The organism is Gordonia pseudamarae, assembly GCF_025273675.1.
GTDB classification, from domain to species: domain Bacteria; phylum Actinomycetota; class Actinomycetes; order Mycobacteriales; family Mycobacteriaceae; genus Gordonia; species Gordonia pseudamarae.
This window is the reverse complement of the sequence record NZ_CP045809.1, coordinates 2,535,566-2,593,236: the sequence shown is the minus strand read 5'-3', so window position 1 is coordinate 2,593,236 and position 57,671 is coordinate 2,535,566. Positions and strand designations below refer to the sequence as shown.

The 57,671-nt window shown below is 66.7% G+C and carries 45 protein-coding genes and 3 pseudogenes (2 of these 48 running past the window's edge); 24 read left to right on the top strand and 24 right to left on the bottom strand.

Annotated elements, in window-relative coordinates:
- A protein-coding gene (locus GII31_RS11460; protein ID WP_213243182.1) for a lycopene cyclase family protein crosses the window boundary here: on the bottom strand, positions 1-811 show its 5' portion. The gene continues 374 nt to the left of window position 1, outside the view; the window shows 811 of its 1,185 coding nt (coding positions 1-811); it begins with the start codon at positions 809-811; the stop codon falls past the left edge of the window.
- Between the two features lie 98 nt (positions 812-909).
- Here GII31_RS11460 and GII31_RS11455 point away from each other — a divergent pair, with 98 nt between their 5' ends.
- Entirely contained in the window at positions 910-1,893 is a 984-nt protein-coding gene (locus GII31_RS11455; RefSeq protein WP_213243180.1) for a glycosyltransferase family 2 protein, read from the top strand.
- 8 nt (positions 1,894-1,901) lie between these two features.
- Positions 1,902-2,798: a glycosyltransferase family 2 protein gene (locus GII31_RS11450; protein ID WP_213243178.1), complete on the top strand. Its 897-nt coding sequence runs from the start codon at positions 1,902-1,904 to the stop codon at positions 2,796-2,798.
- A gap of 38 nt (positions 2,799-2,836) precedes the next feature.
- On the opposite strand, the gene GII31_RS11445 is transcribed toward GII31_RS11450, so the two are convergent.
- The 8 genes from GII31_RS11445 to GII31_RS11410 all read right to left on the bottom strand — a co-directional run bounded on the left by GII31_RS11445 (position 2,837) and on the right by GII31_RS11410 (position 13,916).
- Positions 2,837-4,294 carry a lipopolysaccharide biosynthesis protein gene (locus tag GII31_RS11445; protein ID WP_246221829.1) on the bottom strand — a complete coding sequence of 486 codons (1,458 nt, stop codon included), beginning with the start codon at positions 4,292-4,294 and terminating at the stop codon, positions 2,837-2,839.
- The gene (locus GII31_RS11440; protein ID WP_213243176.1) at positions 4,288-5,148 is read right to left on the bottom strand and encodes a beta-1,6-N-acetylglucosaminyltransferase; all 861 of its coding nucleotides are present in this window, start codon (positions 5,146-5,148) and stop codon (positions 4,288-4,290) included. The genes GII31_RS11445 and GII31_RS11440 overlap by 7 nt, the downstream gene beginning before the upstream one ends.
- A complete protein-coding gene (locus GII31_RS11435) occupies positions 5,145-7,658 on the bottom strand; it encodes an AMP-binding protein (protein WP_213243174.1) in 2,514 nt (837 codons plus the stop codon). Before GII31_RS11435 ends, GII31_RS11440 begins: the two co-directional genes overlap by 4 nt.
- Entirely contained in the window at positions 7,645-8,856 is a 1,212-nt protein-coding gene (locus tag GII31_RS11430; RefSeq protein ID WP_213243173.1) for a 3-dehydroquinate synthase II family protein, read from the bottom strand. The genes GII31_RS11435 and GII31_RS11430 overlap by 14 nt, the downstream gene beginning before the upstream one ends.
- A gap of 55 nt (positions 8,857-8,911) precedes the next feature.
- Positions 8,912-9,736 carry a 2-amino-3,7-dideoxy-D-threo-hept-6-ulosonate synthase gene (locus GII31_RS11425; protein ID WP_213243171.1) on the bottom strand — a complete coding sequence of 275 codons (825 nt, stop codon included), beginning with the start codon at positions 9,734-9,736 and terminating at the stop codon, positions 8,912-8,914.
- A 103-nt stretch (positions 9,737-9,839) separates the two neighbouring features.
- Positions 9,840-11,063: a 4-hydroxybenzoate 3-monooxygenase gene (locus GII31_RS11420; protein ID WP_213243169.1), complete on the bottom strand. Its 1,224-nt coding sequence runs from the start codon at positions 11,061-11,063 to the stop codon at positions 9,840-9,842.
- A 121-nt stretch (positions 11,064-11,184) separates the two neighbouring features.
- Complete coding sequence (locus GII31_RS11415; protein ID WP_213243167.1) at positions 11,185-12,447, bottom strand: glycosyltransferase family 2 protein; 1,263 nt, start codon at positions 12,445-12,447, stop codon at positions 11,185-11,187.
- A 125-nt stretch (positions 12,448-12,572) separates the two neighbouring features.
- Positions 12,573-13,916, bottom strand: a complete 1,344-nt coding sequence (locus tag GII31_RS11410) for a hypothetical protein (protein ID WP_213243165.1) — start codon at positions 13,914-13,916, stop codon at positions 12,573-12,575.
- A 289-nt stretch (positions 13,917-14,205) separates the two neighbouring features.
- On the opposite strand from GII31_RS11410, the gene GII31_RS11405 reads away from it, so the two are divergent.
- The gene (locus GII31_RS11405) at positions 14,206-15,066 is read left to right on the top strand and encodes a glycosyltransferase family 2 protein (protein WP_213243164.1); all 861 of its coding nucleotides are present in this window, start codon (positions 14,206-14,208) and stop codon (positions 15,064-15,066) included.
- Positions 15,063-16,364 carry a lipopolysaccharide biosynthesis protein gene (locus tag GII31_RS11400; protein WP_246221828.1) on the top strand — a complete coding sequence of 434 codons (1,302 nt, stop codon included), beginning with the start codon at positions 15,063-15,065 and terminating at the stop codon, positions 16,362-16,364. The genes GII31_RS11405 and GII31_RS11400 overlap by 4 nt, the downstream gene beginning before the upstream one ends.
- Here GII31_RS11400 and GII31_RS11395 read toward each other — a convergent pair.
- Genes GII31_RS11395 through GII31_RS11380 form a run of 4 tightly spaced genes read right to left on the bottom strand, consistent with a single transcriptional unit; the run spans position 16,319 to position 21,721 of the window.
- On the bottom strand, positions 16,319-17,236 hold the full coding sequence (locus GII31_RS11395) for a glycoside hydrolase family 16 protein (RefSeq protein ID WP_260839947.1): 918 nt from the start codon (positions 17,234-17,236) through the stop codon (positions 16,319-16,321). The genes GII31_RS11400 and GII31_RS11395 overlap by 46 nt on opposite strands.
- Positions 17,230-17,421, bottom strand: coding sequence for a hypothetical protein (locus GII31_RS11390; RefSeq protein ID WP_213243160.1), 192 nt, complete (start codon positions 17,419-17,421; stop codon positions 17,230-17,232). Before GII31_RS11390 ends, GII31_RS11395 begins: the two co-directional genes overlap by 7 nt.
- Entirely contained in the window at positions 17,421-19,724 is a 2,304-nt protein-coding gene (locus GII31_RS11385) for a hypothetical protein (RefSeq protein WP_213243158.1), read from the bottom strand. Before GII31_RS11385 ends, GII31_RS11390 begins: the two co-directional genes overlap by 1 nt.
- Positions 19,721-21,721 (bottom strand): glycosyltransferase, encoded by a 2,001-nt coding sequence (locus tag GII31_RS11380; protein ID WP_246221826.1) that lies wholly within the window; start codon positions 21,719-21,721, stop codon positions 19,721-19,723. The genes GII31_RS11385 and GII31_RS11380 overlap by 4 nt, the downstream gene beginning before the upstream one ends.
- A gap of 297 nt (positions 21,722-22,018) precedes the next feature.
- Between GII31_RS11380 and GII31_RS11375 the strand changes: the two genes are divergently transcribed.
- Complete coding sequence (locus GII31_RS11375; protein ID WP_213243154.1) at positions 22,019-23,647, top strand: ABC-F family ATP-binding cassette domain-containing protein; 1,629 nt, start codon at positions 22,019-22,021, stop codon at positions 23,645-23,647.
- 56 nt (positions 23,648-23,703) lie between these two features.
- Here GII31_RS11375 and GII31_RS11370 read toward each other — a convergent pair whose 3' ends face one another.
- Both GII31_RS11370 and GII31_RS11365 read right to left on the bottom strand, forming a co-directional pair.
- Entirely contained in the window at positions 23,704-25,008 is a 1,305-nt protein-coding gene (locus GII31_RS11370; RefSeq protein WP_246222229.1) for an acyltransferase family protein, read from the bottom strand.
- Positions 25,009-25,275: 267 nt separating this feature from the next.
- Complete coding sequence (locus tag GII31_RS11365) at positions 25,276-26,361, bottom strand: SGNH/GDSL hydrolase family protein (protein WP_213249588.1); 1,086 nt, start codon at positions 26,359-26,361, stop codon at positions 25,276-25,278.
- Positions 26,362-26,681: 320 nt separating this feature from the next.
- Here GII31_RS11365 and GII31_RS11360 point away from each other — a divergent pair, with 320 nt between their 5' ends.
- Entirely contained in the window at positions 26,682-28,211 is a 1,530-nt protein-coding gene (locus GII31_RS11360; RefSeq protein WP_213249586.1) for a hypothetical protein, read from the top strand.
- 16 nt (positions 28,212-28,227) lie between these two features.
- Here the strand turns inward: GII31_RS11360 and GII31_RS11355 are convergent, their stop codons facing one another.
- The 3 genes from GII31_RS11355 to acnA form a co-directional block, all read right to left on the bottom strand.
- On the bottom strand, positions 28,228-29,985 hold the full coding sequence (locus tag GII31_RS11355) for a serine/threonine protein kinase (RefSeq protein WP_213249584.1): 1,758 nt from the start codon (positions 29,983-29,985) through the stop codon (positions 28,228-28,230).
- Between the two features lie 151 nt (positions 29,986-30,136).
- Positions 30,137-30,703, bottom strand: a complete 567-nt coding sequence (locus tag GII31_RS11350) for a TetR/AcrR family transcriptional regulator (RefSeq protein ID WP_213249582.1) — start codon at positions 30,701-30,703, stop codon at positions 30,137-30,139.
- Positions 30,704-30,710: 7 nt separating this feature from the next.
- On the bottom strand, positions 30,711-33,509 hold the full coding sequence (acnA, locus tag GII31_RS11345) for an aconitate hydratase AcnA (protein ID WP_213249580.1): 2,799 nt from the start codon (positions 33,507-33,509) through the stop codon (positions 30,711-30,713).
- A gap of 602 nt (positions 33,510-34,111) precedes the next feature.
- Between acnA and GII31_RS11340 the strand changes: the two genes are divergently transcribed.
- The 8 genes and pseudogenes from GII31_RS11340 to GII31_RS11300 all read left to right on the top strand — a co-directional run bounded on the left by GII31_RS11340 (position 34,112) and on the right by GII31_RS11300 (position 42,359).
- Positions 34,112-34,675 (top strand): Rv1476 family membrane protein, encoded by a 564-nt coding sequence (locus GII31_RS11340; protein ID WP_246222228.1) that lies wholly within the window; start codon positions 34,112-34,114, stop codon positions 34,673-34,675.
- A 156-nt stretch (positions 34,676-34,831) separates the two neighbouring features.
- A pseudogene (locus tag GII31_RS22505) lies at positions 34,832-36,368 on the top strand (NlpC/P60 family protein).
- A gap of 243 nt (positions 36,369-36,611) precedes the next feature.
- Positions 36,612-37,733, top strand: a complete 1,122-nt coding sequence (locus GII31_RS11325) for an AAA family ATPase (RefSeq protein ID WP_213249576.1) — start codon at positions 36,612-36,614, stop codon at positions 37,731-37,733.
- A complete protein-coding gene (locus GII31_RS11320) occupies positions 37,720-38,658 on the top strand; it encodes a DUF58 domain-containing protein (protein ID WP_213249574.1) in 939 nt (312 codons plus the stop codon). Before GII31_RS11325 ends, GII31_RS11320 begins: the two co-directional genes overlap by 14 nt.
- 4 nt (positions 38,659-38,662) lie before the next feature.
- A complete protein-coding gene (locus GII31_RS11315) occupies positions 38,663-39,637 on the top strand; it encodes a VWA domain-containing protein (protein WP_260840457.1) in 975 nt (324 codons plus the stop codon).
- Positions 39,638-39,689: 52 nt separating this feature from the next.
- Positions 39,690-40,487, top strand: coding sequence for a 3-oxoacyl-ACP reductase FabG1 (fabG1, locus tag GII31_RS11310; protein ID WP_246222227.1), 798 nt, complete (start codon positions 39,690-39,692; stop codon positions 40,485-40,487).
- A gap of 15 nt (positions 40,488-40,502) precedes the next feature.
- Complete coding sequence (gene inhA, locus GII31_RS11305) at positions 40,503-41,336, top strand: NADH-dependent enoyl-ACP reductase InhA (RefSeq protein WP_213249570.1); 834 nt, start codon at positions 40,503-40,505, stop codon at positions 41,334-41,336.
- 9 nt (positions 41,337-41,345) lie between these two features.
- Positions 41,346-42,359 carry a ferrochelatase gene (locus GII31_RS11300; protein WP_213249568.1) on the top strand — a complete coding sequence of 338 codons (1,014 nt, stop codon included), beginning with the start codon at positions 41,346-41,348 and terminating at the stop codon, positions 42,357-42,359.
- Positions 42,360-42,486: 127 nt separating this feature from the next.
- Here the strand turns inward: GII31_RS11300 and GII31_RS11295 are convergent, their stop codons facing one another.
- A complete protein-coding gene (locus tag GII31_RS11295; RefSeq protein ID WP_213249566.1) occupies positions 42,487-43,263 on the bottom strand; it encodes a hypothetical protein in 777 nt (258 codons plus the stop codon).
- 112 nt (positions 43,264-43,375) lie between these two features.
- On the opposite strand from GII31_RS11295, the gene GII31_RS11290 reads away from it, so the two are divergent.
- From GII31_RS11290 to GII31_RS11280, 3 genes are all read left to right on the top strand, one after another.
- Positions 43,376-44,230 (top strand): DUF3097 domain-containing protein, encoded by an 855-nt coding sequence (locus GII31_RS11290; RefSeq protein ID WP_213249564.1) that lies wholly within the window; start codon positions 43,376-43,378, stop codon positions 44,228-44,230.
- A gap of 183 nt (positions 44,231-44,413) precedes the next feature.
- Positions 44,414-44,842 carry an NfeD family protein gene (locus GII31_RS11285; protein ID WP_213249562.1) on the top strand — a complete coding sequence of 143 codons (429 nt, stop codon included), beginning with the start codon at positions 44,414-44,416 and terminating at the stop codon, positions 44,840-44,842.
- Positions 44,843-44,848: 6 nt separating this feature from the next.
- Positions 44,849-46,321 (top strand): SPFH domain-containing protein, encoded by a 1,473-nt coding sequence (locus tag GII31_RS11280; RefSeq protein ID WP_213249560.1) that lies wholly within the window; start codon positions 44,849-44,851, stop codon positions 46,319-46,321.
- Between the two features lie 24 nt (positions 46,322-46,345).
- On the opposite strand, the gene GII31_RS11275 is transcribed toward GII31_RS11280, so the two are convergent.
- Positions 46,346-47,173: a TVP38/TMEM64 family protein gene (locus GII31_RS11275; RefSeq protein ID WP_246222226.1), complete on the bottom strand. Its 828-nt coding sequence runs from the start codon at positions 47,171-47,173 to the stop codon at positions 46,346-46,348.
- Positions 47,174-47,281: 108 nt separating this feature from the next.
- Between GII31_RS11275 and GII31_RS11270 the strand changes: the two genes are divergently transcribed.
- Genes GII31_RS11270 through meaB form a run of 3 tightly spaced genes read left to right on the top strand, consistent with a single transcriptional unit; the run spans position 47,282 to position 52,469 of the window.
- Positions 47,282-49,198, top strand: coding sequence for a methylmalonyl-CoA mutase family protein (locus tag GII31_RS11270; protein WP_213249558.1), 1,917 nt, complete (start codon positions 47,282-47,284; stop codon positions 49,196-49,198).
- The gene (gene scpA, locus GII31_RS11265; RefSeq protein ID WP_213249556.1) at positions 49,195-51,474 is read left to right on the top strand and encodes a methylmalonyl-CoA mutase; all 2,280 of its coding nucleotides are present in this window, start codon (positions 49,195-49,197) and stop codon (positions 51,472-51,474) included. Before GII31_RS11270 ends, scpA begins: the two co-directional genes overlap by 4 nt.
- Positions 51,474-52,469 (top strand): methylmalonyl Co-A mutase-associated GTPase MeaB, encoded by a 996-nt coding sequence (meaB, locus tag GII31_RS11260; RefSeq protein ID WP_213249554.1) that lies wholly within the window; start codon positions 51,474-51,476, stop codon positions 52,467-52,469. The genes scpA and meaB overlap by 1 nt, the downstream gene beginning before the upstream one ends.
- Before the next feature lie 198 nt (positions 52,470-52,667).
- Here the strand turns inward: meaB and GII31_RS11255 are convergent, their stop codons facing one another.
- The gene (locus GII31_RS11255) at positions 52,668-54,113 is read right to left on the bottom strand and encodes an IS1380 family transposase (RefSeq protein WP_260840455.1); all 1,446 of its coding nucleotides are present in this window, start codon (positions 54,111-54,113) and stop codon (positions 52,668-52,670) included.
- 134 nt (positions 54,114-54,247) lie between these two features.
- On the opposite strand from GII31_RS11255, the pseudogene GII31_RS22610 reads away from it, so the two are divergent.
- Positions 54,248-54,337, top strand: a pseudogene (locus GII31_RS22610) (hypothetical protein); the annotation flags it as partial.
- A 75-nt stretch (positions 54,338-54,412) separates the two neighbouring features.
- Here GII31_RS22610 and GII31_RS22605 read toward each other — a convergent pair.
- A pseudogene (locus tag GII31_RS22605) lies at positions 54,413-54,520 on the bottom strand (FitA-like ribbon-helix-helix domain-containing protein); the annotation flags it as partial.
- A 128-nt stretch (positions 54,521-54,648) separates the two neighbouring features.
- Here GII31_RS22605 and GII31_RS11245 point away from each other — a divergent pair.
- Together GII31_RS11245 and GII31_RS11240 are read left to right on the top strand one after the other, a co-directional pair.
- The gene (locus tag GII31_RS11245; protein ID WP_213249548.1) at positions 54,649-54,897 is read left to right on the top strand and encodes a type II toxin-antitoxin system prevent-host-death family antitoxin; all 249 of its coding nucleotides are present in this window, start codon (positions 54,649-54,651) and stop codon (positions 54,895-54,897) included.
- A gap of 10 nt (positions 54,898-54,907) precedes the next feature.
- Positions 54,908-55,165, top strand: coding sequence for a type II toxin-antitoxin system RelE family toxin (locus GII31_RS11240; RefSeq protein ID WP_260840451.1), 258 nt, complete (start codon positions 54,908-54,910; stop codon positions 55,163-55,165).
- 47 nt (positions 55,166-55,212) lie between these two features.
- Here GII31_RS11240 and GII31_RS11235 read toward each other — a convergent pair whose 3' ends face one another.
- Both GII31_RS11235 and GII31_RS11230 read right to left on the bottom strand, forming a co-directional pair.
- Entirely contained in the window at positions 55,213-55,944 is a 732-nt protein-coding gene (locus tag GII31_RS11235; protein WP_246222225.1) for an SDR family oxidoreductase, read from the bottom strand.
- On the bottom strand, positions 55,941-56,591 hold the full coding sequence (locus GII31_RS11230; RefSeq protein WP_213249544.1) for an isochorismatase family protein: 651 nt from the start codon (positions 56,589-56,591) through the stop codon (positions 55,941-55,943). Before GII31_RS11230 ends, GII31_RS11235 begins: the two co-directional genes overlap by 4 nt.
- Before the next feature lie 23 nt (positions 56,592-56,614).
- On the opposite strand from GII31_RS11230, the gene GII31_RS11225 reads away from it, so the two are divergent.
- Positions 56,615-57,671, top strand: the 5' portion of a protein-coding gene (locus GII31_RS11225; RefSeq protein WP_213249542.1) for a (2,3-dihydroxybenzoyl)adenylate synthase. It continues 524 nt past the right edge of the window; the window shows 1,057 of its 1,581 coding nt (coding positions 1-1,057); its start codon is at positions 56,615-56,617; the stop codon falls past the right edge of the window.

Below are 57,671 nucleotides of genomic sequence, written 5' to 3'. Positions count from 1 at the left end.
ATGACTGGGCGAGGCCGTATCCGGTGGCCGGGTGGATGAAGCCGCCGGCCGCCCCGACGCGCGGGGCACCGCCCTCGTCCCACGGGCGGGTCGACGCGCCGATGAGGGGGAATCGGACGATCTCGGCGCCCGCCGACATCCCGCCACGACCGCGACCGAGGTCGGGAACGGCCACTCCGGGTATCCGGTCACGAAGCCGGCGTGCCAGCTCCGGGATGTCCACGGCGGGTGCGCCGGCCAGGCAGGTTTCCTCGACGAGCCGCCGTCCCTGGCCGAGGTCGACCGAATAGCAGAACGTTCCGGTTCCCGGACGCCAATCCATCACCACCATCCGGTCATCCGCCGGCCGGTTCTCGACACCCGTGCCGCCGTGGGCGACCATGACGCCCACGGCGGTCTGCTGCGGGGCGGATGTGTCGGGGGCACTGCCGCGGGCGTCGATCACTGCGCCGGCGTAGAGAATTGTGCCGTCGGTGAGGGTGACGTAGGTGGAGTACGCATGCTCCACCCGGGCCCGGACCAGTCGCACGCCCTCCAGACTCAACGCCGATTGCAGCGCGGGGGTGTTGAGGATCGCGTACTCACGGTCGAGGACCCGGCGGGCGGGGGTGTAGACGACGGCCGGCGCGGCGGCCGCGACACAATCACCGGGCAACCACGCGGGCAGTTCGTCCGACCATGCGCCGTAGGTGGCATACCAGGGCCGGTCGGGGTGGGGGTCGACCAGGGTGACGGTCAGTCCGGCCGCCCGGCCCCGATGAGCGATCGCGCGCCCGGCCGGGCCGGCGCCGATAACCAGTAGCTCGTTCACTCCCGGAATTCTAGTGGCGCCGGACTCGTCATGTACCGTGAAGATCCTTAGGGTAGCCTAATGGGCGTGTGTGGTGTGCGCGGGGGAGCGGAGATCTGATGGTGACCGTCGGGGTCGTGATCCCGGTCTACCGGTGCGAGGATTTCGTGCGCGGCTGTATCGAGTCGGTTCTGGCCCAGACCAGGGCTGTCGATGAGATCGTGCTCGTCGATGATCGCGGCGGCGACCGGTCCATTGACATTGCGGTCGACACCCTGAACGAACACGGCCGCCGGCACCACGTGATCACACAGCCCCGCAACGGGGGTCTGGGCCGTGCCCGCAACACCGGCCTGGCGGCGCTGACCACCGACCTGGTGTGGTTTCTCGACAGCGACGACACCGCCGAGCCGACGTTCGTCGAGACCTTGCTCACGGCGATGCTGGAGGCCGATGCGCAGCTGTCGGTGACCCGCACCTATCGCGTCGACGAACATGATCGGGTGCTGCAGATCGACGAGGCGCGACCGTCATCGGCGGTCGTCACCGGCCCCGAATACGCACATGAGCTGCTGCGCGGGCGGGCCAAGGCGTACGCCTGCACCAAACTGTTCGACCGGCTGAGCCTGGGAACGGACCCGTGGGCGCAGGACCAGGCCTACGAGGACATCGCCACCGGAATCCGGGTGGCACTGTCGGTGAAACGGGTGGCGATGGTGGAGACGCCGCTGTACCGGTACCTGTATCGGCCGGGATCGCTGTCGACCGGGTTCTCGGATACCACGTTCGATCTGTTCACCGCCGACGCGGATGTCCGTGAGCTGGTCGCCGGACAGGACCGCGGAGCCGAGTGGGAACTCGACTACCTGGGATTCCACTATCGGGAGGTGCTCACCTCCATTGCCCACGTCGCGATGCGCGCCCGGCACGACTCCGCCGCCGATCCCGTGCTGTACCGGACGGCGATCGATCGGGTGCGCCGCGGTATCACCCTGTCTGATTTGCCCGTTTTATGGGCTGGTCGACATCGCCGTGAAGTAGTTTTCGCGCTGCTGATGAAGATCTCACCCGCACTGTATTCCGCCGTCCTTCGCTTTCGGTGAGGAGATCGATGCCCCCGGAGCAGGCACAACCACTGGTCACCGTGCTCATGCCGGTGTACAATGCCGCCGGCTACATAGCCGACGCCGCGCGGTCGGTGTTCGCGCAGGGTGTGGACGATCTTGAACTCCTGGTGATCGACGACGGCTGCACCGATGAATCAATCGATGAGCTCACCGCGCTCGGTGATCTGCGTATCCGGGTGGTGTCGCAGGCCAACGCCGGACTGGTGGCCGCGCTCAACCGCGGGCTCGACGAGGCACGGGGCACGTTCATCGCCAGAATGGATGCCGACGACCTGCTCCCACCCGGCCGTCTGCTCGCCCAGTTGAGCTGGATGGCCGAGCATCCCGACGGCATCGTGTGCGGCACCGACTACGAACTGTTCGAGGCGATGTCCGGTCGCGTCCGGACGCCGCGCTCGGACAAGGCGTGCCGCCGGCGATTGCTGTACGGCAGTTGTCACTGCGGGGCGTCGGTGATGATTCGGCGCGAGGTGATCGAGCGCACCGGGATCCGGTTCGATCCCGAGTTCGCGCATGCCGAGGACTACGAATTCTTCACCAGGATCTGCGAATACGGTGAGGTCGGCAATGTGCCTATGGTCGGCTACCGCTACCGGATCCATGCGGCGTCGGTGAGCAACCAGAACAACGACGTCCAGCAGGCGGCACACCTGAGCATCGCCGCCGCGTATGCCGAACGCACCGGTGCCCGGCCCTTCCCCGACGACGCACTCGCCCGGCTGATGTGGCCCTCCGGATCCAATCCGGTCGCCCTGGTGGCCGGGACGGCGTGGGTCGCGGCGCGGGCGATGCTACGCAGCCCGTGCGCCGACACCGCCCGATTCGGTGCGCGCCGGGTGGTCGAGGCCGCCGCCGCGGCCCGGACCCGATTGCGGTCCTGACGCCGCGTACGTGATTCATTGCCGACCGACCTGCGTGGTCAGCGCCGCGCGGAAAACCCGTCGGTACTGATGTCGGAGACGTCCGTTCCGGAGAGCAACTCATGGCGCGGATCGGTGCGGATGACGGAAATGCGATCGGTGATCTGGGGGTCGTCGGCGACGTGCGGCTGAGCGGCGTCCCCGGCGGCACCGGTCCCGCCGCCACTGTCGTTCGGATCCGCCCCGTTCGCATCCAGCCGGTCGTTCGTGTCCGGTCCGCCGTTCTGGGCATTTCGGAGCAGCTCCCCGATGCCGTGCAGCAGTGGCCTGATCGCGACCGCGACACCCACGGTGACCGCGAGAAGTGAGGCAATGCCGACACCGATCAGCCCGACGCGCGGCAACAGCAGATAGGAGCCGACGACGGTGATCACCATGATCGTGACCTGCATCAGCACCATCAGACGCAGTCGCCGTACGATCTGGCTGACCATGTAGAAGACCACCACCACGGTCTCGACCACCGACTGGACGGCCAGCACCAGCATCAGTGGTGCGGCCTCACGGAAGTAGTCTTCACCGACCACCCACAGCACCGCCGGCCCACCGATCGCCAGTCCCATCGCCACCAGCAATGTGAGCGGGATGAGCATCCGACGCAACTGCCGGACCAGGTTCGCGGTGTTGGCGCCGGGTTGAACGGCCTCGACGATAAACGCCGAACCCATGCTTGCGCGCACCAGGCCTGCGGCTGAGGTCATCGTCCACGCCAAATTGAAGTAGGCATTCTGGGTGGTCCCCACCGTCTCCACCACGATCAGCGGCAAGGCGAACGGGATCACCGAACTGATCAGCATCATCGTGAAGAACGCGCTTTGGAACGACATCAGTTCGCGGTTGCCCGGGAGTTCGTCGCTGCTCTCCTGGCGTCGCTGCAGCGCCACGCGCACCACATGCGCCATGAACACCACCGTGACCAGAGCCGCCAATACCATCCACGAGCCGGTGACGGCGACGGCGGTGGCGGTGCCGGTGAGGAAGAACAGCGGGACGATCTTGACCAGCGACAGCGAGACGTTCTTGACGGCGACGGCGGGCGAGCGGCGCAGACCGATGAGGATCGGGTCGGTGATCGCATAGATCGCCAGCACCATGACCAGCGGCACGAACAGCACCCGGTCGGTGGTCGAGGTGAAGATTGACGAGCCGAAACCCAAAGTGACAAAAGCTGTTCCGAGGATCAGCGACGTGCAGCAGATCAGCGCGTAACCGCGCAGGATCAGGCGCAGCGACCGATTGCCGGCCACCGGCAGAAACCGTTGGTAGGCTCCGGCCAACGACAGGCATGCCAGTGACGAGAGCACCGTGGCGGTGGCGATCATCGCCGACGCCCGCCCCACCTCCGATGTCGGCATCATGCGTTCGGCGATCATCCAGTACACCAGCCCGAGAAGTCCGGTGGCCGCCGAGGAGATCATCAACGCGCTCGCATTCAGCGCGAGCCTGCCTTTCAGCATGGTTGCCCCGCCCGCCAGGTCCAGTCGGAGCCGACCTTGCGCGCAAACATCGCGGGACTGGCCAGGGCCTTCGCCAGCGACTGTTCGGTCAGCTCGGCGGGCCGGGTGGCGGTGTGCTCGGACCAGTCGATGAAGTGCAGCGCGTGCAGTGTGTGGTCGGTGGCGGTTCGGTCGAGGTAATTGTGGGTGATCTTCGGAGCCAGTGGCGAGTCCGCAAGAATCGAATGGAAGACGAACTCGTCGGGGCACAGAGAGAACCGATGGCCGCGCAGGAACGCCGGATGTGCGTCGAGGTAGCCGCGTACCGTCCGGATGGCATCGTCTGTCAGTGACCACCAGTTCGATCCCTCCACCAGCGGAGGCCCGGGCGGGACGCGGCGGGGCAGACGGCCGGACAATCGCGCACGCTCCAGGATGGGATGGTCGGGGAACCAATAGCGGCGAGGTTTGCGGTAGCCCTGACTTTCGGCGCGATTCAGGCGCCTGTCGATGCGGAGGTGTTCCGCATCACCGGTCCAGTAGGTGAGAAGTTCCGGGAGCGGGCGCAGCAGCACGTCCACCCCCGACAACAGGGTGTGCCGGTGGTAGCGGGCGCCGCTGCTGTCGGCCAGGTCAAGTAGCGCCAGCGTTGCTCGGACCTGGCGCATTCCACCCCACCTCACGTCGACTCTGCTGGATTCCGGGACGAAGGTGACCGGGACGCCCGCGTCCCGGACGGCTGCCTCGAACGGTGCCTGTGCGGTCTTCAGGTCGACGTGGACGTAGATGTCGATCTGTTCGTGATGCAGTGAGGTGACCAGAGCGGCGCACAGGTGTGGGTGCTCGTGGACAACGATGTGCGTGGCGAATCTCATGCGCGTTCCGCCGGTCCCGACAGCGCATCGGCCACCAACTTCGCGGTGTGCGTGACATGCGGCGGGCGCAGCATGCCGGTGTGGTCGCCGGACACGAAGTGGACGCCGACACAGTAGGGCGCGAAGGCGTACCAGCATTGCGGGTTGTCCGGGTTGTCCTCGGCGAGGATCGCAGTGACCGGCCCGTACCAGGGGCGCAGCCGGTGCAGGAGCGCTGAGCGACGGCCGAGCTCGTGAAACAGTGACCACTGCTCCTTGGCCGGTCTGCGCCACCAGCCGGCGCTCAGCAACGCCAGGCGCTGCCGCCAGAGGTCTACCGAGTTCTCCGCGTGGCCTTGGCCGGTGCCGGGTGTCGGGTTCACGGCAGAGGGATTTGCGCCAGAGGGATTTGCGCCAGAGGGATTTGCGCCAGAGGGATTCACCCCAGAGGGATTCCCGGCGGCGGGCAGGTGTATGCGTGCTCGGGTCCTGAGCGGTCCCTCGAAGATGGTATCCAGGCAGACAATGTGCTCGACGTGATAACCCTGTGCGGCAAGTATTCTCGATGCTTCGATCGCGATCACGCCACCGAGGGAATGGCCGACGAACCGGTATGGTCCGTGGGGACGGATATCCAGGATGTGACGTACGCAGCGGCGTGCCGCGGCGCCGATCGTCCAGTCGGGGATCCCGCGATTTTCCAGCGCGTGTGCCTGCAATCCGATGATGCGGAATTCGCTCAGACACTGTGCCAGCGGCCCGAACGCCAACGCCGACTCACCGGCGCCGGCGAAGGCGAACACCAGCGGACGGCTGTCGTCGGCCGCGGCCACGTGTGTCAGCGGCACGACGTCGCCACCCGGGGACGGGACGCTATGACTGTCGACGACGTCGGCGACCGTCCGCAGTGTCGATGCGGCGACCAGGTCGGACGGGGTGAGTGTGGTGGCGAATGTGGCCTTGATGCAGGCGATCAGCTCCACCACGGTCAGGGAATCGCCGCCGAGGGACAGGAAGTCATCGTCACACCCGACATCGCCGACATGCAGCAGGTCCTCCCAGATGGGCGCCAACAGGCATTCGGTCGCCGTCCGTGGCGCGACGTAGGGGGGGCGTCCCGCAGGCTCGGGGAGCCGGGTGCGGTCGACCTTGCCGCGTTCGGTGCGTGGGAGCGCGTGCAGCAGGACCACATGGGTGGGCTGCAGCCAGGTGGGCAGTGTCGACGCCAGTGCGGTGCGAATCTCGGCGATCGACGGCGGTCGCGTACCCGCGGTGATCGCCACGTAGGCAGCGAGCTCGGCACCGTCGGCACCGGACCGGGCGATCACTGCGGCCTCGGCGATCTCCGGGATCGCTTCGAGAGCCGCGACGATCTCCGAGACGTCCACCCGGTAGCCGCGAATCTTCACCGCGTCGTCGGAGCGTCCCGCCAGATGCAGTTGATCACCGACGACGTGGCCACGATCACCGAGGTGGTGTTCGCGTACTCCTCCGGGCAGGGCGGGAAAGTCCACGATGCCGTTCGCCAGATAGCCTTGCGCCAGATACACCGATCTCACCACGAGAGCGCCGATCGTGCCGTCGGGTACCGGCCGTCCCTCGTCGTCCACGACGACGATCGTCTTGCCGGCGGCGATCCGTCCGGCCGGGATCATTCCGCCGGGCAGCGGACGGTCGGGACCGAATGTGTTGAACGCGAGATTGCCGGTCTCCGACGAGCCGGACCGGTTCACGAAAGTGATGCGCCCGTTATGCTCGCGAAGTCGGGCGACATCGGCGGCGCCGATCGCCTCGCCGCAGGTGGCCACCACCTCGACGCCGGCCAGTGCGTCGGCTGCGCCCGGTTCGGCCAGCAACGCGCGCAGCAGGACGGGCGTCAGGTGCAGGCTGTTGGGGTGCCACTCGCGCAGGGAGGCGACCAGTTCGCCGACTCCGTCGGTCCGCGGGTCGGACAGGTGTAGTGAGGCCCCGCTGCTGATGGCCGTCAGCGCGATGTCGAGTCCGCCGCCGAAGCTGGCCGGCATGGCCAGCGCCACGCGGCGACCGGGGCCGATACCCAGTTCGGGGCCGAGTTCACGGATCTGCTGCAGCCACTGGGCAACGCCCTGACGGACCGCCTTGGGGTTGCCGGTGGACCCGGAGGTGAACATCAGGACCGCTGTGTCCGGTACCGCGCGCGGCGTCGTCGCCGACGGCAACACCGCATCACCCGGATATGCCACGGCACCGGCGGTTTCGATGAGCCGCGCGGTGCGGTCGGCCGGCGACGCCGAGTCGATCGGCAGCACCGGATGTGGCGAGCACAGCACGGCCAGCAACGTGATCACGCCATCGATGGATCCGGACAGCCGGACCGCGATCGGCACCTGCTGTCCGATTCCACCTGCGCCGAGCAGTTCGACGCTTTCTTCGACCAGTCGGAGCAGCTTCTCGAAGCTGACGGTACCGGTCCGGGTCCGCAGCGCGACCACATCGGGGTGGTCGGCGGCGACCCGGACCAGCAGGTCATGGAACGGGTTAGCGTTCCTCACAGAATTCGGTGATCGGAAGGCCGACGTGGCGGGCTTCGGTGGGGACGTAGCCGAGCAGGACGTCGCCGGGCTTGAGTTCGGTGACGTTGTTGACCGAGCCGCCGGGGCCGAGCAGCCGCACGTGCCAGTCGTCCTGGGCGATGACGTTGATCGTCTTGCCGCCGGTGGAGGTCGCGGTGATGGAGATCAACGGGCGGCGTTCGATCTTGACCCGGCCGATCCGGACCTCGCGCACCGAGCCGTCGGTGCGAACGGCGAGGATAGGCTGACCGGCGCGCAGTTCGCTGACGTAGCGGGTGCGGTTGTCCGGGGTCATCACGTACGAGTGCACGGCACCGGCATTCCAGCGGAACGGCCGCGTCGGCATGTAGGGCAGCGGATGGGTTTCGCTGCACGACAGGAACATTCCGCTGGCGAACGAACCGATGAGGCAGCCCTCGTCGAGCTCGAGCAGCGAGCAGGTGTCGATGCAGGCGCGCTCACCCATCCCGATGTGCGCCACGTCCGTGATGGTCAGCTCCGACAGCTCCATCTTGGCGGTTTCCGGGGTCAGCACGTTGACCAGCGCCACGACGTCGTCGGCATGGCGCGGTGCCAGCAGCAGACCATCGGACCCGTGCTCGAGGACGAGTTTGACGATGCCCGCGTCCTCGATGTCGTTGACGACGGTGACTGTCTTGCCGCCTGAGTTCTCCGCCGCCGCGATGACGATCTCCAGCGGGATCTTGGTGGGATCGGTGAAGGTCAGCACTGTCCACGGAGTCACCCGGACCAGGTCGCAGGCATGGCCGAGAGTCGCGGCGTCGGACACCACGACATGCACGCCGGCGGCCGGCGTGTCTCCGGCCCGCAGGTCGGTGGCCTCGGTGAGCACCAGGTCCGGGGTGAACGGTGCGGCGGGGTCCGCGGCCTTGTCCGCGTCGCCCTTCTTCTTGTCCGGCCGCGACTTGCCCGCCGCGGCCGACTGTGCGCCGCCGGTGAGGATGCGGCGGATGGTCGGGGGGAGGCCGGCGAGCAGCTCCGGATCGTCGGCGACGATGCCGTCGAGACCGTAGTTGATGGCGGCCTGCACCACGGCGTCACGCGCCGCGCCCTGGAGCGCGCGGACGTCGACCCAGGCGAAGTGTTGGGTGGTGCGGTCGGTGTCCGACGGCGCGGCGGGCACGATCTGGTCGGTGACGACGACATGGCTGGTCATATGCGGATGGACCTGACTTTCTGCTGTGGTTAGAAGTGGCACCGTGAAACGGGTGTCAGGCGAGCGCCGCGACGCGCTCACCGTCCCCGATGCGCTTGTGCACGATATGTGCGAGGGCGGTGGCGACGCGGACCGGGTTGGTCGCGCCGAAGACGTTACGTCCGAAGCTCAGGCCGGCGACACCGCTGGACATCACCTCTGCACCCAGGGCGATCGCGGCGTCGTCGCTGACCGTGGTTCCGCCGGCGACGTAGATGGGGGCCGGGGTGGACGCGACGACGCTCTGCATCGCGGTCGGTGAGCCGGCGTAGTCGAGTTTGATCATGTCGGCGCCGAGGTCGGTGGCGATGGCCGCCAGGTGGGCGATCGTGCCGGTGGAGGTGGGGCCGGTCTGCCGGGGACCGCGCGCGTACATCATCGCCAGGAGGGGGACGCCGAGGACGTCGCATTCACGCGAGACCGTGGCGAAGTCGTCGAGTTGTTGACGTTCGGTGTGCGAGCCGATGTTGACGTGGATGCTGACCGCGTCGGCGCCTGAGCGCACGGCCGCCTCGACTCCGGCCACGAGAACCTTGGCGTCGGTGTCCAGGCTCATCGAGGTGCCCGCCGACAGGTGGACGATCAGGCCGATGCTGGTGAACGCGTCGATGGGCACCCGGTTGATCCGGCCGCGATGCAGGACGACGGCATTGATGCCGGTGCTGGCCAGCAGAGACACCATCTGTTCGGTGTGATCGACCGGGCCCAGCGGCCCGACCGTGACCGAATGGTCCATGGGCACGATATGCGCGCGCCGGGTCACGGGGTCGCTGATGCGCGCCAACCGCAACGCCTTGCCACTTGAGAGGTTGGCGTTGGCAGGTGCGTAGTGGGTGTCCATGTTTTCTCCTGCGACCGATATGGGGCTTTCGAAAAATATTAGGCTAGCCTAGCCAACTGGCCAAAATGCTGGTCATGATCTGCGACACATTTCGGTCTGCCGACTAGCCCGGCGATCCGGCCGCGACCGGGTAGAGTGGGGCGGTGGGGAAGGGCAGGCCCAGATACACCTCGCCGAGCTCATGCTGCGCCGCCGGTGAACCGACCCACCGATCGAGTGTCGCGCGGCGTAGCGCCTCGGTGAAGCCGTCGCCGGGCAGTGCGTGCAGAGTGGTGGTGAGCAGTGCCGAAAACCTCTGGGCTGCCATGACTCTGGGCAGTGCGGTGGCGGTATAGCCGGCCAGGTGGTCGGTGTTCGCGTGATTGACGGCCGCGCCCAGTGCATGGGAGAGGACGCAGACATCCGACAGCGCCAGGTTCAGGCCCTTGGCGCCGGTCGGCGGCACGATGTGGGCCGAATCGCCCGCGAGGAACAGCCGTTCGTACTGCATGGTGCCCGCGACGTAGCTGCGCAACGGGGCGAGGGAACGCTCGATGATCGGTCCGGTTTCCAGCGGTGCCGCATCGGAGGCGGCACATCGGCGGGACAGCTCCGCCCAGATCCGGTCGTCGCTCCACTCGGCGAGTTCGGTACCGGCGGGAACCTGCAGATACTGCCGCGACAACCGCGGCCCGCGCATGCTGTGCACCGACAATCCGTCCGGGTGCGGACAGTACATCCCCTCCGGTGCGGCGGGGGTCGACTCGGCCAGGATGCCCAGCCACGACACCGGGTACTCGCGGATCAATTCGTTGCGCACGGACGCGGGAATCGCCGCTCGGCCGGCTCCGTGGAAACCGTCCGCGCCGACGACGAAGTCGGCCTCGATCGTGTCTTCGCCGGTCGCCGTCCGATACCTGACCCCGGCGGCGGGCCCGGTCGGCGAGATGTCGGTGACCTCGGCCTCGAACACCAGCGGCCGCCCGGTATCGATGCGTGCGGCGATCAGGTCCTTGACCAGCTCGTGCTGACCGTAGACGGTCGCGTGCTGCCCGGTGTAGGGATGAAAGTCCAGGTAGTGGGTGGTGTTGTCGTAGCGCAGGTAGAAGCCGCCGTGCACCATGCCCTCGCGCAGGAGTCGGTCGCCCAGCCCGGCGGCCACCAATAGGTCGACGCCGGGCTGTTCGATGATGCCGGCGCGCAGCCGCTTCTCCACGTGGTCGCGGCTGCTGCGTTCGACGATGATCGAATCGATGCCCTGGAGGTGCAGCAGATGCCCCAGCGTCAGGCCTGCAGGGCCGGCGCCGACGATCGCGACCTGAGTTCGGGCCGAGCTATCGCTACCCACTGAGGACCACCTTGCTTTGTTTAGGCTTACCTGAATCCTGGGCCAGCTTAACGGTAGCTGAGATCGACGGGCCCGGCAGGGGGTGGCTGCGTTAGCCTGGTGATCGCACGCAGGTCGGCGATCAGCGCGGGGGACGCGTTTGTCGCGCTCGTTGTCTGCGTTGCTCGCGCCAGAGCGCTGCTGGTCCACGTACCACCGAGAGCACCTCGGTCCGGCCGACAGATCGCGGCACATCCCGCAAGAACGCCGGGGGCGGCGCCGCGATGGCGCAATACGCCTTGCCGGCCCGGGCCACCGCGCGCCCGCGGTGGCGCAGCACTGACAGTGCCAGCCGTCGATGTTCGCTGTCGAGGGCGACCTTGGTGAGCCAGGCGCCCAGGCCCATGCCGTAGCCGCGGGCCTGCTTGAGCAGTGCCTCGTCGTCGCTGCGGTGCCGATGCCAGATGATCGAGGTCGGCTCCGTGGCCAGACAGTGACCGGCCGCGACGACCCGGAAGAAGACATCGAGATCTTCACCGCCGCACGTCGCGGTGCCCGCGCCGAGGCGTTCGTCGAACATGCCCAGATCGATGATGATCTTGCGCCGGATCGCGAAGTTCGCGCCCGTGCCGAATCGCCCGATCTGGAACGGGAACAGGGGTACGTCGTCCGGGGGGTCGGATAGTCGGTACATGCGCGGTTCGATGTTGTCGGCCCAGGACACCCGCCAGTCGAAGTACGCCTGGGGCATCGTGCGAAGTTCGCCGCTGGGCACCAGACCGGCGACGCAGGCCACGTCGTCGGCCTGGGCGAATCCGGTTGCCAGGCCGCGTAGCCAGCCCTGATCGGCGACGACGTCATCATCGGTGAAGGCGATGATCTCGTGCCGGGCCGCACGGATCCCGGCATTGCGGGCCATCGACAGACCGGCAACCGGTTCCACCACCCGTCGCACCCGCGGATCGTCGATCGCGGTCACCACCTGCTCGGTGCCGTCGGTGATCGGCGCGTTGTCCACCACGATGATCTCGAACTCCGGATAGTCCACGAGCAGGAGCGAGGCCAGCGCCCCGCGCAGGTCGTCCGGGCGCTCGCGCGTGCACAGCACCACCGACATCGGCGGCAGTGCGCCGGCGTCACGGCGCTCGCCGATGGCCGGAATCGGCAGGAGTGCGCATCCGTCGACCAGTGGTACTTGCGCGAACTCCAGCGGTATCAGCCCGTCCCGGATCAGGATTCGTGCGATCGTGTACGCCTCGGCATCGGTTGTGACCCCGATGAACTGCCCGGTATGTCCCTGCTGGATGAGCTGTGAGATGTCGGCGACGCCGATCCAGGCGGCACCTGGCCAACTCGGCGTCCCACCCGATGGCATGGGAGAGGTGAGAGTCACTTCGGGAATCATGGGCGGTTGCTCGAATCCAATCAACGGTGAGGCGGCGGCCGATTGTCGGGTTCGCGCCGTTCGGGCCAGAGGTTAGCCTAATCTAATCACCGTCGGGTCTGGCAATCGACGGCTCGACGGGCGCGTCAGCCGCACTCACGCAGTACCTCGACCGGGTCGGCGACGAATGCGTCGAGCGCTGCGCGCAGTTGACCGCGCCGGTACACGTCGGGTTGGAACGACGCGCTGATGAGCAGCCGGTCGTGCACGGTGGCCGATTGCAGGGTGATTCCGTGCGGGGCCGCGGGGTGGGCTCCGGTGACATAGATCGAAGCGCCCCGATCGATCCACGGGTAGCTGTCCAGCAACTGCTGGTGCGCCTGGATGCCGGTGAACACCAGCGGTGCCCTCGTCGTGTCCGGAGGCGGTACGTGGGGGTCCCGGCCGATGGTGGCGAGTAGTTCCGCGGCCCGCGACAGGGCGGTCACCCGGGCCAGCGACAGAATCGGACGGCCCGAGGCGACGGCCGCGACCAGATCGTTGTGCAGCCGTGCGGGATCGCTGCCGTCCCGCAGGGGCAGCTGGACCCCGGAGACGAAGTTTGCCAGCGGATTGGTGTTGGCGGGCAGGTACCGGCGCAGGTCGACCGGCAGGGTCCCCATGTCGTCGACCGCGATCCCGGCACCGAGGAGCGCGCGGGTCAGGCCGGCGACGACCAACGCGAACAGGCTCACGCCGGGGATCGCCGAATCGCGCCAGGCGCGCAGCTCGCCGAGGGTGGCCGTGGGCATCGCCGCGACCTCCACCGCGTACGGCCCGCTCGGCGTGGGTCGCCGGGTACCGGCAGGCTGCCCGGCGTCGATCGGGAAATCGGTGGTAGGGCTGAACGCCGTGGGGGTGAAGGCTGCGGGGGTGGCCGCGGTGGTGCGGATCGACCGGAATGCGTCACGCACCCGGGTGGGGCGGGAGCCGAAGACGCGAACGGCCGCGGTGGCCAGGCCGTCCCAGCGCCGGGTGATCTGGGCCTGGATCGCGGGGTCGCGCGGGTCGACGGCGCCCGTGATGACCTGATGGGCCAGCAGCCCGAACCGGATCTCGCCCACGCCATGGTCGTGTTCGGTGCGCAGGTACCGGCCGGCCAGCGTGATCCGCATCGGGGCATTCGGGCGGCCGGTGGGAACCAGCAGGCTCAGCGGATCGGCCGGCTCGTCGATGACCTCGACCGAATCCAGCAGCCGTCGCGGGTCGTGGACCCAGCGGGTGCCGGTGTCGTCGGGGCGTAGCGCCAGGCGCGTGTGCGGACCGTACGAGGTGAAGGCGGCGATGTTGTCGCGCACGGTGCCGAGGTCGGGCAGCTCGATGGGGCCGATCAGTGCGTTCACGGGCTCGCCGAGGTGGATACGATCACTGAGCCCGATGGTCATGCGGCTCACCGGCATCGCCGTGCCGGCGAGCGACGCGGTGCCGTCCGGGGCTGCGAAGGCAGCCACGACAGCGACGGAATGGACGTGCTCACCGGCTCACCGTAGCGAACTCGGACAAGTCGTGCGTGCGTCGGGTGGTACGCGGGGGAGCCGGCCGTGGCCGAGTTTTGTGAGGTCCCTCACTTAGTGCCACCTTGTTTTGATTAGGCTAGCCTTGTTTAATAGCGGTAGCTTAACGATCGCTTAGAAACCGGATGAACCGCGCATCCTCCCGGCTGCGCCGATCGCCGGCAGCGCGAATCATCGATGCCCGAACAGCGGGCGCTCAGAACACCAGCAACGACAGGGCTCACACATGCAAGACGCTCCCGCTCATGACGGACGTACCGACAACGTGACCGAGCTTCCGGTGGGCACGGACTCATCCGTACACCACAACCGGCCGACGGTCTCGGTGATCATCCCCGCGATGAACGAGGCGAAAAATCTCCCCTACGTCGCCCACCGCATGCCGGGCGGCATCGACCAGATCGTCTTCGTCGACGGAAACTCCTCCGATGACACCGTCGCCGTCGCCCAGTCACTATGGCCCGAGGCCACCTTCGTGGTGCAGACCCGCTCGGGCAAGGGCAACGCGCTCGCCTGCGGCATCGAGGCATGCGTCGGGGACATCATCGTCATGATCGATGCCGACGGGTCGACCGATCCGGCCGAGATCCCGCTGTTCGTCAAAGCGCTGACCGACGGCGCGGACTTCGCCAAGGGTAGCCGATTCGTCGACGGCGGCGGCAGCACCGACATCACCACCCTGCGCCGCATCGGCAACAAGGGTCTCAACACCATCGTCAATGTCGCCTTCCACACCAAGTTCTCGGATCTGTGCTACGGCTACAACGCCTTCTGGGCGCGTCATGCCGAGCTCATGGAGCTGCCGCCCACCCAGTACTCGCGTGCCCAGTGGGGCGACGGCTTCGAGATCGAGACCGTGATCAACGTGCGACTGGCCACCGCCGGCATCACGATCGCCGAAGTGGGCAGCTTCGAGGGTCCGCGCCTGCACGGCCGCAGCAACCTGAACGCCTACAGCGACGGAATGCGCGTGCTGCGCACCATCCGTCAAGAATGGCAGCACTGGAAGGCGCACCGCGCCTCCGAGCGCCACGGTGTGCGCGCCGGCAGCGCAGTGTCGGCATCGGCCGGCGAACTGGCCGGGTGAGCAGACCCCAGCCGGGTCTCGCCCGTAACTCGCTGGCCGTAGCAATCTCCGGGATTGCTACGGCCGGTTTGGGTTTGGTCTACTGGATCGTCGTCGGCCGGATGTATCCGGCCACCGAGGTCGGCGCGGCGGCGGCGATCATCTTCGCCGCTTCGATGCTGGCCGCTTTCGGAAACCTCGGCCTCGGCGCCTACTTTGAGCGCTTTCTGCCGGTGGCCGGACCGCTGTCACTACGATTGCTCACCAACGGATTGGCCGTGGGCGTGCTGTTCGGCGGGGTGCTGGCTGCGGGCTTTCTGGCCTTCGGTCCGGTGGACGAGATGTTCGCGGACGCGTGGCAGGTGGCGTTCTTCCCGGTAGCCGTCGCATCGTTGTCGCTGTTCGCTCTGATCGACCACATCTGCATCGGTCTGCAACGTGCCGAATGGTCGGCGGTCAAGAACGTTGTGCACGCGGTGGTCAAACTCGTGGCGGCGGTCGGGGTCGCGTCGTTTCTGGGACGGCAGGGGATCGTCGCAACGTGGGTGGTGACCGCGCTGGTGGGCGCGATCATCCTCTGGGTGATTGTCATCCGCGAGATCCGGCGCCGCATCACCACGGCGCATCCGGTCCCGCCGGCACTGCCGCCGTGGCGCGCCCAGCAGCGATTCATCGTCGGCAACTATGGGATCTACGTCGCCAACTCACTGACCCCGCTGCTGCTGCCGATGATTGTCATCGCCCAGGTCGGGGCAGGACAGAACGCGTACTTCGCCATTGTGTGGCAACTCATCACCGCTGTCATCGTGCTCCTGACGATGCTGATCGGGCCGTACGTCGCCGAAGCCAGTGCCGGCGACACCGACTTGCGCCATCTCACCTATCGGTTCATCGCCATCATGATGGGGGTGGCCACGATATCGGCGGTGGGGCTGGCGACCGTCGGTCCGCTGTTCCTCCGCCTCGCCGGAGACGACTACGCGGACAACGGGACCACGTTGCTGCGGGTGTGCTCGCTGGCACTGCCGCTCGCGGCAGTCGGGATGATCTTCGTCGCGGTCAGCCGGGTCCGCAATCGCCTACTCCCCGCACTCGCTGCCCAGGTCGCCGGTGCCGTCGTGAATCTGGCTCTGGCGACGACGTTGCTGGGAGGGCACGGCCTGGTCGCCGTGGGCTGGTCCACGATCTGCGCGGAGGCGCTGATCGTGGTGCTGGTGATCGTCCCCCTGATCCGGGCGGTGCGTGAACTCGCGCGGACGGGGGAGCTCACCGGCTACGAATCGGTGAGGTCCACCGCATCCGGGGCATTGTCGAAGTAGCCGCTCTTCGCCAGTGACGAGTACGAGGTCATCACGTCGTACACGGCGATCCAGTCGATATCGACCGACGACTCCAGCGGACGTGGCTCAACCGCGGTGCACGGCTTCATGTTCCACTCCTCGCGCAGCTGGCACGCGCCGGCACCCATCTGCAGACCCATCCACATCGGTGTGGTCGGTGCGCGCTCAGGTGAGCGGGAGATCGCCCACACCTTGCCGTCGAGCAGATAGCGGACAATTCCCGGCGCCCATTCGACACCCACGGTGCGCCAGTCGGTGAAGTCGCCGGCGATGTGCGCGTTGGCCTTGCGCTTGGTACTTCCGTCCTTCCAATGCAAGAAGGCGGCGATCCCGTCGCGCTGCGAGGACACGTCCTCAGCGAAGTCGATCTCCGGTGGCCATTTCTCGTTCTGGGGCCACAGCAGGAAATGGTAGGAAATGTCGGCATTGGGCTGGACCTTGTACCGAACCTCCCAGCGGCCGTACTTCTGGGTCACCGGCCAGTTCGACACACCGCCGATCTTCCAGTCGTCGCCGTCGCGCCTGCTGTGCAGGCGCAGTGCACCGTTGTCGATGGAGACCATCGATGGATGCCACTTGCCGTACTTGGCGCCGCCGGGACGGCCGTCGTAGGCCGACCAGTTCTCGCCGAGTTCGCACCGGTTGAAGTCGTCGACGAAGACCGACTGCCACGTTTCGTCGATCGCATGGGGCGGCGCGACACCGCTGATCGTCGCGCGATGCTCACAGTCCAACTTGTCAGCGGCCGAATCGCTTCCGCCGGAATCTCCGCACGATGTCAGCATCAGGCCGGCAGCCAGGGCGGCGACGATCGTCGGGCGTATCCGGCGCCGGACGCTGACCTTCACCACGCCATCTCGACAAGCCGCTGGAACGTCAGAATGGCCGCGAAGACCGAGAACACCAGCGTGCACGCGCCGATCACGTGGGCGATCGCCCCACGGCCGATCGAGCCCCAATCACTGACCTCCCGCTCCTGCAGAAGTGCTCCGGCCACGATGAATACACCGGCCAGGATGAGCATGGTGGCAGCCATCAGCTGTCCTTTCCTTCGGAACGGGCGAGTTCTGCCGACAGATCCAACGTCGGCGCGTCCACAAAGTGCAGAATCCGCACTGAATCGGTCTCGATGAACAGCTCGTAGTCGTCGAGCTCCAGGATCTCGGCGATGTCCCGTTCCATGTCGGCGACCGGCTTACCCATCTGCAGGTCCATCATCGCGATGCCCTGATGGGTGATCAGCACGTAGTCGGGCTGACGGTTCTCGGTACATTGGGCCAGGTTGTCCAGGCACGGGAAGCTGTCGATGTAGCCGACGACCGGGCGGTTCGGGTCCATCGTGCGCCGGGGGCCCACCGAGTGCGGCGCGTGGCTGAACACCATCACCGACGAATTGGGCGGCACCTTGTTGATCAGCCCCTGCGTCAGGGCGTCCTCCGCCTTGGTCGAGGCCTCGAACGCGGCGTTGAGACCGCGGTTGGTGGTTTCGAGCACACCCACTCCCAGGGCCAGGATGATCGCGACCACCGTCATGACGGTGGTGGGCACCCGACGGAGCCGACGTGAGTACCTGACCAAAGCGATCGCCACGAACGGCGCCAGCGTCGGGGAGGCCAGCAGGAAGACGCGGATGATCATCTCACCGCCGTAGCTCTGCAGAGCAACCAGCACGAACGGCGCCGCGCACAGCAGACCCGAGACGAACCACGCGCGGCGGCCCCGGCAGGTGAGCCAGCCGATGAATGCCACGATGACGAAGACACCGGAGGCACCGATCCGCAGATACTGCATGCTCTTGTAGGTGGGATCACCGTTGAGGCGCTGTCCGACACCGCGGTTGACCGAGTAGCCGATCTGGCCGACCTCATTGAACAGCGAGTTGAGGTGGCCCATCCAGAAGTCGGTCGCACCGTAACTGAACCAGGCGGCGAAGATCAGGCCCGCGGCCAGCCACAGCGTGCGGTAGCGGGTGGTGCCGGTGAAGGCGAACGCGGCGAGCGCGAGCACCGTCAGCATCGGCGTCATCTGATGGGACACCGTGTTCGCGGTGATGATCAGCAGCAGGACGGCACCGACGGCCAGCGTCCGGCCGGGACCGAAACCCGATACCCGTCCCGGTGTACGCCTGCCCAGGCTCAGCCAGACGCCCAGGCGTCCCGGCAGAATCCGGTCGATCCCGCCGGCCGTCGGCAGGGGTGCGGTGCGAAGTTGCCACAGCAGGGTGCCCAGGATGGCGACGTACCCGAGTCCGGCCACGGCCTGGGGTGCGAAGTAGTCCTGCTGATACCAGTTGAACGCCTGGTACAGCAGAACCGACATCCAGGCGATGCGGACGTTACCGCTGATCGCCGAGGCGATGGCGTACAAACCGAAGCACATCAGCGGACCGAAGACGACCGGCGCCCAGAACAGCACATCGGTCAGGTCGGCGAATCCGGCCGACTCCTGAATGTGCGTGGACAGCGAGAAGAAGCCGGCCCAGCTGTAGCGGGCGTCCTCGAGATTGGGCAGCCGGTGCATGGCGGCCAGGACGGAGATGAATCCGCGGTGCACGAATGCGGTGGGAACCGATGTCTCGCCGGTGGCCACCGCCACCAACATCGTGTTGTAGACGACCGCCAGGGCGGTGGCCGCGGCCATCACGATGTGATCGATGTAGGTGGCGCGCAGCGTGAGGACGATGGTGGTGGCCAGCAGCGCGAGTCCGAGGAAATACCACGGTCCGACCAGCGGGATGATCCCGTAGGGGCCCGCTTCGAGGATGTCGATTCCGCGGGCTGCGACGACGAACAGCACCAGCGAGACCGCGAGGGCACCGAGCAGCGCCAGCCGCGTGGTCGTCCAGTGCGCGCGGGACAGGCCGAGTGATCCGGTGCGGAAGTCGGCGGGCACCGTCCGGAAGGCGGCGAGCGAGGCTGCCAGCCCGACCGACACCACCATGGTCTGGGTCTGCGCGGGATGCCACAGCTCCAGCACCATCGACATCTGGGTGACCAGGAGGTTCACCGACAGCGAGGCGGAGATGAGCAGTGCTGTGGCCAGCGCTCGGCCCGGGATGCGCAGCGCCACGACGATCGGTATGCCTGGCAGCAGGAACACGCTGAACAGTACCGCGGGAATCTGGATGACCCCCGGGACATCGAGACCGGACCAGTCCAGGACGGCGACGATCAGTGCTACGGCGGCCACCGCGGTTGCCACCCACAGTGCGGCGCGAGGATGCCAGCCGTAGGGCACCGCTCGCCGCGTGGTGGGGATCACCAGGGTGGTGCGATCGTCGTCATCTCGGTATCTGCCGGCTTCGGCGGAGCCCGAGTCGGGCCGGTCGACCAGTGTCACGTGCGATCTCCCACTTGGTTCTTTCGGGTGGTTCGCCGACGGACGTTCCACGCGCTTTTCGCGTACAGAAGGGGGCCTGCAAGGTAGCCGGAAACCTCGATGACGCGCAGGTGGAAGGGCCACCTGGCGGGATACCGGGCATGCAGGTTGGAGCTCGGCGCGAGCAGCTCTCGCACTCCCGCCGGGAACCGGCGCAGCAGGCCGACCAGATGCCGTGACACCACCAGTTTGGTCAGGCACGCGGACATGCCGGTGCCGTAACCCCAGCATTGAGTGCGCAGGTCGGCGATGTTGTCGCGATGGTAGTGGCTCACGACGGCGGTCGGCTGGTAGTAGATCGCCCAGTTCCGGAACAGCGCGGTGCGCAGGTAGTCCAGGTCCTCACCGCCGAGGGTCGGCGTGGCCGGGCCCAGGCGTTCGTCGAATCCACCGATGTCGTCGAGGGCTTCGCGGGCGATCGCACAGTTTCCGGCACCGCCGACCGGGCCGGTGGAGTACGGGAAGAACACCCGGTGTTCGGCGTACGCGGCCAGGTCATCGAGGCGCGGTCGCTGTTCGATCGTCCAGATCTTGGCGTCGTCGCCCTTGTCGAAGATGCCGCCGTCCTCGAACATCGTCTGCAATTCAGTGGGGGAGTCGGTGCTCACCACACGTCCGGTGACCATCGCGATCGACCGCGTGCGATCGCGCACGAACACATCGAGGATGTTTGCCACCCAGCGGGGTTCGGGGATGGCGTCGTCATCGGTGAGGGCCACGACGGTGCCGCGCGCGGCGGCCATGCCGGTGTTGCGGGCACGCGAGGCACTCGCGACAGGTTCGGGCACGATCTGCAGCCGGGGATCGTCGATGACCGACAGGATCCGGACGGTGTCGCCGGTGCCGGGCCGGTTGTCGGCCACGATGACCTCGACGTTCACGTCCTGCTGGGCCAGCGCGGCGCGCACGGTCTTGAGCAGCTGATCGCGGCCGACGGTGGGGATGACGATCGAGACCAGGTCGTCGCGGCTGATCGGGTTCTGGAGAGTGGGCAGTTCCCGGGGCCGACGGCTCGACCTGCCGACACTGTTGCCGACCGTACCCAGGACCGTGCCCAAGCCGGTGACGAACACCCCCAGAACCATGACCAGCAGACGCACCGGGGCGAACAGGTCCGCACGGGCGAACTGCCCGAGATACCGCAGCACGCCGCTCGTGATGGTGCGGGTCAGGTAGGACGTCTCGGCCGAGAAGGCCGAGCTCGCACCCGCGATGGTGCTCAGTGTTGCCTTCGAGTGTCCCTCGTGCCGACACCGCGAGAGGTAGTAGCGCAGCGTCTGCCGGGACGGCGGTACGTGATGATCGACGGCGAAACCGCTGTCCCGGATCACCGCGGATTCGGGAAACGCGTTGCGTAGTTCAATTCCCATAAGTGTTTCCTCGCACCCGACCGGCAGCGTGCCGACCCTCCCCAGGGCGGAACTGAATCCGCCGATCTTGACAAGCTCCGGACGTCGTACGGCCATCGCCGCACCGATCGGATTGCGTACCTGGCTCCCGGAGGGGGCGATGCCGCGATAGTCGCAGCCCACAACCCACCCGAACTCCTCGGGGAACCAGCGTGGCGTGCCGCCCTCCCACGCGGCATGCACACCTCCTCCGACCGCCACCACCTCGGGCCGGTTGTCCAGCAGCGCACGCAGATGCGTCAGCGAATCCGGCCGGAGCAGGGCATCGTCGTCGAGGTAGACCAGCACGTCCTGATCGGCTTTGTCCAGGCCCGTGTTGCGGGCCCCGGACAGGCCCTGGGTATGCGCATTGGCGACGATGTGCAAGTCGGGGGCGTCGACCGTGGGGAACGCCCCGTCGGCGCCGAAGTGCCGGATCAGGCGTGCCTGCAGGTCGGCGTTGTGGTCGACGACCACGACGACCCGGTCACCCGTGCGCAGCTGAGCCCCCGCGGCTCCGATGCCCTCGATCAACAGGTCCCAACGCTGCGCAGTGTAGCAACAGATCACCGCGCATAGCGTTGTACCGCTCGGGGGCAAACCGATCGGGAGTTGTGTTGGCACAGGTCAGGTCTCCGTTGTATGAGGCGAGGCTAACCTAGCCTAGATTACGGTTGTCTGTTCTCCAACCCGGGTGGCCCGGGCGTGGTATGTGCCGCATGAAACGGTCGGTTGTGACCGAAAACTCCCAGGCCGGGCGGTCGTCGTCACCCCCGCCTGCGCGCCGGGGCCGGTGGGCGCCGACAACGACGGGAGCGTCGACGACGATGCGGGCCGAACGCACATCGGCGGGTAGACTGGCCCGTCGTGATTACCGCGACCGACCTTGAAGTCCGAGCCGGTGCCCGGACGTTGCTGTCGGCACCGGGCTCGGCGCTGCGTATTCAGCCCGGCGACCGCATCGGGCTGGTCGGACGCAACGGCGCCGGAAAGACAACAACCCTGCGCATTCTCGCGGGCGAGACCGAGCCGTACGCCGGGACCGTCCTGCGCAGCGGCGAACTCGGCTATCTGCCGCAGGACCCCAAGGAGGGCGACCTGGAGGTTGTCGCCAAGGATCGGGTGCTTTCGGCCCGAGGTCTTGACGCGATCGTGCACCAGATGGAAAAGCAGCAGGCGCTGATGGCCGAATCGGCCGACGACAAGATCCGCGACAAGGCCGTCGTCAAGTACGGCCGACTGGAGGAGCGGTTCGCCGCCCTCGGCGGATACGTCGCCGAGTCCGAAGCCGCCCGCATCTGTAGCAGCCTCGGCCTGCCCGACCGGGTGCTCGCCCAGCCGCTACGCACTCTCTCGGGCGGTCAGCGGCGGCGTATCGAGTTGGCGCGCATTCTGTTCGCCGCGTCTGACGGCTCCGGGAAGTCCGACACAACGCTTCTGCTCGACGAGCCCACCAACCACCTCGACGCCGACTCCATCACCTGGCTCCGGAGTTTTCTGCAGAGCCACGAGGGCGGTCTGGTGGTGATCAGTCACGACGTGGAACTGCTCGCCGACGTGGTGAACCGGGTCTGGTTCCTCGACGCGGTGCGTGGTGAGGCCGACATCTACAACATGGGCTGGAAGCGGTACCTCGATGCCCGGGCCACCGACGAGCAGCGCCGTAAACGGGAACGCGCCAACGCCGAGAAGAAGGCGTCGGCGTTGCGCGCGCAGGCCGCGAAGCTGGGCGCCAAGGCCACCAAGGCGACGGCGGCACAGAACATGCTCAAACGTGCTGACCGCATGATCGACGCCCTCGACGAGGAGCGGGTGGCCGACAAGACCGCGAAGATTCGCTTCCCCGAACCCGCAACCTGCGGGCGGACACCGTTGATGGCCAAGGACCTGACCAAGGTGTATGGCTCGCTGGAGATCTTCACCGGCGTCGACCTGGCCATCGACAAGGGTTCACGTGTGGTGGTGCTGGGCCTCAACGGTGCAGGCAAGACCACGCTGCTCAAGATTCTCGCGGGTGCCGAAACGCCCGACCTGGGCGAGCTCGAACCCGGATTCGGTTGCAAGATCGGCTACTTCGCGCAGGAGCACGACACCCTCGACGATCACGCGACGGTATGGGAGAACATCCGGCACGCCGCCCCCGACGCGGGGGAGCAGGATCTGCGCGGATTGCTCGGCGCGTTCATGTTCACCGGACCACAACTCGACCAGCCCGCCGGTACCCTCTCCGGTGGTGAGAAGACTCGGCTGGCGCTGGCCGGTCTGGTCTCCTCGGCCGCCAACGTGCTGCTGCTCGACGAACCCACCAACAACCTCGACCCGGTCTCGCGTGAACAGGTGCTCGACGCCCTGCGCTCCTACAAGGGTGCCGTCGTCCTGGTCACCCACGACCCGGGCGCGGCGGCGGCCCTCGATCCGCAACGGGTCATCCTGTTGCCCGACGGCACCGAGGATCACTGGAGCGACGAGTATCAAGAACTGATCGAACTCGCCTGACCAGACCTTTTTCGACTGCGTTTCAGGATTGTGCTACAACCGGCCTGGCCCAGATGTCAGAACAGATTCTGTACCAGGGGAACGTCGATTGCCCACCGGTGGCGTTCGAATGCCGCGACCGCGAAAACAATCGCGATACACGCGGGAATGATGGCCAGGCCGGCCCACGGCCGAGTCTCAAGGAACCGTGACCGGCGAATAGGGTCCTCAAACGCGTGATAGAGGACCATGGCACCGAGAAATGATCCCAGGAACAGCACAATCTTGGTCAGCACGGAAAAATCGTGACCGTATCGCGCCGCGACAACGGCCATGATCGGCCAGTGCACCAAATAGAGTGAATACGAGATGTCACCGACGTAGCGAGGCAGCCGCATACTCAAGATGAACGAGGGGCTCGCCTTCGACGGCGCCAGGCCCGCAACGATGATCGCGGCGGCTCCGAGCGCCGGGACAGCGGCAATCCAGCCCGGGAACATGTCGTAGGGCATCTTGGCGACGGACGCGGCCACCGCCACGAAGCCTGCCCAACCCACGATTGTCGCGACGGTCGGTGACAGTCGGCGTGCGATATAGGGCTCGGCGACGGCGAGTATGCACCCGAGCATCAACTCCCAGAATCTGGTGAGCGGTGAGTAGTACGCGGCCGTGAGGTTGCTCGAAGTGAGCACGATCGAATGGATGTAGCTTGCCGCCGCCACCGTGACGAGGACGGCCAGCAGCGTCGGCCGCAGTGTGAACCCTGCGCCATTGGTGAACCTTCCGAGCTTGGTGAGGCCTCCGGCCCCGGCGAACCTTTCGCTCTTGGCGAACCCTGCGCCCTTGGCGACAACCAGCATGGTCAGCGCCATCACCAGCGGCCATGCCAGGTAGAACTGTTCCTCGATCGCCAGCGACCAGTAGTGCTGCAGCGGCGAAGGACCGCTGCCGGCATCGGCGTATTCGGTTCCGGTCGCGATGAAGTGGGTGTTGGCGAGGAACAGCGACGATGCGGTCGCGTCCGGCAGCAGTCGTGCTCCACGCAGGAAACTGGTGAGTTCGAAGATCGCAATGATCGTCACGACGATGATCAGCGTCGCCGACGGCACAATACGGCGTGCGCGTTTGGCGTAGAAGTTCAGGAACCCGATTGTGCCACCGCGCCGCGCACCATCGCGGAGCAGCATGTGGGTGATCACATAGCCAGAGATCACGAAGAAGACGTCGACACCGACATAGCCGGCGAGAAAACCCGGCACGTGCAGGTGATTGAGCACCACGACAAGTACCGCGAGCGCGCGCAGACCCTGAATGTCGAGCCGTTTCGATACCGTCTGACCGACCACGGCCTCTCCGCTCAGCCTATTGGTCACAGCAGACATCGAGCCCAACGTCTTTCCCTCGGTACACGCGCAACAACACCGACAACTCGCTGTCGGTGCGCGCTTGCGCGCTACGTTTTCTGGTCACCTGAATCGCTCCATAGCGTAGACCAGGAACTTAGCTAAGCCACACCTACGGTGATAAACGTCACTTTCGTTCGAATGAGAGGCTACTGGTTGAGTGGTCATGGAGGGGGTGAATGGGTGCGGCCCGGTCGCGCGGTCGAGTAATATTTCCAATGATTTTGGATCAGCGCCGCAATGGAACTACGGAAGGACGATCTCGGCGCTGTCGTCGGCAATCAATTGCGAGAACGCGACATTTCCGTGAGTCTGATCACTTCCATAGTACTCATTGTGGATACCGCTGGTAGGCATGTAGGCTCCCCAGTCTGAATATGGGATGTCGTTTGCTTCATTCCAGTCGCGAATCCACTGGTTGAAGGTGTTCCAAGCTGTTTCGAACGATGGATCATTCGGGTCCACAGCGGGTGGTTCGTTCCAGGTGAAGAAGTCCGCATTCGGACACAAGACCTGAAGGCGGGCGTACAGCGCATCCAGACGGCTGTTGAGCGTCGACTGGTTAACTCCCTCATGAAAATCATTTCCCCACGAGCCAAATGCGACTAGGTCGGGATTGAACCCTCGTGTCAGTTCGATCATGGATTCGTCGCCGTCCCTTGCGGGCTCAAACCATGTTCCCCACTGCGCCGATGTCGTCCCGGATCGGCTGAGATTGAGAACTTGAATCTCGGTGTTCAGCGTCTTGTCAACCACAATACCGTGGACGATCAGGTCCGCCACGCTCGGTTTAATCAATTTGAAGCTAGATGCAGCTGTTACGTCGAAAGCCGGCCCCAGTATGGTATTCTGACTTATTCCCGAAGGATCCCATACGGTCCAGTTCATGGCATCCGTGGTGATCGGGGTACTATCATCGATGGACACTACAGGATGTCCGGTCCAGGATGCTTTCACAATCAAGGGCCGAACGCGGTGGTACTCGGTAACATCCCACTCGATAAAGCCGCCGGCGGTGGCGGTTCCTTTACGAACAGGCGAGTGATTTCCCACTTCTGCGGTGACATAAAATGATCCGCTGGTCGACTTGGTCGGATTCCAGAAATCTGCGCCATTGCCGTTGGTTCCGAGACCCCATTCGGCTGAAGTGGGAATGAATATCCGATCACCCAGCATATCGCACCAGGACTTTGTGCAGCCGCCGTAGGAGATCATCTCCGAAAGAGAACCCGACACGATGACGATCCTGGCAGGTTTCTGGCCTTTGCGTTTGAGGAGTGCCATTTTCCAGTGCTCGGCGAAAGCTGGGTTTGTATAGACCGGTGATGCCACGCTGCACTCCTCTGTCAAATGTCAGGTACTGTTCGCCAGCGTAGCCCCTATATGTAGGTTTGCCTAGCCTTTGTTTCTCGGGTGTCTTGCAAGGGGCTAGGCCGGGTGACCGGCTACGTACTCCCGGTGGAGTAATTAGGTTAGGCTTGCCTCGATATGCTGGTCCGGCATGACATGGACCCGGAAGGGACGAGACGATGACAGATGTTCGGCCAGAGGATAACGACCCGAGCCAGGCGCGGGCCACGCCGTGCGTGAGTTCGACTCTTGATCGGTTGATACAATGGCCGGCGGCAACGGCCCTGCCGATATACCTCGTCATGGTGTTACTCACCTGGGGCACGACCCCCGACGACGGCTTCATTACGCTGCGGATCGCGCACAATCTGCTGCACCACGGTGAACCGGTGTTCAACCTGGGTGACAAGGTGGAGGGGTACAGCAGCCCCCTGCATCTGCTCGTGGCCGCGCTGGTCACAATCTTGCCCGCCGACTACACCGGCCTGATCCTCAAGGTGATCGGTGTGGCGTTCGGGGCGGCGGTGTTATGGCCGACGGCACGGCTCGCGGCGAACGTAGGACTAGGGCCACGCGGAAGGCTGGCGTCCACGGTCGGGGTGGCGCTGTCGTGGAACCTCGCGGCATCGGCATCAAACTTGCTCGAATCGTCGATGAATGTGCTGCTCATCGTGCTGTTGCTAGCTGCGCTCACCTCGTTCTCGTACCGTCACGCCGCCGGATGGGCGGGATTGCTGGTGCTGGTCCGTCCTGAATCGGTGCTCATGGTGGCCGCTATCGCGATCGGCTGGACACTGCTGAATCGCGCCGAACCCGTTGCGCGTCGCACCAGGTGGATCATCGCGCCGACCGTCGTCGCGGTGGTGCTGCTCGCCTATCGACTGATCTACTTCGGTGAGCTTATGCCCAACACCTACTACGCCAAAGAGGTACCGATTGCCGATGCCATCAACTGGGGTAACGAGTACATCGTGCACGCACAACCGTGGTGGGGCACGATCAGCGTACTCGGTCTACTGGCCCTGTACCTGCAACTCGGACTCGGCGTCACCGCCCTCGTCTCCTGGTGGCGACACAGCCCGATACTGCTGGTGCTGCCGCTGGTGGTTGCGGTGCAGGCGGCGTTCATCTTCCGGTCGGGTGGTGATTGGATGTGGGGAGCGCGGCACTACGCGGCGGTCACCCCTATTGTCACGGTGATGGCCGTCTATGGCGCGAAGATCGTAGCGCAGGCTATTGCGTCCAGCACGACAGGGTCACCGGTAGCTGGGCGTACCGCCGTGGGTACGGCGATCGTGGGTGTATTGCTGATCTGCATTGCCGGTCCCGGGCAGGAGACCGTCAATCCGGCGTGGAACACCCGGGGCGTGGACAACGGGTCGCTCGTCGCCGACGGAGGTTACGGACCGTATAGCGCGAGCTGGATCGAAAGTGTGCGCTTGACGTCTTGCCTTCCGGAAGGCGCCACGGTCTCGTTTTCCGAGGTGGGCTATTTCGGTTACATCAACCGCGAGCTGACCGTGATCGACGTGCGCGGACTCACCAACTCGGCCATCGCGAAGAACGCCGCCCCCGGCATCCGCATTCGTACCGGCGTCCATGACCCGAACTGGCAAGAACAGGGTTCGGTGGTCGGTGCCGAACTGCTGCGCCGACGCCCCGACGTCATCGTCACGATCGACACCGACAACCCACCGGCGAATCTGTACTCGGGTACGTACGACTTCGTCAGCACTCGTGAGGTGTTCGGCAAAGGTGAAACCGACGGTGCACTGCACCTGAATGTGTACAGGCTGCACACCGCCCCCGACTACCTTTGCCTGCACGGCTGACGGGCGGGACCGGAGGTCAGGGCTGCTTCGGGTAGGTGATGCAGTCGTCGCCAATGGGGCCGGCTGCCCATTTGGTTTTGTTTTCTCGATCGAGGCACGTCTTGCGCAGCACGATCAGGAGCGGACGGCCCGACTGAACCTGCCCGGAGAGCACACCCTGCGGATCCCAGAACGCGCAGTAGCCGGACTCGTCGGGCATGAGCTCGCGGCAGCGGCTCATCACCGTTTCCTGCTTGAGATTGATGCAACCGAGCTGATTGACAATCTCGCTGGACATCTTGCCGTACTTACCGGTCTGGGCGGTCGCGAGCGGTACCACGCGGATCCATCGGCAACTGCGTGGCGTACCGGTCGCCGAACCGTTGAACACATAGCCCGACGAGTCGACGGTCCCGGCCAGCGACACCGTCGACGACACCGATGTACTTGACGGCGAGCTGCTCGACGAGGAGGAGGACGAAGTCGTCGTTGTGCTCGAGTTGTCGCCCGACAGTACTGCCACCGAGATGCCGACGATCGCGAGGATGAGCACTACCACGCCGCCGCCTATGAGCCAGCCCCATGCCGTCTTGGACAGTCCCGTGGACCGAGAGGGAGCCACGGCCGGACCTCCTCGCGGTTGTTGCGCACCGGCGAACGGGCCCGCCGGATAGGCGCCGCCCGGCTGCTGCCCGCCGGGGAAGCCACCACCGGCGGCTGTGGCAAACGGCCGCGACATACCCTGCTGGGCGGCGCCGTAGGAGGGCGGTTGCGGGGATCCCGGACCGTGGCCGCCGGGCCGGGTGGGCCCGGGCCCAGGTGTGCCGGTGCTGTGCCCCGGCGGGGCAGAACTGTAGGGATTGGGCCCGGAATGGGGTGGGGTCCGCGGGTTGTGCACCGGAGGGAACGCACCCTGCGGTCCCGACACCGGGCCGCTGCCCTGATCCGGAGCGATGGGCAACGGCGGCGAGGCGGTACCGCCGCCCGGCGAGCTGAGCACCGCATGTTCGAGGGCGTCGACGAAACCGGCGCAGGAGTCGTACCGGTCCTCGGGCTTTTTGGCCAGCGCACGGTTGAACACCGGATCGGCCGCGGCCAGATCCTCGCGGTACTGCGAGAGCGGTGCCGGTGGCCGGGTCGCGTGCGCGATCATCAACTGGGTGACCGTCTCGGCGTCGAACGGTGTCTTGGCGCTGAGCAGTTCGAACGCCGTGCAGGCCAGCGAATAGATGTCCGATGCCGCCACGGCGTCGCCGGTGAACGTTTCCGGTGCCGAGTAGGCGACGGTACCGATATACATGTTGGCGTGCGTGATGCGTGGGTCCCCTTCGGGGCGGGCGATCCCGAAATCCAGGACGAAGGAGCGATCGATGCGGCCACTACGGTCGCGTCCGACCATCAGGTTGGCCGGTTTGATGTCGCGGTGCACCACGTGCTGGTCGTGCGCGTAGTCGACCGCCCCGGCCACAGACCGGAGCACTGTGATCACCTCGGCATCGGTGAGCGTGGCCTTGGTGAGGTCGGTGCCGTCGACGTAAACCATCGTGAACCATGGTCTGCCGCCGGCGGTGCCGTAGTGATAGATACCGGCGATCGAGGGGTGGGACAGCCGTGCCGCGGTACGGGCCTCCCGCTCGAACCGGGTGACCGCCTCGTCGTCGGTGGTGTGCAGGATCTTGAGGGCCTCACGACGGCCGAGTCGGGTGTTCTCGACGAGATACACCTCGCCCATTCCGCCGACACCGAGCTGCGCCAAAACGCGGTAATGCTCGGCGAAGATCGCCCCTGGTTTCATTCACTCTCTCCCGGCTGGGCACGGTCGATCACGCTGTCGCGAACGGGTGGCTGCATCTGACCCTACCGAAGGGGCACTGCCCACCCCAGCGGTCCGGGTAGCGTCCCGTCGGTTGAACGACACGAGTATCGCGCCGCCATCACTGCCATGGTCACCGCTCGATACGCACAGATTCCTCGACCAGATCGAGCACGGCGGTCAGGTCATCGGCGGGCTGCCCCGACGCCAGTCGGGTGATCAGTCCGTCGAGCACCAGATCCAGGTAGCTTTGCAGCACGTCGGTGGGCACGTCATCACGCAGCCGGCCCGATTCCCGGCCACGCTCGAGCCGGGCATGGGTGGCGGCGTCGAGTTCGGCCGAGTGCGCGAGCCAGGCGGCCCGGAACGAATCGTCGGTGCGCAGTTTACGGGCGATCTCCAACCGGGTGGCCAGCCAGTCGAAGTCGGCCGGGTTGGCCAGTACATTGCGCATGACCTGTACCAAACCCTGTTCGGCCGCAACGTCGGCCATCCGTTCGGTGTCCTCGTGGGCGAGTGCGAGGAACAACGCCTCTTTGTCCTTGTAGTGGTGGAAGATCGCCCCGCGCGAGAGTCCCGTGGCCTTCTCTATCCGGGACACCGTCGCACCGTCATAGCCGTACTCCGCAAAGCACCGCCGCGCGCCGTCGAGGATTTCCCGACGACGCGCGGCGAGCCGGTCATCACTGACCTTCGGCACGATCAGCTCAGCTGTTGATCATGTTGCGCAGCACGTACTGCAGGATGCCGCCGTTGCGGTAGTAGTCGGCCTCGCCGGGAGTGTCGATCCGCACCTTGGCGTCGAACTCGATGACCGAGCCGTCCTCCTTGGTGGCGGTGACTCGCATCGTCTCCGGGGTGATGCCCTCGTTGAGCTTCTCGATGCCGACGATGTCGATGACCTCGGTGCCGTCCAGGCCCAGCGACTTGTGCGATTCGCCCTCGGGGAACTGCAGCGGAACCACACCCATACCGATGAGGTTGGAGCGGTGGATGCGCTCGAACGACTCGGTGATGACTGCCTTGACGCCCAGCAGGACGGTGCCCTTGGCGGCCCAGTCACGCGACGAGCCCGATCCGTACTCCTTGCCGCCGAGAACGACCAGCGGGATACCGGCTTTCTTGTAGTTCTCGCAGGCGTCGTAGATGAACGACTGCGGGCCGCCTTCCTGCGTGAAGTCACGGGTGTAGCCGCCGGACACACCGTCGAGCAGCTGGTTCTGCAGGCGGATGTTGGCGAACGTGCCGCGGATCATCACCTCGTGGTTGCCGCGACGGCTGCCGAGCGAGTTGTAGTCCTTGCGGGCCACACCGTGTGCGTCGAGGTATTGCGCGGCCGGGGTGCCGGGCTTGATCGGGCCGGCCGGCGAGATGTGGTCGGTGGTGACCGAGTCGCCGAGGACCGCCATCACCCGGGCGCCCTTGATGTCCTTGACCGGGGCCGGTTCCATCGTCATTCCGTCGAAGTACGGGGCCTTGCGCACGTAGGTCGAATCCTCGCCCCACTGGAAGGTGTCGCCTTCGGGGGTGGACAGGTTCTGCCAGTGCTCGTCACCCTTGAACACATCGGCGTAGGACTTGCGGAACATGTCCTGGCTGATGGCCTGCTTGATGGTGTCGTCGATCTCCTGGGCAGAGGGCCAGATGTCCTTGAGGAACACGTCGTTGCCGTCGGTGTCCTGGCCGAGTGCCTGTGACTCGAAGTCGAAGTCCATGGTGCCGGCGAGGCCGTAGGCGATGACCAGCGGCGGCGAGGCCAGGTAGTTCATCTTGACGTCGGGGGAGATGCGGCCCTCGAAGTTGCGGTTACCGGACAGGACAGCGGTGACCGACAGGTCGTTGTCGTTGATCGCCTTGGAGATCTGCTCCGGCAGCGGACCGGTGTTGCCGATGCATGTGGTGCAGCCGTAGCCGCCCAGGTAGTAGCCCAGCTTCTCCAGGTACGGCCACAGGCCGGCCTTTTCGTAGTAGTCGGTGACCACCTGCGAACCGGGAGCCATGTTGGTCTTCACCCACGGCTTGGTCGACAGGCCCTTCTCGACGGCCTTCTTGGCCAGCAGGGCCGCGCCGAGCATGACCGACGGGTTGGAGGTGTTGGTGCACGAGGTGATACCGGCGACCACGACGGCGCCGTGATCCATGATGAACTCGCCGCGCTCCTCGTCGATCACCTTGACCGGCTTGGTCGGGCGGCCCTCGGCACCGTTGGCGGCCGAATGGACGATGACCGCGTCTTCTTCGGCGAAGCTCAGCGTGACCGGATCGGACGCCGGGAACGACTCCTCCACGGCCTCGTCGACGTTGGTGTGGGCCGGGGTCAGGCCCTCTTCGACGTAGTTGTGGATGTCCTTGCGGAAGGCGACCTTGGACTCCGCGAGCAGGATGCGGTCCTGCGGACGCTTGGGTCCGGCGATCGACGGGACGACGGTGGCCAGATCGAGTTCGAGGTACTCGGAGAACACCGGCTCGCGTTCGGGGTTGTGCCACATGCCCTGCTCTTTGGCATAGGCCTCGACCAGGGCCAGGGACTGGTCGTCGCGGCCGGTGAGCCGTAGGTAGTTGATGGTTTCCTCGTCGATCGGGAAGATCGCACAGGTGGAGCCGAACTCGGGGCTCATGTTGCCCAGGGTGGCGCGGTTGGCCAGCGGCACCTCGGCGACGCCCTTGCCGTAGAACTCGACGAACTTGCCGACGACGCCGTGCTTGCGCAGCATGTCGGTGACGGTCAGGACCACGTCGGTTGCGGTCACGCCGGGCTGGATCTCGCCGGTCAGCTTGAAGCCGACGACACGCGGGATGAGCATCGAGACCGGCTGGCCGAGCATGGCGGCCTCGGCCTCGATACCGCCGACGCCCCAGCCCAGCACGCCCAGGCCGTTCTCCATCGTGGTGTGCGAGTCGGTGCCCACGCAGGTGTCGGGGTAGGCCTGACCGTTACGCACCATCACGGTGCGGGCCAGGTATTCGATGTTGACCTGGTGCACGATGCCGGTGCCCGGGGGGACGACCTTGAAGTCGTCGAAGGCGCCCTGGCCCCAGCGCAGGAACTGGTAGCGCTCGGAGTTGCGCTCGTACTCCAGCTCCACGTTGCGCTCGTAGGCGTCGGCACGGCCGAACACGTCCAGGATCACCGAGTGGTCGATGACCATTTCGGCGGGCGAGAGCGGGTTGACCTTGTTGGGGTCGCCGCCCAGGGCGGTGACGGCCTCACGCATGGTGGCCAGGTCGACCACACAGGGCACACCGGTGAAGTCCTGCATGATCACGCGGGCGGGCGTGAACTGGATCTCGATGTTGGGCTGGGCACTCGGGTCCCAATTGGCGAGGGCGTTGATGTGCTCGGTGGTGATGTTGGCGCCGTCTTCGGTGCGCAGCAGGTTCTCGGCGAGCACCTTGAGCGAGTAAGGGAGCTTTTCGGTGCCGGGGACCGCGTTGAGCCGGAAGATCTCGTAGGACTCGTCGCCGACCTCCAGGGTCCCGCGGGCGCCGAATGAATTGATACTCACGTTGTATTCCACTCTCCTCGTGACCGACGGGCTGCGTCGGTGCGTATTGGTAGATCTTCCGAAGTCGATCCGGCCGACGGGCTGCGTCGGCGTCGTGCAAAGTCCGTGCCTGGGCGCGTGGACCGAACTCCCCGTGGGGAACCCCGGCCCCCCGGAGGGGGCCTCTGAATCGAGCTTGCCACCGTTGTCCGTGTCTGGCCGGTCATTTGCCAACTGTTTGTCTACCGAAGAGAGGTGGAGCAACTCGCAGGCGGATGACGCGGACACGGTGATCGGGGGCGTGGTCGTCGGCGGGCGGCGACTTCATCATCATAACAGTACGCGCGTACGGTTTACAACTCGGTCATCGTCGAACACGCCGACCGGATGTGCGGTGTGTGTCACGTACCGCCCGAGCATCTACATTTTGACTCAGGAAAGGGCTGCGGTCGCGGCCCGGGATGCCCGGGGACGCGATCTTAATCTCCGCGCAACGTGACGACACCGAGGAAGTGGCAGTGAGTACTGGGACCGAGAGCACTGGGACACACGCGAACGGGTCGGACCCGGCGCAGCACCTGTCGATCGGACCCCTGGCGGCGCCCCATCCCAGGAATACACAGGTGGGCACGGGGATAAAACTCGGCCCGCTGCGCAAGGACCTGGCCGACGACAATGTCTCCGCGCCCGCCGAGCAGGTGCCGGCGCTGCGTGAGGTGGTGGAACAGGCGAAAAAGGACGGATACGACGTCCACTTCGTCGTGCTCACCGAACGTCAGCCGGTGTTCACCAACTACCGCGACATCGCCACGGCGTTGCAGCAGGAGACCTCGGGCACAGTGATCGTCATCGGCCCCAACGCGGGCGGCAGCGCGTCGAACGAGTTCAGTCGCGTCACGCTCGAGCAGGCCACCGACAACCTGAAGTTCACCGATCAGACCCAGGCCGCCAAGCAGATGTACGAGAAGATGACCGAGCCGTCGATCAACTGGACCGTGGTCACGCTGATACTGGTCCTGATTGTGGTCATCGGCGGTGCCGCGGCCCGTGTCCTGGGTCGCCGTCGGGGTGGCGCGCAGGCCGACGCAGCGGGGCCGGGTGAGCAGGACGCCCAGGCCGCTCCCGAGGGTGCCGCACCCGGGGCGGGGCCGGCCGGTGGATCCTCGTCGTCGGCGTTGCCGCATTGATCCCGGTCTCGGTCGATCGTCTTTGCCCTGCGCACGGCATGCTGCACGAAAGTTACGCGGAAGTAATTTGTCTAAGATAGTTTGCCTTGCGACAGATGTGACGTACCGTCCTATTGTTAACGGAGTGTCTCATGGGTGTTGTGTTGCACATGTGACATGGTGGACCGGTGGACAAAGGCGGGGAGATCATTGGCGACGCGACGTAACGCACCTGCGCCGCGACTGCTCCGTTGGGGAACCGCGATCGTGGTCCTGCTCAGCACCTGCATGAGTGTCGGCATCGTCCACGGCGCGCCGTCGAAGACGCAGCAGGCCACCTCCCATGAAGCGCGACTGATCAACCAGATCGCCGGTGTCGACCAGAACATCGCCGACCTCGACAACGCGGTGGCCGTGCGGCAGGAACAGGTCAACAAGGCCATCGTCGACTACCAGAACGCCGTCGCCGCGCAACAGCTCGCCGACACCGCCGCCAAAGGCGCCCGGCGTGAACTGGCCCAGTCCATCGACGCCGTCGACAAGGCCCAGGAAGAATTCAACGAATTCATCCGCACCGTGCAGCGGCACGGCAACAACCGCGGCTCGATGACCACATACGTCTCCGCCGATGACCCCGACGCGATCCTGAACAAGATGACCGCCGTCAACCAGATCGGCCGGCACCAGCAGGGCATCATCAAGCGCCTTCAGGTCGCCCGCAATCAACGGGCCAACCGCCTCGCCGCGGCCCAGGCCACCAGAAGGCAGGCCTCAGTCGCCACCACCGGCGCCGCCGCCCGCAAGGACGACGCGATCACCTCGGTGACCCAGGTCCGGACGCAGCTCGCGCAACAGCAGCAACAGCAGCAATACGCTCGTCCGGCAACGCGACGGGATCCAGCGGCAACTCGCCGAACTCCGCAAAGCCGGACGCAAGAAGGCAGATCTGGACACACCTGTTCCCGCAGACAGAACCGTCTCGGTGGGGGGCGGAAACAGCGTCGGCGACGTGGTCGTCGGACTGCTCGGCACCGACAACCCGGCGATCAAGATGGCCGCCGACGCCGCGGCCGCACTCCTGCTGGACACCGGACAGCAGGTCCTCGCCTCGCTCATCGGACAACAGCAACTCCCGCGTTCTGCGCTCCTGGACGAACTCGGCCTGGGCGGTGCCGACCTCGGCAGCAGCAGTCCCAACAACATCGTCTCCCGACTCCAGACCGGGTCGGCGGCCACCCTGTTCGGCAGCACCGGATCCAGCGGCGGAGGTGTCCTGCGCCCCGGCCTGCGCGGACCCCAGGCCATCGAGGTGATCGTCAACCGCGCACTCTCGCAGCTCAACGTGCCCTACGCGTGGGGCGGCGGCGACGCCAACGGACCCACCCAGGGCATCCGCGACGGCGGGGTCGCCGACAGCTACGGCGACTACAACAAGATCGGCTTCGACTGCTCCGGGCTGATGATCTACGCCTTCGCCGGCGTCGGCATCGAACTGCCGCACTACACCGGGTACCAGTACACTTCCGGCCCCCACGTGCCGCTCGCGCAGATGAAGCGCGGCGACATGGTCTTCTACGGCCCCAACGCCAGTCAGCATGTCGCGCTCTACCTCGGCGACGGCAAGGTGGTCGAGGCGCCCCAGTCCGGATCCATCGTGAAGGTCTCGCCCCTGCGCACCGACGGTGCCATGCCGATGGTCGTACGCCTGCTCTGAATGGGTCTGCTGACAGCTCCGCTTGATCGTTGTCTTCCCTCGTCGCACTCGGTCGCAGGCTCCCTCCCGCTTCTTGGTCCAGACAACGAACGCTCCGCCGTCACCAGACCGGCGCTTCCATCAACCAGGTACATCGCGGGTCGCCGAAACCTTGCTTCTTGGCGAGAATTCAGTCGGCATGACTAGGCTGGAGCACCGACACACGAGCAGAGCCGTGCGACACCCCAGAACAGGAGCCAACGGTTGACCTCCCCGCAGTCACACACCGACCCGGCCGCAGCAGGTGCGGCCACGCTCAGCGACGCAGACACCGCGCTGCTTGAACACACGATCTACGAGGTCAAGCGGGTAATCGTCGGTCAGGACCAATTGATCGAACGGATTCTGGTGGGTCTGCTGGCCCGCGGCCACATCCTGCTCGAAGGTGTACCGGGCGTCGCCAAGACCCTCGCGGTGGAAACCTTCGCCCGCGTCATCGGCGGCAGCTTCTCGCGCGTCCAGTTCACCCCCGACCTGGTGCCCACCGACCTCATCGGTACCCGCATCTACCGGCAGGGGCAGGAGAAGTTCGATACCGAGCTTGGCCCGGTCGTCGCCAACTTCCTGCTCGCCGACGAGATCAACCGCGCACCGGCCAAGGTGCAGTCGGCGCTGCTGGAGGTGATGGCCGAACGGCACGTGTCGATCGGCGGTACCACCTACCCGATGCCCGACCCGTTCCTGGTGATGGCCACTCAGAATCCGATCGAGAACGAAGGCGTGTACCCGCTGCCCGAGGCGCAGCGCGACCGGTTCTTGTTCAAGGTCCTCGTCGGCTATCCGTCGGTCGAGGAAGAACGCGAGATCGTGTACCGGATGGGCAATTCGGTGCCCACCGTGTCGCCGATCCTGGACCCGCAGACCATGGTCCGGCTGCAGAAGGTCGCCGGCAACGTGTTCGTGCACCACGCGCTGGTCGACTACGTCGTGCGCGTGATCAACGCCACCCGGCGCCCCGCCGAGGTCGGTCTCACCGACGTGGCGGGCTGGCTGTCCTACGGTGCCTCGCCGCGCGCCACCCTCGGTATCGTCGCCGCCGCACGGGCGCTGGCACTGGTGCGGGGCCGTGACTACGTGATCCCGCAGGACGTGGTCGAGATGATCCCCGACGTTCTGCGGCACCGGCTGGTGCTGTCCTACGACGCGCTCGCCGACGAGGTCGATGCCGATCAGGTCATCACCCGGGTCCTGCAGACGGTCGGTCTCCCGCAGGTGGGCACCCAGGCCGCCACCCCGACCGGGTATCCCCAGAACCAGGCGTCACCGGCGCAGCAGAACGGCCAGGTCCCCAACGATCAGGCGGCACACCACTATGGCGGCCAATAGCGATCTGCCGTCGTTCGACGCAGGACTGCTCAACGACCCGCAGCTCACCGCCGCGCTCACCACCCTCGAACTCACCGTCCGCCGCAAACTCGACGGCGTGCTGCAGGGATCACACCTCGGACTGATACCCGGCCCGGGATCCGAGCCGGGGGAGGCGCGGCCGTATCAGCCCGGCGACGACATCCGTCGCATGGAATGGTCGGTGACCGCACGTACCACCGAGCCGCACGTGCGGCAGATGATCGCCGACCGCGAACTGGAGACCTGGTTGGTCGTCGATGCGTCGGCGAGTATCGATTTCGGCACCACCCGCTGCACAAAGCGTGATCTGACGGTGGCCGCGGCCGCCGCCATCGTGCACCTCACCGCCGGCGGCGGTAACCGGCACGGGGCGATCATCGCCACCGGTGACCGGCTGGTCCGCGTGCCCGCCGCGTCGGGGCGGGCCCACGCCCGGGCACTGCTCAAGGCGATCGCCACCACCACCCGCACCAGTCCCGGCGTGCGAGGCGATCTGCACGGGGCGATCGACGCCCTGCGCCGGCCCCAGCGCCGACACGGCCTGGCGGTGGTGATCAGTGACTTCCTCGGCCCCATCAACTGGGACCGGCCGTTGCGGGCGATCGGTGCGCACCACGAACTGCTCGGTGTCGAGGTACTCGACCCGCGCGACCTCGAACTGCCCGCGGTGGGCGAGGTCACCCTCGCCGACGCCGAGAGCGGGGAAGTCCGCGACTTCAACATCACCGAACGGGTGCGCCAGGACTACGCCGCGGCCGCGGCCGCCCATCGGGCCGACGTCGGCCGCACCATTCGCCGCTGCGGCGGATCGGTGATGTCGCTGCGCACCGACCGGGACTGGGTCAACGACACCGTCCGGTTCGTCGGGGCTCGCCGCCGCGGTATGGCAGCGGGGGTGGGCTGAACCGATGTCCAACATGTCCAGTCCCTCGTGGTTGCTGCTTGCGCTCGTCGTGGCGGCACTGGCCGGGATCTACGTCTACATCCAGCGGCTGCGGACCCGGCGGGCCCTGCGGTTCGCCAACCTCGACGTCCTCAACCGGGTCGCCCCGGTCAAGCGCAACCCACTGCGGCATGTGCCGATCGCCCTGCTGGTGGTGTCGTTGCTGCTGTTGACGGTCGCGCTGGCCGGTCCGCAGGCCGACCGCAAGGTGCCGCGCAACAAGGCCACCGTGATCCTGGTGATAGACGTGTCGCGGTCGATGAACGCCACCGACGTCGCGCCGTCGCGGATCAAGGCGGCCCAGGCGGCGGCCAAGAAATTCGCCGACGAACTGACCGAGGGAATCAACCTCGGCCTGATCTCGTACGCGGGCACGGCCTCGACGCTGGTCTCGCCCACGCCCGATCACACCGCCACCAAAGCCGCCGTCGACAAGCTGCAACTGGCCGACAAGACGGCCACCGGCGAGGGCATCTTCGCCGCGATCCAGCAGATCCAGACACTCAACACCGTCCTCGGGGGTGACAAGGTCGCGCCCCCCGCGCGCATCGTCCTGCTCTCCGACGGCAAGGAAACGGTGCCGGACAACCCCAACAATCCGCGCGGGGCGTTCACCGCCGCCCGCAAGGCCAAAGAGGAGAAGATCCCCGTCTCGACGATCTCGTTCGGCACGATGGGCGGCACAGTCGACCTCGAGGGTGACCAGGTGCCGGTACCGGTCGACGACGAGTCGCTGCGCAAGATCGCCAACATCAGCGGCGGCGAGTTCTTCACCGCCGCCAGCCTCGACGAACTGAACCGCGTCTACGAGAAGCTGCAGAAGGACATCGGCTACGAGACCCGTCGCGGCGACAACTCGCGGCCGTGGCTGATCGCCGGAACACTGCTCGCCCTCATCTCGGCGTTCGCCGCCCTGCTCATCAACCGGCGCCTACCGTAATGGCGGGTACCGCCGACCGGCCTCCTCTTCACGACCGATAGGTTCTAGATCTATGGCAGACAGCACTGACGTTCCCGCGCGCCCGGCAGTTACCCCGCGATCAGAGTCGGTAATCGCTGGCAGCCGCGGCACCGGCCCGGCAGCAACCCCGCGATCGGTACTGGTGACCGGTGGCAACCGCGGCATCGGCCTGGCCGTCGCGCGGCGGCTGGCCGCCGACGGACACAAGGTGGCCGTCACCCACCGAGGTTCCGGCGCACCCGACGGCCTGTTCGGTGTGCGGTGCGATGTCACCGACGCGGACTCGGTCGACAAGGCCTTCGCCGAGGTCGAGGCACACCAGGGTCCGGTCGAGGTGCTGGTGGCCAATGCGGGCATCACCGACAACATGCTGCTGATGCGGCTGTCGGAGGAGTCGTTCGAGAAGGTGATCGACGCCAACCTCACCGGCGCGTTCCGCTGCGCCAAACGCGCCACCAAGGGCATGCAGCGCGGCAAGTGGGGCCGGATGATCTTCCTCGGGTCGGTGGTCGCGATGTCCGGTATCCCCGGCCAGGTCAACTATGCCGCATCCAAGGCCGGCCTGATCGGTATGGCCCGCTCGATCGCTCGCGAGATCGGCTCGCGCAACATCACCGCCAACGTCGTCGCGCCCGGTTTCATCGAAACCGACATGACCGCGGCGATGGAGGACCGCTACATCGACATGGCCAAACAGGCCATCCCGCTCGGCCGCACCGGCAAGCCCGAGGATGTGGCCGCCGCGATCAGCTTCCTGGCCTCCGACGAGGGCGGCTACATCACCGGGGCGGTGCTGCCGGTCGACGGCGGTATGGGTATGGGTAACTAGGGGAGGAACCAACGCATGACTGGCATTCTCGACGGCAAGACCGTCCTCGTCACCGGCATCATCACCGATGCATCGATCGCCTTCCGTACCGCTGCGGTGGCGCAGGAGCAGGGCGCCACGGTGATCATCACCGGCATCCCTGAGAGGCTGCGGCTCATCGACCGCATCGCCAAGCGGCTTCCGCAGGAGGTGCCGCCGGCGATCCCGCTCGACATCACCAACGAGGAGGACCTCGGTGCGCTCGCCGGAAAGGTCGCCGAGCTGGCTCCCGAGGGTATCGACGGGGTGGTGCATTCGATCGCCTTCGCCCCCAAGACCCTGATGGGTCCGGACGCGTTGCCGTTTCTCGAAGGTCCCGGCCCCGACGTGGCCAAGTCGTTCGAGATCTCCGCGTGGAGTTACGCGGCGCTGGCCCGTGCCGTGCTGCCGGTGATGAACGAGGGCGGCTCCATCGTCGGCATGGACTTCGATCCGCGCACCGCGATGCCGGACTACAACTGGATGGGTGTGTCCAAGGCTGCGCTCGAATCGGTGAACCGGTACGTGGCGCGCGAGGTGGGCAACGCCAAGCGTATCCGCTCCAACCTCGTTGCCGCCGGTCCGATCAAGACGCTTGCCGCAAAAGCGATTTCGGGCACAGCAACAGACGATGCGCGCAAGCTCAACATGCTCAACGAGTACTGGGACGGTGCCTCGCCGATCGGCTGGAACGTCGATGACCCGACCGTCGTCGGCAAGAGCGTCGTCGCGCTGCTCTCGGATTGGCTGCCCGGCACCACCGGCTCCATCGTGTACGTCGACGGCGGTGCCAGCCACAACACGTGGTTCCCCGAGAACTTCCTCGGATAGCCGATATCGGTGGGAGCCTTTGATGCGCTGCTGCTGTTGTCGTTCGGCGGGCCGGAGCGGCCCGACGATGTGATGCCGTTCCTGGAGAACGTCACCCGCGGACGCGGGGTTCCCCGGGAACGGCTCGAGGCGGTGGCCGAACACTACTACCATCTCGGTGGCCGTTCGCCGATCAACCAGTGCAACCGCGACATGATCGCCGCTCTGAATGCCGAACTGTCGGCGCGCGGGCGGGATCTGCCCATCTACTTCGGCAACCGTAACTGGTATCCGCTGGTCGCCGACACCGTCGAACAGATGTACCGCGACGGGCACCGTCGGGTACTGGTGTTCGGGACGTCGGCGTGGGGTGGGTATTCGGGTTCGGCCCAGTATCACGAGGACATCGCCGGCGCGGTGGACGAGTTGTCCCGGCGCATCCCGGGCAGCGCCGTCGACCCGATGCTGCTGCGCAAACTGCCGCAGTTCTGCGCCGAACCGGACTTCCTCGACGCCTGCGCGAACGCGGTACGCGAGGCGATCGAATCGCTACCCGCCGATCCCGCGCCCAGGGTGGTGTTCACCGCCCACTCGATACCTCTCGACGCCGACCGCAGGTACGGCCCGGTCATCGACGGTCGCGGCATCTACTCCCGGCAGGTCGCCGACGCCTCAGCCGCGGTCGCCGCTCGCCTCGGCATCGACGACTACGACCAGGTGTGGCAATCGCGTTCGGGTCCGCCGCAGGTGCCGTGGTACGAGCCCGATATCTGTGACCACCTCGAAGCCCTCGCCGACGGCGGCGGGCAATCGGTGGTGGTATTCCCGATCGGTTTCATCTCCGACCACGTCGAAGTGGTGTGGGACCTCGACAACGAGGCCGCGTCACTGTGCGCCGAACGCGGTCTCGGGTTCGTCCGCGCCGCGACGGTCGGCACCGATCCGGCCTTCATCTCCCTGATCGCCGACCTCTCCGAGCGTTACGCAGACGGCGGGGGAGACCTCGACGCGCCGGGAGTCGGGGACAACGGCCACGGCTCCTGACGTGGTCCGGGCGAGCGTGTAGCGATAGTAGAACCCGCGCCTCACCGCGTGCTGCCGGGGAAGATTACGGCGGCGGCTCTGTCCCCGACGACGGGTCTGTCACCGAGTGCGCGAGGACGGCTGTGAGTCAGTGGACGTCGGCGAGTTGGCGGGAGATGAGCTGGTTGACGGCGGCGGCCCGGGCCCGGCGGGTCAGGGTGGCCAGCCGGCGTAGTTCGACGTCGCCGGAGGAGTGCGTGCCGGCGGTGTCGCCGAAGGCGGCGCCCGAGGAGTGGGCGATCGTCACGATCGCCTCGATCTGGGCGGCCGAGTCGAGTATCCGGGACACCCGGGTGTCCTCGTGGGGCGGGACATCGACGCGAAGGCGTTCGGTGAGGGTGCGCAGTTCGGTCCGGAGGTCGGCCGGGGTCGCCCGTAGGCGTGGTCCGGCCGCCGACAGTAGTCCGGCTGCTTCGGAAACCGCTTGGCGTAGTTCGTACTCGAGTTCGGCAGCCGAATCCGAGGGTGGGGTGGGCAGGGTGCCGGTGTACTCGTGGACCGCCCAGCGGATCAGGCCGTCGTGCTCGCGGGGTATCAGGGCGAGAGTTCCCGCCGGATCGTCGAGCAGCAGTACCTCGCCCGCCTCGAAGGCGGCGGTGGTGGCCGGGCCGGGCGGCAGGCCATGCGGGTCACCCGGCCCGGGCAGTCGCACGCTCAGTGCGGTCGCGGTCCGGATGATCGGGAGCAGTGTCGTGGCGGTGATCGCACCGAGGCGTCCGGTGCGGTCGTCGATGATGTACCCGTCGCGGCCGAACATGTCTATGACGTCGTCGGGGGAGCAGGCGCCCGCCTTCCACGCGGCCGCCCATGCCCCGACGGCGCAGCTGGGCCACGACGGGGTGAGCAGACGTTCGGTACCGGTCATAGACCATCGACAATACCGGGCCGCTGATGTGCGGGCAGCACAAGAGATTCGAGCCGGCACGTGCTCGGCGTGGGTCACCCGCGGTGGGCGTCCGGCGTCCTACGGTGTCCGGGTGAGTGATCGTTACGGCAGAGACGTCCTGGCGCAGCCGCGCCGCGCCACACCGCGTGTGCCCGAGGTGGCCGCCGAACTCGACCTGGTCGCCGAGGATGCCGCCACCGGCTTCTGCGGCGCGGTCGTCGGCTTCGAGAAGAGCTATGCCGGTGACCTGGTGCGGCTGGAGGATCGTCGCGGTCAGACCCGCGTGTTCCTGATGTTGCCCGCCGCGTTCCTTATCGACGGCAAACCGGTCACCCTGGTCACACCGAAGGTGCAACGTGCCGGCTACGGCCGGGCGGCCACCGGTGCCGCGCCCGCTCCGACCCGTACCGCCTCGGGGTCGCGGGCCGTGCCCAAGCAGCGTGCCCGTACGGCGCGGGCCAGCCGGATATTCGTCGAGGGCGTGCATGACGCGACCTTGCTCGAACGGGTCTGGGGAGACGATCTGCGCGTGGAAGGGGTGGTTGTGGAAAGCCTCGACGGCCTCGACAACCTCGACGACGCCCTCTCCGATTTCCAACCGGGTCCGCACCGGCGCGCCGGCATACTGGTCGATCACCTCGTCGCGGGCTCGAAGGAGGCGCGGCTCACCGAATCGGTCGGCGAGCACGTGCTGGTGTGTGGGCATCCCTATATCGACGTGTGGCAGGCGGTGAAGCCGGCGTCGGTGCGGATCCGGGAATGGCCGAGCATCCCGCGCGGTACCGACTGGAAGACCGGGATCTGTACCGAGCTCGGCTGGGGTACGCCGCAGGACGGTTGGCGGCGGGTGCTGGCCGGGGTGAAGGACTTCCGCGATCTGGAGGTGCCGATCCTGCGGTCGGTGGAGGAGCTGATCGACTTCGTGACCGCCGTCGAAGACGCGTGAGATTCGACGGCTTCACGGGCTATTCGAACGCCGGACCGCGTCCGGCCCTGGTGGACGCGGGCAATGGCAGCCGGACCGAGCCGATGCCGACGCTCCGGTGACCGTCTGCCGCCGGCCGCGCCACGGCGGCGGGATCGTCGGCGACGGCCCCGAGGTGGCCGGTGATCGTGGCACACTGGTGACATGAGCGCACTGCTGTGGCTGGGGGCCGCGGTGTTGCTGGCCGTTGCCGAGATGATGGTCGGCGATCTCATGCTGCTGATGCTGGCGGGGGGCGCGCTGGCGGCTGCCGGAACCAATGCCGTATTCGACACACCGGTCTGGGTCGACGGCATCGTGTTCGCGGTCGTCTCCCTACTGCTGCTCCTGGTGGTGCGGCCGGTCGCCACACGGCATCTGCTCAGCAGACCGCGCTATCTGAGCAACACCGAAGCACTCGAAGGCACCGGCGCCATCGTCACCGAGGTGGTCGATGATCGTGACGGCCGGGTGAAACTGGCCGGCGAGATCTGGTCGGCCCGGGCTCTCGAACCCGGTGCGCGGATCGAACCGGGCGAACAGGTCACCGTGGTGCGCATCGACGGTGCGGTCGCCATCGTGTGGAGAGGATGAACGACCATGGAAATCGTCGGACTCACGGTACTGGCCGTCCTGGTGCTGCTGGTGGCCACCGTGCTGGCCAAGTCGATCGCACTGATACCGCAGGCCGAGGCGGCCGTCATCGAACGGCTCGGCCGCTACACCCGCACCGTGTCCGGGCAGCTCACACTGCTCGTCCCGTTCATCGACACCATCCGCGCCCGGGTCGACATCCGCGAAAGGGTGGTGTCGTTCCCGCCGCAACCGGTGATCACCGAGGACAACCTGACCCTGTCGATCGACACCGTCGTGTATTTCCAGGTCACCAATCCTCGCGCGGCCGTCTACGAGATCAACGACTACATCATCGGCGTCGAACAGCTGACCATCACCACGCTGCGTAACGTGGTCGGCGGCATGACCCTCGAAGAGACCCTGACCTCCCGTGATTCCATCAACGGACAGTTGCGCGGGGTACTCGACGAGGCAACCGGACGCTGGGGTCTACGGGTGGCACGGGTCGAGCTCAAATCCATCATGCCGCCGCCGTCGATCCAGGAGTCGATGGAAAAGCAGATGAAGGCCGACCGCGAGAAGCGGGCCACCATCCTGTGGGCCGAAGGTCAGCGCGAGTCCGCCATCAAGACCGCCGAGGGCAACAAGCAGAGTCAGATCCTGGCGGCCGAGGGTGCCAAACAGGCCGCGATCCTCGAAGCCGAGGCCGACCGCCAATCCCGGATTCTGCGCGCACAGGGCGACCGGGCGGCGGCGTACTTGAACGCCCAGGGCCAGGCGAAGGCCATCGAGAAGACCTTTGCCGCCATCCGCTCGAGCAAACCGACGCCCGAGGTGCTCGCGTACCAGTATCTGCAGCAACTGCCCGAGATGGCCAAGGGTGAGGGCAGCAAGGTGTGGGTCGTGCCGTCGGATTTCGGTTCGGCGTTGCAGGGCTTCGCGCGGTCGTTCGCCGAGAAGGGCGACGACGGGGTGTTCCGCTATCAGAACAACGACGAGCCGGTCGCCGAGGTCGACGAGTCCGAGATCGACGACTGGTTCACCCTGGCCCGCGACCCCGAGGTGGCCGCCGCCGTCGCCGAGGCCGAGGCGGTGGCACGCACTCCGGTCGACGAGGCGCAGCCCGCCCGCAGGTCCTCGGGCAGGGACAGGCGAGCGGTGGACACCGCGGCGGAGCAGGCGCAGCTGCCGTCCGATCCCGTCCCACCGGCGCGGGAATCGGGCTTCGCCGACCCGCAGTTCGCCGGGCGCGATCACCAGCCGGACCCCGGATCCGAACAGCCGCTCCAGCATCAGGGTCCGCCGGCCCAGCCGCCGGCGGGGCCACACCGGCAGGCCCAGCAGGGCTGGGATGTGCAATCGGGCGGCCCACAACCCGCCCAGCCCTATCATGGACCGCAGCAGCAGCCGCCGTATCAGGTGCCGCCGCGCTCCGGCTATCCGCTACAGGGGCCGGGACAGCCCGGTCCCGGCCAGCAGGGCTCGCCGCGCCGGTGAGTCACGCCGGGGCGGGCCGAACGGTCACGCCCCGCCGGTGGGTGCCGAATCGGTGCGCGCCGAATCAGTGGACGCTGAATCAGTCGGCATCGAACCAGCACGCATCGAATCAGTACGCATCGAATCAGTACGCACCGAATCGGTTGCCCCGGAACGTGTCGATGCGGGATCCTTTCCGGCCGCCGCCGGTGACGTGGCCTGGATCGTGCGCACCGGCAGCATCGAATCGAGCAGCAACCCGGCGATGCCGGTGGCGAAGAATATGACGGTCAGCACGAGCAGCAGTGGGTCGCGTTGACCGGTCAGCGCATCGCCGAGGAATACCACGGCCGCGGTGCCCGGCGCCATGCCGATGACGGTGGCCACCACATAGGGGACGATCCGGACCGACGACAGCCCGGCGCAGTAGTTGGTGACGGAGAACGGGCAGGCGGCGATCAGCCGCAGTGACCCGATGGCCAGCCAGCCGCGCTGCTCGAGCCGATACTCGATGGTGCGCACGATCGGTTTGCGCAGGTATGGACGTACCTTCTCCCGGCCCACCCGGCGGACCACCAGGAAGGCGGCCACGGCCGCGACCGTGGAGGCGATCATCGCGCCGGTGAACCCGACGATCGGCCCGAAGAACACCCCGGACATCACCGTGAACGTCGACCGGGGGATCGGTGCGATGGTGACGACGGCCGACACGGTGAAGAACGCCCACGGAAACCACGGCCCCAGCCCGTCGCCCCAGTCGCGCACGCTGCCGATGGGCGGCAGCGGGATCAGGTAGGCCCCCGCGATGACCGCCAGGGCGCCCAGGCCGCCGACGACGGCGGTCCGAATCGCCCTCGGGTCAGTGTGTCGCACCCGGCCACACTACTGCCGTTGACAGACCACAAGCGAAACACCGACCGAGCGATCGGCTAAGGTCATGTACGCGTACACACAGTGGTTCACGGAGGTGTCCTGCCCCACATGTCACAGTTGACTGATTCCCTCGACGAGGCGTACCGGAAGTGGTCCTCGTCCGCGGCTGCCGTATTGGCCAAGTCGCGACGTGTCGAGGTCGATGAACTTCCGGGAGATGCCGAGTCGTTGCTTGCCACGACCACTGCCGACGGTCTGACGATCAGGCCGCTCTACACCCGCAAGGACGAGACCGGCGAACCCGGGCTTCCCGGCGAGTACCCGTTCGTCCGCGGCGCCGATCCGCACCGCGACGTCAACGTCGGGTGGCGCGTGACCGAGCGCTTCGGCGACGGTGAGACCCGGTCGGCCGCCGAGGTCAACGAGTCGATTCTCGACGCCTTCGTCAACGGCGCCAGCGGACTCTGGCTGGCCGTCGGTGACGGTGTGTCGGCCGACGATCTGGCCGAGGTGTTCACCGGCGTCTATCTCGACCTGATCCCGGTGACCCTGGACGCCGGTGCCGACGCGGCCGCCGCCGCACGGGCCTACCTGGAGCTGCGCCGCACGGCGCAGGAGGCTCCGGTCGCCGCCCGGCCGACCGCGGCCACCACCGGCTCGCTCGGTCTCTCGCCGCTGACCGCCGCGTTCTCCGGGCGTCCGACGATCACCGCCGCCGAGGCCACCGGACTCGCGACCGAACTGGTCGGGTCGGGGCAGGCCGTGCGGGCCTTCCGAGTCGACGGCGCCGACTTCGCCACCGCCGGAGCCGACGGCAGCCTGCAACTGGCCCTGACGGTCGCCGCGGCGCTGGCGCACCTGCGCGATCTCACCGCCGCGGGCGTCTCCGCGTCGAATGCGCTCGCACAGGTGACGTTCGCGGTCTCGGCCGACGACAACCAGTTCGCGACCATCGCCAAGTTCCGTGCGCTGCGCAAGATCTGGGCCCGGGTGGCCGATGTGGTCGGGCAGCGCGATGCGGGCGCGGCGATCACCCACGGCGTCACCGACCTGTCGATGCTGACCCAGCGCGATCCCTGGGTGAACATGCTGCGCACCACCATCGCCGCGTTCGGTGCGGGTGTGGGCGGGGCCGACCAGGTGACCGTCCTCGGTTTCGATGGCGCTATCCCCGCCGACCTGCGCACCTCCGGCGCCCGCTTCTCCCGGCGCATCGCCCGCAACACGCAACTGCTGCTGCTGGAGGAATCCAACCTCGGCCGTGTCATCGACCCGGCCGGCGGATCGTGGTTCGTCGAGTCGCTCACCGACGAGCTTGCGGCGTCGGCGTGGACGATCTTCACCGAGATCGAGGGTCTCGGCGGCTACCGGGCCGCGCTCGACGCGGGCTGGATCACCGACCGGGTGGGTGCGGCACTGGCTGCCCGCGACACGTCGGTTGCCCATCGCAAGACGTCGGTCACCGGTGTCAACGAGTTCCCCAACCTGGGTGAGAAGCCGATCGAGCGAGCCATCGCCGATGACGGCGCCGTGGCCACCGGAACCCCGAAACTCGTGCGCGTCGGGCATGCCTTCGAAGAGCTGCGGGACCGTTCGGACGCCCGGCTCGAAGCCACCGGTGCCCGCCCGCGGGTGCTGATGATCCCGCTGGGATCGGTGGCCGAACACAACGGCCGGACCACGTTCGTGTCCAACCTGCTGGCCTCCGGCGGCATCGACGGCGTCAACCCCGGACCGGTGACCGCCGAGGAGATCGCCGGTCATGTCGCGAACACACCGACCTCGGTCGGTGTCATCTGCGGCACCAAGAAGCGCTACGCCGAGGACGGCCCGGCGGTACTCGCGGCCGCCCGCGCCGCCGGCCTGACCACGGTCCTGCTCGCCGGACCCGCCTCGGAATGGCCCGACCCGGAGAACGGGCCCGACGGTTCGCTCAAGGTGGGTATCGACGCGATCGCCACCCTGACCGGCCTGGTGGACCAGCTTGAGACACAGACGTCCGGCTCGACAGGAGACCAGTCATGACCCAGACCGACCCGGTCACCGACCCCATCCCGGACTTCAGCGGTGTCGCACTCGAGGGTGACGCCGCTCCGGCACCGGCCGACAACGAGTCCGCCGCGGCGGTGCAGCAACTCGCCGAGGCCAACGGTTACACGGTCGACCAGATCACCTGGAACACCCCCGAGCAGATCGCGGTCGCGCCGCTCTACACGCGCGGCGACCGGGACGCGGTGACCGCCGACGCCGAGCATCCGTACCCCCTGGACTCGATTCCCGGTGCGGCGCCGTTCATCCGCGGCCCCTACCCGACGATGTACGTCAACCAGCCGTGGACGATCCGCCAGTACGCGGGCTTCTCCACCGCCGCCGAATCCAACGCCTTCTACCGCCGCAACCTGGCGTCGGGCCAGAAGGGCCTGTCGGTGGCGTTCGACCTGGCCACCCACCGTGGCTACGACTCGGACCATCCGCGGGTGGCCGGTGACGTCGGCATGGCCGGTGTGGCGATCGACTCGATCCTGGACATGCGGCAGCTGTTCGATGGCATCGACCTGGGGTCGGTGTCGGTGTCGATGACCATGAACGGTGCGGTCCTGCCGATTCTGGCGCTGTACGTGGTGGCCGCCGAGGAGCAGGGGGTGCCGCCGGAGAAGCTGGCCGGGACCATCCAGAACGACATCCTCAAAGAGTTCATGGTCCGCAATACCTACATCTATCCGCCCAAGCCGTCGATGCGGATCATCTCGAACATCTTCGAGTACACCAGCATCAAGATGCCCAAGTTCAACTCGATCTCGATCTCCGGCTATCACATCCAGGAGGCCGGGGCGACGGCCGACCTGGAGCTGGCGTACACCCTCGCCGACGGTGTCGAGTACATCCGCGCAGGACTGGAGGCGGGCCTGGACATCGACAAGTTCGCCCCGCGCCTGTCGTTCTTCTGGGGTATCGGAATGAACTTCTTCATGGAGGTCGCCAAGCTTCGGGCCGCGCGTCTGCTGTGGAGCGAGCTGGTCGCCGATTTCAACCCGAAGTCGGCCAAGTCGCTGTCGCTGCGTACACATTCGCAGACCTCCGGCTGGTCGCTGACCGCGCAGGACGTGTTCAACAACGTGGCCCGCACCTGTGTGGAGGCGATGGCCGCCACCCAGGGACACACCCAGTCGCTGCACACCAACGCGCTCGACGAGGCGATCGCCCTGCCCACCGACTTCTCGGCCCGTATCGCCCGCAATACCCAGCTGCTCCTGCAGCAGGAATCGGGCACCACCCAGTCGATCGACCCGTGGGCGGGTTCCAACTATGTCGAATGGCTGACCCATCAGCTGGCGCAGAAGGCACGCGCGCACATCGCCGAGGTCGAGGCAGCGGGCGGAATGACGCAGGCCATCAACGAGGGACTGCCCAAACTGCGGATCGAGGAATCGGCCGCGCGCACGCAGGCACGTATCGACTCCGGTCAGCAGCCGCTGGTGGGGGTGAACAAATACCAGGTCACCGAGGACGAGGAGATCGAGGTCCTCAAGGTCGAGAACTCGAAGGTCCGGGCCGAGCAGCTGGAGAAGCTGGTGCGGTTGCGTGCCGACCGGGACGAGAACGCGGTGCAGGCGGCGCTGGCCGACCTGACCCGTGCCGCCGGGTCGTCGGACGGCGGCATGGAGAACAACCTGATGGCGCTGGCGATCGAGGCGGCCCGGCACAGTGCGACGGTCGGGGAGATCTCCGAGGCGCTGGAGAAGGTCTATGGTCGCCACCAGGCGGAGATCAAGACGATCAGCGGGGTATACCGGCATGAGGCGGGTCAGGTGAGCAACATCGACGCGGCGATCGACATCGTCAACCGGTTTGCCGATGCCGAGGGCCGGCGCCCGCGTGTACTGGTGGCCAAGATGGGGCAGGACGGCCACGACCGGGGCCAGAAGGTGATCGCGACCGCCTTTGCCGACCTCGGATTCGACGTCGACGTGGGCCCGCTGTTCGCCACGCCCGAAGAGGTGGCCCGCCAGGCCGCCGACAACGACGTACACGTGGTAGGCGTGTCGTCGTTGGCCGCCGGTCACCTCACGCTGGTGCCGGCGCTGCGGGAGGCCCTGGCCGAGGTGGGGCGTCCCGACATCATGATCGTCGTGGGTGGCGTCATCCCGCCGGGTGACTTCGACGAACTGTACGAGGCCGGTGCGGCGGCGATCTTCCCGCCCGGCACCGTGATCGCCGATTCGGCGGTCGAGTTGATCGGCAAACTCGCCGACAGTCTCGACCTCGAACTGGCCGCGGCTGCGGGGGCCGACGAGAGCTGATGGCACCCCGCCCGATTGACGTCGCCGCGCTGACCGACGGGGTGCTCGCCGATCGCCGGGCCGAACTGGCCCGGGCGATCACCCTCGTCGAGTCGACTCGGTCCGATCACCGTGAGGCCGCGCAGGAACTGCTGCTGGCATTGACCCCGCACGCCGGCAGGTCGTTCCGCGTCGGCATCACCGGTGTGCCGGGTGTGGGCAAGTCCACCACCATCGAGGCTCTCGGGATGCATCTGATCTCGCAGGGTCACAAGGTGGCGGTGCTGGCTGTGGACCCGTCCTCGACCCGTACCGGTGGTTCGATCCTGGGCGATAAGACTCGCATGGGGCGGTTGTCGGTGGACCCGAACGCCTATGTGCGGCCCTCTCCCACCTCGGGCACGCTCGGCGGGGTCACCAAGGCGACCCGTGAGACCATCGTGCTGGTGGAGGCCGCCGGTTTCGACGTCGTGTTGGTTGAAACGGTCGGAGTCGGGCAGTCCGAGGTGGAGGTCGCCCGGATGGTCGATACCTTCACCTTCCTCACCCTGGCTCGCACCGGAGATTCGTTGCAGGGCATCAAGAAAGGCGTTCTCGAACTCGCCGACGTGATCGTCGTCAACAAGGCCGACGGCAAACACGAGATCGAGGCCAAGGGTGCCGCCCGCGAACTACAGAGCGCCCTGGGCCTGATCTACCCGCACGACGCGCTCTGGACACCGCCGGTCCTCACCATGAGCGCCATCGAGAACCTCGGTGTCGACGGCTTCTGGAAGGCAGTCCTCGAACACAACCGCGTCCTGCGCGAGGCGGGGGAGTTCGACCGCCGCCGCCACCGCCAGCAAATCGACTGGATGTGGGCAATGGTGCGCGACACGGTCCTATCCCGGCTGGCCACCAACGAGCGCGTCTGCGACGTGCGCTCGACGATTGAATCACAGGTCGGTACAGGAGATCTCACACCGGCATTGGGGGCGCAACAGATCGTCGAAGCGTTCGATACAGCAGGGAATTGACCCTTAAATGCGCACGGCACCGGGTTAACCTCGATATTTCGTGAGGTGGCGCTGCCTGGCTGAGTGGTCCGGATGGTGTGGTCTGAGGACCGGATTCCGGACCGAGGCCGTGAAGGGTGGGCCGAGGCGTCGGTGGGCGTCGGGGTTCACGGCCCCGAGGACGGTTCCTTTCGTTGGTGGTCAGGGGCGGCTGGGATGTCAGCCTGGGTCGGGAAGTGCTGTGAGCCTGTGTATTCCAGAGATGAGAAGCTGTGTGTGGGGTGCGTGGGTGGCCAGTTTCAATCGTGTTAGGCGGGCGTGGCGACTGATTTTGGCGGCGATGGTGAACAGTCGGTGGCGTAGCTTCTTGGGTTCCCACCGCCGTGCTGGGTGGTCGGTGAACGCGAGCATCTGGGTCCAGGCGATCAACTCGCACGCGAGCATCACGATCGCGCACCAGATCTGGTTTTGGTCGAAGCCGTGCAGCGGGAGGTTGGTCAGGCCGCAGTCTTTGGCGGTGCGGATACGGTCTTCACAGAGGGCGCGTTGGCGGTGGCGTAGTTCGAGGTCGGCGAGTTGACCGCGGGGTGTGTTGGTGGCGAAAGCGGTCAGCCGCAGGCCATCTCGGTCGGTGAACCGCAACTGTGCACCCGGATGCGGTTTCTCTTTCCGCACGATCACTCGCATGCCGGCCGGCCAGCTGCTCAGGTCCAGGACTCCGGTCAGCTCGGCCACCCACGCCCCGTCGCGTTCGGTGCCGTCGGCGTCGTAGGCCGGGGTCCACGCTTGCGGCATGAGGCGATCGATGACGGCGGTGGTGGTGGTGGTTTCGGTCAGTGCGAACCCGACCGAATAGGCCAGGCGTCGTTTGGTCAGGTAGTTCAGGAAGTCGTGGGTTCCGCCGGCCGAATCGGTGCGGATCAACACGCTTTTTCCTGGCCGAGGGCCGGTGACCGAGGGCAGCTGTGCCAGTGCCTGGCCGGCTATGGTGATGTGGCCGGCGGCGGTGTTGGCTCCGGCGTTCCCGGCCCGTAACGCGATGGCCAGCGGTTCACCGGTTCCGGTGGCGCCGTGGTCGAGGAACGCGCACAGCGGGTGAAACCGGTAGCCACGCTTATAGGTGGGTGCGGCACGTTCTTTCTCTGAGTGCGCGGTGACCAGGGTGGCATCGATATCGATGATCACCGGAGTGCCCGCGTCCGCACCATGATCGGGCGCCGCCTGACCGGCTGCGCGCCAGGCTGACCGCCGGGCGGCGGCACGAGCAGCGTTGACCGCTGAGAGCGCTGCCGGGGCGTCGGTGGCCAGTGTCGTGATCAACCTCGACACGGTCGGATCCGAGGCGACCAGGCCGAACACCGCCGGGTCGGCGCGGACCTGGTTGATGTCGGCCAGACAGTCGCCGCCGATCGCGATCGCCACGGCCAGATCGGCGATGATCTTGCCCGGATCATGGGTGGCCAACGGTCTACGCCACCGTCCAAGTGCCGTCGACAATGCGGTGGTCAGGCCCGTTTTCTCCGCAGTCCGCAGCACTACCGTCGCCCCGGCATACGACACCACCCCGGTTCCGGAGCCATCTACAGACAACAACGGGTACCGCGACGTAGACCGTAATGGTGCTCCTCGATCTGGTCCGATTGATACCTTCGCAAGTCCAATCATCCCAGGTCAGGGCACCATTCTTCATTCACGACACGAAATCAGCGTGAAAGCTCGAGGCTAAGCTGTCGTGAGGTGATCGTGTCGGGTCGCCGGACCCCTCGCGACCCTCGCTTCGGCCTCGGGGATCAAGTGGGATGCCGCTTTTCGTCGTATCGACGACGACCAGTACTCGGGCGTCAGCGCTCATCGTCATCGTAGAAGTCGGCGCGGCCGAACGGCTCGGAGCACCCCGTTGCGACTGTCCTCAATGCGAGACGACGTGGACGCGCGCCCGTAACCGGCTCTTCGGCCACTTGTTTGAGGACATCGCGGAGCTCTTGCTGGACAGAGTGACCGTGCCGTGCGGCGCGCCGCTTGATGGCGGCGACGACTTCTTCGGGACCATTGCGGATGTGCGTGGCAGGCATGACAAGACGATAGCGTCGAATGCCACCGCTGGCCGCCGAGACCTGGGCGACTCACACGTCGAGGGTGGCGCCGCCGTCGACTCGTAGAGCCCGTTGTGTACTTCTTGTACAAGTTGTACAGTTTAGCTATGACTTCGGTGACCCTGTCTCAGTTCCGCAAGCAGCAGAGCGACTACATCGCCGCTGCGCAGCGTGAGCCCGTCGAGATCACTTCGCGCGGGGCGGGCCGTCGCGCCGTCGTCGTCTCGCCGGAGTTCTTCGACCGTGCCGTGCAGGCTCTGGAGGATCAGCTCGATATCGGTGCGGCGGCTACGGCACGCGCTGAGACTGAGCCACGTGTCTCCCATGCGGAGCTGATGGTCGAACTCGGGCTCTGATTCGCGCGCGATGTCGTACGCGATCAGCTATTCCGCGTCGGCCGCCAAAGTACTCCGCAAGCTCGACCGGGCAACCGCTCGTCGCCTGCTGGAGGCGATTGAGAAGCTCGCCGAGGAGCCTCGCCCACCGGGCTGCGTTCAACTCAAGGGCGGCGACGGTGAATTCCGCATCCGCGTCGGCAACTATCGCATTGTCTACGACGTCAATGACGAGCAGCTGATTGTCCTTGTGCTCCGAGTTGGGCACCGACGCGAAGTCTACCGTTGAACGATTTCGTCACTGTGAGCGAGCCGGCCTCATCGCGCTGAACGCGGTCACATGTCGAGGGTGGCGCCGCCGTCGACTCGTAGGTCGTGGATGGTGATGTGGCGGGCGGCATCCGAGAGCAGGAATACGATCGTCGACGCGATATCGGCGGGTTCGGCGATGCGCCCCAACGGGATTCCGAGCCGGAACTGTTCGGGCGTACCGGCCAGCACACGTTGCCGGTCGGCGTCGGAAGTCCACATCCCGGTCAGCATCGGCGTCATCGTGGAACCGGGGGAGACGACGTTGACGCGGATCCCGTGCCCGGCCACGGCCAGTCCAACACTGCGCGCATATGACGTGGCCGCCGCCTTGGACGCGGCGTACTCGGCCATCGCCGTCCGCGGGATCGGGGCGGCATTGCTGGAGAGCACCACGATCGACCCGGCGACGCCACCGCCGATCATCGCCTCGGTGGCCACATCGAGGACGTTGCGCACACCGCCCGCGTTCACCGCCATACACAAGTCCCAGTCGCCACTCATAACGCCGGCGGCGTGCACGAGCAACTCCACAGCACCCGCGGCCGACTCGGTGGCCCGCCAGGCGTCGCGGACCGCGTCCAGTCCGCGCACGTCAACCGCTCGCACGTCGTCGCCCTCGGCCTGATCCCACGCGCTCACCCGCGCCCCGGCAGCCGCCAGCGCGTCCACGACCGCACTGCCGATCCCGCCGACGGCACCGGTGACCAGGACATGCCTGCCGGTGACCCCCGGAACTGTCAGCGGTGGACCGGTCACTGCGGGACGGCTTGCGTCGAAGGGACGAGCGCGGCCAGGACCTCGGCCGTCGTCAGCACCCGTCCGGCGCGTTTGGCGATGTAGTTGGCAGCCATGTCGTGTTCCTCGGCGGAGAAGTCGCCGAGCGCATCGTGGACGAAATACGGTTCCACATCGCCCATGAACGCCTCGGTCGCCGAGATCATGCACCCCATGTGCGCGTACACACCGACGACGATCAGCTGATCGCGCCCGTGATGGGCCAGCAGGTGCCGCATGTCGGTGCGCTGGAAACTCGAATACCGCCACTTGGTGACCATGATGTTGTGATCCCGGATGGCCAGTTCGTCGACGATCTCTTCGTCACGGCCGGAGGCCAGGCCTTTACCCCAGAAGTCGGAGAGAATCCCGCGTCGCGAGGGATGCTGATCGCCGGGTTGGGCGGTGAACACTATCGGCACGGCGGCCGCCTCGCATGCCTCGCGGATCGCGACCATATTGGGCAATGCGGTAGCCATAGGCTCGGACATCACGTCGTACGCGTCGATGAAGTACCGCTGCATGTCGTGAATCAGCAGAGCTACCCGGTTGACATCGATCGTCCAGTCCACTCGAGCGGGGTACGGGCCGGCAGGGATCGAGTACGGGGCGATCTTGGGTATAGCCACATACTGAGGGTAGCCTCACCCGGGTGAAGGTTGCACCGTGGCCCAAGGAACTCGCCGACCGCTACCGTACCTCGGGACTGTGGCGCGGCGAGACGTTCGACGACATGCTGCGTAGCCGGGCGGCCGACCCGCGGGTCGCCGCCCGCATCGCGGTCATCGACACCACCACCACGCTCAGCTACCGCGAACTCGACGAGCACGTCGGACGCCTCGCCGCCGGTCTGGTGGGGCTGGGCATCGGACGCGACGAACGGGTCCTGCTGCAGATTCCCAACCGGGCCGACTACGTGATCGTGGTGTTCGCGCTGTTCCGGATCGGTGCGCTGCCGGTGTTCGGGCTGCCGGCGCACCGTGAGACCGAGTTGGTGGGCATCGCCGATGCCGCCGGGGCCGTCGCGATCGTGACGCCTCGCCGGATCGGCGCCGTCGACCATCACGCGCTCGCCGAGACGGTGGCCGCCCGGGTGCCGTCGGTACGTCACATCATCGCCGCCGACGATCTGGCCTCGCTCTACGCCGATCCCGTCGACCACGATCGGTCCGATCCGTCGGAGATGGCGTTCCTGCAGTTGTCCGGTGGCAGCACGGGGATTCCCAAGCTGATCCCGCGCACCCACGACGACTACCTCTACAGCGTGATCCGCAGCAACGAGCTGTGCGGGGTCACCGCCGACACCGTTTATCTGGCCACTTTGCCGGTGGCACATAATTTTCCGATGAGTTCGCCCGGCATCCTCGGCGCCCTGTACGTCGGTGGCACCGTCGCCCTCACCGAGTCACCCACGCCGTCGGTGGCCTGGCAGATGGTGGAGCGCGCCGGGGTCACGATGACCGGTCTGGTGCCGCCGCTGGCCCGGTTGTGGACCGAGACCGCCGAGGCCGGAACCGATTTCGACCTGTCGACGTTGCGGACGGTGCAGGTGGGCGGTGCCCGCTGTCCGGACGAACTGGCCCGCCGGATCGGCCCGGCACTGGGGGTGACCCTGCAGCAGGTGTTCGGGATGGCTGAGGGTCTGGTCTGCTACACCCGTCTCGACGATCCCGAGGACGTGATCACCGCCACCCAGGGCAGGCCGATGT

Excerpts from the sequence above, each read along its gene's own strand:
- GII31_RS11455 (WP_213243180.1), top strand. The coding sequence starts at position 910 with ATGGTGACCGTCGGGGTCGTGATCCCGGTCTACCGGTGCGAGGATTTC.
- GII31_RS11450 (WP_213243178.1), top strand. The coding sequence starts at position 1,902 with ATGCCCCCGGAGCAGGCACAACCACTGGTCACCGTGCTCATGCCGGTG.
- GII31_RS11445 (WP_246221829.1), bottom strand. The coding sequence starts at position 4,294 with ATGCTGAAAGGCAGGCTCGCGCTGAATGCGAGCGCGTTGATGATCTCC.
- GII31_RS11440 (WP_213243176.1), bottom strand. The coding sequence starts at position 5,148 with ATGAGATTCGCCACGCACATCGTTGTCCACGAGCACCCACACCTGTGC.
- GII31_RS11430 (WP_213243173.1), bottom strand. The coding sequence starts at position 8,856 with ATGACCAGCCATGTCGTCGTCACCGACCAGATCGTGCCCGCCGCGCCG.
- GII31_RS11425 (WP_213243171.1), bottom strand. The coding sequence starts at position 9,736 with ATGGACACCCACTACGCACCTGCCAACGCCAACCTCTCAAGTGGCAAG.
- GII31_RS11415 (WP_213243167.1), bottom strand. The coding sequence starts at position 12,447 with ATGATTCCCGAAGTGACTCTCACCTCTCCCATGCCATCGGGTGGGACG.
- GII31_RS11405 (WP_213243164.1), top strand. The coding sequence starts at position 14,206 with ATGCAAGACGCTCCCGCTCATGACGGACGTACCGACAACGTGACCGAG.
- GII31_RS11390 (WP_213243160.1), bottom strand. The coding sequence starts at position 17,421 with ATGGCTGCCACCATGCTCATCCTGGCCGGTGTATTCATCGTGGCCGGA.
- GII31_RS11370 (WP_246222229.1), bottom strand. The coding sequence starts at position 25,008 with ATGTCTGCTGTGACCAATAGGCTGAGCGGAGAGGCCGTGGTCGGTCAG.
- GII31_RS11360 (WP_213249586.1), top strand. The coding sequence starts at position 26,682 with ATGGTGTTACTCACCTGGGGCACGACCCCCGACGACGGCTTCATTACG.
- GII31_RS11355 (WP_213249584.1), bottom strand. The coding sequence starts at position 29,985 with ATGAAACCAGGGGCGATCTTCGCCGAGCATTACCGCGTTTTGGCGCAG.
- GII31_RS11320 (WP_213249574.1), top strand. The coding sequence starts at position 37,720 with ATGGCGGCCAATAGCGATCTGCCGTCGTTCGACGCAGGACTGCTCAAC.
- GII31_RS11315 (WP_260840457.1), top strand. The coding sequence starts at position 38,663 with ATGTCCAACATGTCCAGTCCCTCGTGGTTGCTGCTTGCGCTCGTCGTG.
- fabG1 (WP_246222227.1), top strand. The coding sequence starts at position 39,690 with ATGGCAGACAGCACTGACGTTCCCGCGCGCCCGGCAGTTACCCCGCGA.
- inhA (WP_213249570.1), top strand. The coding sequence starts at position 40,503 with ATGACTGGCATTCTCGACGGCAAGACCGTCCTCGTCACCGGCATCATC.
- GII31_RS11295 (WP_213249566.1), bottom strand. The coding sequence starts at position 43,263 with ATGACCGGTACCGAACGTCTGCTCACCCCGTCGTGGCCCAGCTGCGCC.
- GII31_RS11285 (WP_213249562.1), top strand. The coding sequence starts at position 44,414 with ATGAGCGCACTGCTGTGGCTGGGGGCCGCGGTGTTGCTGGCCGTTGCC.
- GII31_RS11280 (WP_213249560.1), top strand. The coding sequence starts at position 44,849 with ATGGAAATCGTCGGACTCACGGTACTGGCCGTCCTGGTGCTGCTGGTG.
- GII31_RS11270 (WP_213249558.1), top strand. The coding sequence starts at position 47,282 with ATGTCACAGTTGACTGATTCCCTCGACGAGGCGTACCGGAAGTGGTCC.
- scpA (WP_213249556.1), top strand. The coding sequence starts at position 49,195 with ATGACCCAGACCGACCCGGTCACCGACCCCATCCCGGACTTCAGCGGT.
- meaB (WP_213249554.1), top strand. The coding sequence starts at position 51,474 with ATGGCACCCCGCCCGATTGACGTCGCCGCGCTGACCGACGGGGTGCTC.
- GII31_RS11255 (WP_260840455.1), bottom strand. The coding sequence starts at position 54,113 with ATGATTGGACTTGCGAAGGTATCAATCGGACCAGATCGAGGAGCACCA.
- GII31_RS11245 (WP_213249548.1), top strand. The coding sequence starts at position 54,649 with ATGACTTCGGTGACCCTGTCTCAGTTCCGCAAGCAGCAGAGCGACTAC.
- GII31_RS11240 (WP_260840451.1), top strand. The coding sequence starts at position 54,908 with ATGTCGTACGCGATCAGCTATTCCGCGTCGGCCGCCAAAGTACTCCGC.